The organism is Sideroxyarcus sp. TK5 (assembly GCF_054601595.1).
Map to the genome: position 1 here is coordinate 112,799 of NZ_BAAHSJ010000001.1, position 57,671 is coordinate 170,469.

Here is a 57,671-nt window from a genome sequence, read left to right on the forward strand (position 1 = left end):
TCGGCGAGTTCGAAGTCCTCGCGCCTCGCAGTGCCGAATTGGACCTGTGCAACTTCAATGAAGTGCAAGCCTATCTGCGCGCGCACCAGCCGGACATGGTCATCCACGCGGCAGGCAAGGTGGGCGGTATCCAGGCCAACATGCGCGAGCCGGTGGGCTTCCTGCTGGAGAACCTCGACATGGGGCGCAACATCGTTTGGGCCTCGCGCCAGGCGGGCGTCAAACAACTGCTCAATCTGGGCAGCTCCTGCATGTATCCGCGCAACCACAACGAGCCATTGAAGGAAGACCTGGTACTCAAGGGCGAGTTGGAGCCGACCAACGAAGGCTATGCACTGGCCAAAGTGGTTACGGCACGGCTGTGCGAATACATCATGCGCGAAGATGCCAGCTATCAGTACAAAACACTCATTCCCTGCAATCTCTACGGACGCTACGACAAATTCGATCCGGCGCATTCCCACCTGATTCCGGCAATCATCCATAAAGTCCATCAGGCCAAGCAAAACGGGCAGGAATCGGTGGAAATATGGGGCGACGGTACAGCCCGGCGCGAGTTCATGTACTCGGGTGATTTGGCGGATGCTCTGGTTCGAGCGATCAAAGAATTCGAAGTGCTGCCCGCCATGATGAACATCGGCCTGGGGCATGACTACACCATCAACGAGTATTACCAAGCGGCGGCAGACGTGATGGGATACACAGGCGTTTTCGCCCATGATCTGAGCAAACCCGTCGGCATGGCGCGCAAACTGGTCAGCGTAGAGCGCCAGTTGGCTTGGGGGTGGCGTGCACAGAATGAGTTACGCAGCGGTATCGAAAAAACATACGACTATTATCTAAGGGAGTTTTTGCAATGAGTTTCAAGTTTCCGTTAGCTACAGCCTCCTGGGGGCAAGAAGAACTCGATGCGATGCAGCGGGTTATCGCGTCCGGCATGTTCACCATGGGCGCGAACGTGCAGGCATTCGAGCGCGATTTCGCCAAATATGTCGACAGCAAATATTGCGTGATGGTGAACTCGGGTTCATCTTCGAACCTGCTGATGGTGGCGGCATTGTTCTACACGCAGAATGGAAAGTTGAAGTTGAAGCGCGGCGACGAGGTGATTGTGCCCGCCGTATCCTGGAGCACTACCTACTATCCGCTGTATCAGTACGGCCTGAAGATCAAGTTCGTCGACATCGATCTGAATACCCTGAACTACGATCTGGAGCAACTGGAACAGGCGGTCACCGACAAAACGCGCATGATCATGGCCGTGAACCTGCTGGGCAACCCCAACGACTTCGACCGCATCAACAAGATAATCGGCGGGCGCGACATCGTGCTGATGGAAGACAACTGCGAATCCATGGGGGCTCGATTCAACGGTAAGCATGCCGGCACCTTTGGTGTGATGGGCAGCTACAGCTCGTTCTTCAGTCACCACATCTCCACCATGGAAGGCGGCCTCATCGTCACCGACGATGAAGAGCTGTATCAGATTCTGCTGTCGTTGCGCGCGCACGGTTGGACCCGCAATCTACCCAAACATAATCTGGTCTGCAGTGAGAAGAGCGATGATCCATTCGAGGAATCGTTCCGTTTCGTGTTGCCCGGTTATAACGTTCGTCCGCTGGAAATGGAAGGTGCATTGGGCGTAGAACAGGTGAAACGGCTGCCACACATGGTTGAGGAGCGTCGAAAGAATGGCAAGCTGCTGCAAGCCGCCTTGGCCAATCACCCTGACATCATCATTCAGCAAGAGATCGGCGAGAGCAGTTGGTTCGGTTTCAGCCTGGTGATCCGTCCCGGCAGCAAACTTACGCGCAAGGAATTGGTGATGAAGCTGAATGATTTGGGGTTCGAATGTCGTCCAATCGTGGCGGGTAACTTCGCCAAGAATGAGGTAGTGAAATACTTCGACTCTGAAGTGCACGGCACATTGAAGAATGCCGATCACATCGATCAAAACGGCCTGTTCGTGGGCAATCATCACTACCCGATTCCGGAAGCATTCGAGTCGTTGGCCAAGCTATAAGGAGAAGTAAAGTGAAGGCTGTCATTCTTGCAGGCGGACTTGGTACGCGGATCAGTGAAGAAACGTCCGTTCGCCCTAAACCCATGGTCGAAATCGGCGGCAAGCCCGTGTTGTGGCACATCATGAAAACTTATTCTGCACACGGCATTCACGATTTCGTGATCTGCTGCGGCTACAAGGGATATGTGATCAAGGAATATTTCGCCAACTACTTCCTGCATATGTCGGATGTGACTTTCGACATGGAGCACAACAAGATGGAAGTACATCAGCGTTATGCCGAGCCATGGAAGGTGACGCTAGTGGATACCGGCGAAGAAACGATGACCGGCGGTCGATTGAAACGCGTGGCGGACTACGTCAAGGATGAAGAGGCATTCTGCTTTACCTATGGCGACGGTGTAAGCGATGTGAATATCACCGAGCTGATCGCCTTCCACAAGGCGCAAAAAGTCAAAGCCACGCTGACCGCCACCTTGCCGCCCGGGCGGTTTGGGGCGCTGGACATGGTGGGCAACAAGGTCAATAGCTTCCGCGAAAAGCCGCAGGGTGATGGCGCTATGATCAATGGCGGTTTTTTTGTGTTGTCGCCTGAAGTTATCGACTACATCGCGGACGACAAGACTACTTGGGAGCGCGGTCCGATGGAACGGCTCGCAGAAGAAGGCGATCTGGCCGCCTTTCATCATGAAGGGTTTTGGCAGCCGATGGACACGCTGCGCGACAAGCAGCATCTTGAAGAGTTATGGCAATCCGGTAAGGCTCCCTGGAAAGTTTGGAAATGAACGCAGCGTTCTGGCGCGGCAAGAAGGTGTTCTTGACCGGCCACACCGGCTTCAAAGGTAGTTGGCTCAGTTTGTGGTTGCAGCAGCTCGGCGCCGAAGTGACCGGCTATGCCTTGCAGGCGCCGACGAATCCCAGCCTGTTCGAGGTCGCGAATGTCGCTCAGGGAATGACTTCCATCATCGGCGATATCCGCGATGCGGAAGCGCTGATTAAAGCCATGCGCGATGCCGCGCCGGACATCGTCATCCACATGGCAGCCCAGCCTTTGGTGCGCTATTCCTACGTGAATCCGGTCGAGACCTATTCCACCAACGTGATGGGCACGGTGCATCTGCTGGAAGCCGTGCGCCAGACGCCTTCGGTACGTGCCGTGGTCAACGTCACCAGCGACAAGTGCTATGACAACAAAGAATGGGTATGGGGCTATCGCGAGAATGAAGCCATGGGCGGCTTCGACCCCTACAGCAACAGCAAGGGCTGCGCCGAACTGGTGACCTTTGCTTACCGCAATTCATTCTTCAATCCGGAGAAATACGCAGACCATCGCGTGGCGCTCGCGTCGGGCCGTGCCGGTAACGTCATCGGCGGCGGCGATTGGGCAGATGACCGTTTGATTCCGGATATCTTGCGCGCCATCAGCGATAACAAGCCGGTGGTGATCCGCAGTCCGCACGCGATCCGCCCCTGGCAGCATGTGCTGGAGCCGCTGTCCGGCTATCTGTTGTTGGCGGAGAAGCTATACACGCAGGGCATCACCTATGCAGAAGGCTGGAATTTCGGCCCGGCGGATGAAGATGCCAAGCCGGTGCAGTGGATCGTCGAGCAACTCACGCAACAGTGGGGCGAGGGCGCGAGTTGGCAACTGGACGGCGGCAAACATCCGCACGAAGCGCATTACCTCAAGCTGGATTGCTCCAAAGCCAAGATGCGCCTCGATTGGCAACCGCGCTGGCACTTGGGCCATACGCTGGAGATGATTGTGTCCTGGCAGCAGGCCTGGCTGGCAAAACAGGATATGCGCAGCTTCACCCTGAAACAGATCGAACAATACGTACAGTGAAAGAAACAACATGAGCACAAAAGAACAACTCCGCAGCCAGATCGCAGATCTCGTCAAACAATATGCCGACCTCGCTTATGCGCCCAGCGCATTTGAAGCGGGCAACAATGTGGTGCCGCCTTCGGGCAAGGTGATCGGCGCTGCCGAACTGCAGAACATGGTGGAAGCTTCGCTCGACGGCTGGCTGACGACCGGTCGTTTCAACGACGCTTTCGAGAAGCGCCTAACCGAATTTCTCGGCGTGAAGCATGCGCTCACCACCAACTCCGGCTCTTCCGCCAACCTGTTGGCCTTCAGCGCGCTCACCTCGCACAAGCTGGGCGAACGCGCCATCCAGCCGGGCGATGAAGTCATCTCGGTAGCGGCGGGTTTCCCCACTACGGTGAACCCCATCCTGCAATTCGGAGCTGTGCCGGTGTTCGTCGATGTGCAACTCGGTACCTACAACATCGACCCGGCCAAGATCGAAGCGGCGATCACACCCAAGACCAAAGCCATCATGCTGGCGCACACGCTGGGCAATCCCTACGATCTGGATACCATCACCGCGCTGGCGAAGAAGCACAAGCTCTGGCTGATAGAAGACTGCTGCGACGCGCTCGGCTCCACCTACAACGGCAAACTGTGCGGCACCTTCGGCGACATCGGCACGCTGAGCTTCTACCCCGCGCACCACATCACCATGGGCGAGGGCGGTGCAGTGTTCACCAACAACGACCAACTGCGCCAGATCGTCGAATCGATCCGTGACTGGGGCCGCGACTGCTACTGCCAGCCCGGCAAGGACAACACCTGTGGTAAGCGCTTTTGCCAGAAGCTGGGCGACCTGCCGCACGGCTACGATCACAAGTACACCTATTCTCATATCGGCTACAACCTGAAGATCTCCGACATGCAGGCTGCCTGCGCCCTGGCACAGATGGACCGCGTGGAAGAATTCATCGCAGCACGCAAGGCGAACTTCGCCTACCTGAAGAATGGCCTGAAGAACTGTGAAGAATTCCTGCTGCTGCCGGAAGCCACGCCGAACAGCGACCCGTCCTGGTTCGGTTTCCCCATCACCATCAAGGCGAGCGCAGGCATCAACCGCGTCGACCTGTTGCAATATCTTGACCAGAACAAGATCGGTACGCGCCTGCTGTTCGCCGGCAACCTGACGCGCCAGCCCTACATGAAAGGCCGCAACTTCCGCATCTCGGGCGAGCTGACCAACACCGACACCGTGATGAACGACACCTTTTGGATTGGCGTGTATCCGGGCTTGAGCAAGGAGATGCTGGATTTCGTCATCGCCAAGATGGAAGCGTTTTTTGGGGTGAATTTCTAATTCGAGGAAATCGACAAGCCGTGAATCAAGTAAACAAGAAACTTAAGATAGCCATAATCGGGAGCGGGAATATCGGCACTGATTTACTGATCAAAGTGCTGCGCTCTTCCCATCTTGAATGTGGAGCATTCATTGGCAGAAACTTGTCCTCATCCGGCATGCTGAAGGCGCTTTCATTGGGAGTGCCTGTTTCGGCAGAGGGGATTGATTACATCATCAACAATCCGGAATGCTGCGACCTGGTGTTTGATGCAACCTCAGCAAAGAGCCACTTCGAACATGCGCCAATCTTTGAAAAATTGGGCAAGCGTGTCATCGATATGACGCCGGCCAAAATTGGATTGATGAGCGTGCCGAGTGTCAATCTTGCGGATTGTTTGAATGAGTTCAATGTAAATATGGTGACTTGCGGTGGGCAAGCCTCCATTCCGGTGGCTTATGCAATCGGGCAAACGCAGTCAGAGGTGGATTACATCGAGGTGGTCTCAAGCATTGCATCAAGAAGCGCCGGCCCCGCAACAAGGCAGAATCTGGATGAATACATCAAAACGACCGAAGACGGTCTAATGGAGTTTTCTGGTGCGCGGCGTACCAAGGCTATATTGAACCTGAATCCTGCCGAACCCTGCGTAGACATGCAGACCACAATCTTTGCCAAGGTCGCCAATCCCGACATTCCGAAACTGGCTGCAGAATTATCGCGATTGGTAGACAAAGTTCAGAGCTATGTCCCCGGCTACGAAATTATTCTGGGGCCAATGGTCGAGAACGGGAGGATAGTGGTGATGGTAAGAGTACGTGGCCTAGGTGACTATTTGCCCGCTTACGCGGGCAATCTGGACATAATCAACTGTGCAGCCATTGCAATGGCGGAAGAATACGCAAGTGTCTCACCGCACAAGAGATCGAAGGGGCACTGATGGAGATTACCAGGAAGATCAGAATCAGCGACCCGACACTGCGTGATGGCAATCATGCTGTAGGGCATCAACTGAGCGCGGAGAATATCGCATCGTATTGCAAGGCGGCCGATGCGGCTGGCGTATCTATCGTTGAGGTCGGCCATGGAAATGGCCTTGGCGCGTCCTCGCTTCAACTTGGCGAAGCCAAAACGCCAGACCATGTTGCATTAACGACGGCACGTGAGAACCTGAGCACTTCCAAGCTGGGTATTCATGTCATACCGGGCTTTGCCACTATCGACCGGGATTTGAAACCCGCGCTAGAGATGGGTGTTGATGTGGTTCGTGTCGCTTCGCACTGTAGTGAGGCTGACATCTGCGAACGGCATATCAGTTTTGCGCGCAGCCAAGGCGTCGAAGTTTGGGGATGTCTGATGATGTCCCACATGATTTCACCGACGATGCTTCTGGAGCAGGCAAGAAAGATGGAATCATACGGTGCCGAAGGTGTGGTGTTCATGGATTCATCCGGCCATTTCACACCTGAAGATGTTCGAGTACGGGTATCAACACTATTGAACGGGCTCGGGATTGCTGTTGGTTTCCATGCCCACAACAATCTGGGAATGGCCATTGCGAATTCGATAACTGCGGCTGAGACGGGGGCTACTCTGCTAGACGGTTGCGCACGCGGCTTCGGAGCTGGAGCGGGCAATGCGCAACTGGAAGTTCTGATTGCTGTGCTGGAGCGCTTGAAGTACAGCACAGGAATCGACCTTTACAAAATATTGGATGCTGCCGATTTGGCCGAGCAGACCCTGATGAAGGAAATCCCCACCATCAAATCAGTCAGCGTGGTAAGTGGCATGGCGGGTGTGTTTTCAGGATTTATGAAGCCGGTTGCGCGTATCGCTAATGAATTCAATATCGATCCGCGCGATGTGTTTTTTGAACTGGGGCGGCGAAAGATCGTCGCGGGACAGGAAGACATAATTCTTGAGGTGGCGAAAGAACTAGCCCAACGAGCCAGAAAAGGACACGAATGAAACCGGAATGCATTGAAAGGACGCGCCACGATTGCCTGAGGATTCTGGACGGACGCGACAAGAATCTTGACCAGTTGCGCGACTCTGAATTGGTTGTCATAGGCGGCACTGGTTTTGTCGGAACGTGGATAGCTGAGATGGTCGCCGCGTTGAACGACGGATATCAATTCGGCATCAAGTTATCGTTGATTTCGCGCAGCACCGACCAGTTCGCGAATCGCTTGCCCCACTTGGCAATGCGCCCGGACATCAAGCTTATCAAATCTGATGTCCGGCAGCTCGGACAATTCCCCAGTGATGCGGACTGGGTGATTCACGCGGCAGCGAATCCGGATGTGAGAACTCATGCTTCCAACCCTTTGGACACAGCATCGGTCATTGTAGATGGAACGATGTCTGTCATGCGGACTGCGGAGCGAATGGGGCGACTCAAAAAGCTACTATATTTAAGTTCGGGTCTGGTTAGCGGGGCACAGCCGACGTCATCGACAGGTGTGTCGGAAAGTGCTGAGGGAGCGCCTGCGCCGGATGCGAGCTTTATCTACGCCAATGCGAAACGCTTCGCAGAAACATTATGTTCCGCAGCGCGTGCGCAATCGCGCATCCCCGTTCTTGTGGCACGCCCGTTCTCCTTTGTTGGCCCCTACCAGCCCCTAGATACGCCATGGGCGCAAACAACGTTCCTGTCTGACGCACTGCGCAATCATCACATCCGCGTTCTGGGCGATGGTCAAGTGGTTCGCAGCTACCTCTATGGCAGCGACGCGGCATATTGGTTTTTGAGAATCCTGACCGCCGGCCAGAGCGGCGACGTGGTTAATGTGGGCAGTCCAGTGGGCGTCACCCTGCAGGACTTGGCAACGGAAGTTGCGAAGAATTTCGAACCATCACTAGAGATCTTGTTTAATACTGCGCCAAGGAGCCTTGGACGGGCTTCACAGTTGTTGCCGGTTACGACGCATGCTCAAAACGAATTTGGCTTGTCAGTGTATACACCGCTGGATGAGGCAATCAAATTAACCGCGCAGTGGCATCGCATGATGCTGTCAGACAAGTGAGGAATTAACAGTGTCAGAAAAAAAGGCCAGCGATTACATCGCTAAGTTTCTCGCCGACCAAGGAATACGCCACGTATTCGGGATCGTGGGGGCGGGGAACGCTCAGATATTCGACGCAATCACCCGTCTAGGTTACACGGAAATAGTCTGTGTTCACCACGAACAGGCGGCTGTGATGGCGGCTACAACATACTATCGCATGACCGGAAAGGTCACCGTTGCATTGCTGACGACTGGTGCCGGGTCGACCAACGGCGTGACCGGCGTGGTCAGTGCCTGGATGGATTCGATGCCTGTGCTGGTGATCTCCGGCAACGAAAACTCGCGCTATACCACTGATGACAATCCGCTGCGGATCTGGGGTGTGCAAGGTTATGACAGCACCGAGATGGTGGAGAAGGTAACCAAGTGGTCGGCGCGCGTCATGCAGGCGGAGGAGGTGCTGGATGTCGTCTCTCGTGCATACTCGATAGCAGGTGTCTCCCGACAGGGGCCGGTCTGGATAGATGTACCCATGAATATCCAGGCGGCCATGGTCGAAGAAAGCAAAATGAATCCGGTTGCCAAAGTGGCAGCAGAGGCAAAGAAAGCGCCTGCCGGAGCAGAGCGCATCCTTCAGCTTAGCGAGGGCGTGGCTGCGGTTGGAAAGTTGCTTGCCGCTTCTACCAGGCCGGTTCTTTGGCTGGGGCATGGCATCAGGCTGGCCGGCGCGGAAGACAAGGTCAAGCTGCTTGTCGAAAAGCTGGGCGTCCCTGTGCTGGTGACATGGCAAGCTTGCGACATTCTGGATTCTGACCATCCGCTATGCTTCGGCAGGGCCGGAGTGTACGGACAGAGAGCAGCGAACTTTGTGCTGCAGAACTGCGATGCCCTGATCTGCATCGGCACGCGACTTGCCATCCCGCAGATCGGTTACGACCTGACGGAATTCGCTCGAGCCGCGCAGATTGCGACAGTCGATATCGACACCGACGAATTGCTCAAGCTGGGTGATCGGATCGCTGCGCCGATATTGAGCGATGCGGGGGCATTCATCGACCAGCTTTTGAGCAAAACAAACAATACCTACCACCGTGCTGACTGGGTCAGCCAGTGCGAGAGATATCGTGAGCGCTATCCGGTCGTTGGCCCGGAGCACGCTGACATGTCAAACGAGGCGGGTACTAAGTTCATTAATTCTTATCGGTTCATGCAAGTGCTGGAGAAGTACTTCCATGACGACCAGATTGTGGTCACGGATATGGGGACCGCGCTGCTGTCTGGGCACCAGGTGCTCAAATTCAAGGCAGGTCAGAGGATGATGACATCGACCGGTCTGGGCGAGATGGGGTTTGGTTTGCCGGGGGCGATCGGTGCGGCATTTGGGGCGGGCAGGGAGGTGATGTGCCTGAACTGTGACGGCGGCATGATGTTGAATCTGCAAGAACTGCAGACCATCGCTCACCACAATCTGCCGATCAAGATATTCATCTTCAACAATGACGGATATTTAATGATCAAGCACACCCAGAAGGCGCTGTTCTCCGGTCGCTATTCTTGTTCAGACAAGAAGTCTGGCGTGAGCTGCCCCGATTTTTCCAAACTCGCCTACGCATTTAACTTCCCCTCATTCCAGATCCGTACATGGGAAGATGCGGAAGAAGTGCTTCCCAAAGTGCAGGCAGCTAAAGGGCCCGTCATTTGCGAGGTGTTCACGCATCCAGAACAGCCGTTTGTGCCCAAGCTTTCGCTTGTGCAAAATAAAGACGGCTCGATCGTATCGCCTCCGCTGGAGGATCTGTCGCCGCTGTTGCCGAGAGCCGAGATAAAGAAGGACATGCTGATTGGCCTCCACAAGAAATCGGATAATCTGGAAATCGGCACACTGGACTAGCCTCGCATGACAAAAACCAGCAGGATCGCTGTCCTTGGGGCGACCAGCCAGATTGCCAGAGACTTGGTTGTCGCCTGCGCGATAGATGCGGATGTACATCTTCATTTGTTCGCGCGCCGCCCGGATGTGTTGGGAGAGTGGCTAACCTCGGCAGGCTTGCCCGGCCGCTATCCCGTAAGCGACTTTAGTGAATTGGCGCAGCACGAATTCGATGCTGTGATCAACTTTGTCGGGGTCGGCAATCCAGCGCAATTAATGGAGATGGGCAGCTCCGTCTTTGACACCACCGCGCATTTCGATGAAATGGTGCTGGAATATCTTGAAACACACCCTGCATGCCGCTATCTGTTCCTGAGTAGCGGCGCAGCCTACGGCTCCAACTTTGCCGAGCCTGCGCGTCGCGATACTCCGGCGGTCATTCGGATCAACGACCTTGCCGCCCATGAGTGGTATGGTGTGGCGAAGTTGCATGCCGAATGCAGGCACAGAGCCCGTCCCGAACTGCACATCATCGATATCCGGGTATTCAATTATTTCAGCCGTACTCAGGATATCAATGCGCGTTTCCTCGTCACTGACATGCTGCGCGCCATCCGCGACAAAACGGTGCTGAAAACATCCTCCGAGTACATTGTGCGCGACTATCTGCATCCTTCCGACTTTTACCGTCTGGTGATGGCCCTGCTGACCGCGCCAGCCGCCAATGCGGTTGTCGATTGCTACAGCAAAGCACCCATAGACAAGCCGGGCCTGCTGCAGGCCATGCAGAACGAATTCGGGCTGCGCTACGAAGTGACGGGATCGCATGCCAGCATCAATGCGACAGGCGGCAAGCCGCATTACTATTCCCTGAACAGGCGCGCGGCGGAGTTCGGTTATCAACCCCGGCTTACTTCGACAGAAGGCGTATTGAAGGAAGCCGCTGCGATGCTGCAAGCGCCACTAGCCGCGGCGGGCAAGCCTTGATAACGATCATCATCGGCCGGGCGGCGCAGTTCATTCTGGCGCTCGCCATGCTGCGGGTCGCCACCACGCTGCTGTCTCCGGAAGAGATGGGCAAAGTCTCATTGGTGCTGACGAGCATTGCATTCTTCGCGATGTTTCTGGTGAATCCTGTCGGCATGTTCATCAATCGTCGCCTGCATGCCTGGCAGGCAAGCGGTTCGGCCCGCGCGTATCTGGAACGATATGCGGGCTATCTGATCGGGGTGGCACTGCTCGCCGCAATCAGTTTGCCGCTGTTCAACCTGAGCGGGCTGGTGAACTTCGGTATGCCGATCGGCTGGATCGTCGCCCTGGTTTGCGCTTCACTGATCTTCAATACGATCAACCAGACATCCATCCCATCATTGAACATGCTGGGCGACACGCGCGGCTTTGTGGTGCTATCCGTGGCGACGCTGGCGGCCAGTTTTGTTTGCGCGGTCACGCTGGTGGGAACGATGCAGACATCCGCCCAGTACTGGGTATTGGGACTGTTGCTGGGGCAGATGCTGCTGGCTGTGGTCGGCACAAGGATGCTATTCACCCGGCTGGGCGTGCATGGCGCCCCGGCCACATCGCCAGGCATACGCGGGCGGCATCTGCAGGTATTGTTCGATTTCGCATGGCCGGTGGCGCTCGCAGCGGGCTTGGGCTGGATACAGTTGCAGGGATACCGCTACATCATGGAAAGCCATCTGGGCATGGCTCAGCTTGGCCTGTTCGTGGCGGGTTACAGCATCAGTGCGGGCATGATCGCGGGCTTCGAATCTATCCTGACGACCTATTTCCAGCCCCGTTTGTACCGGGATGCGAACAAGGATCATCCGGCAGAGCAAGCGCAAGCATGGCGACGATACGCAAGTGCGGTCATCCCGTCGCTGATATTGACGGTCACGTTGATCGTGCTGCTGGCACCGGAATTCACGCGATTATTTCTGGGCGAGCGATTCCAGGGGGCGGCAAGCTTTGTCGTCTGGGGGGCATTGGCCGAGGCAGCGCGTGTGTTGACCGGGGTCTATTCATTGATCGCGCATGTCTATATGCGTACGCGCTGGTTGATCGTGCCGACAGCGGTCGGTGCCGCACTTTCGATTGTGCTGTGTGTACTCCTGATCCCCCCGCTGGGTGCCCAAGGCGCGGGGATCGCGCTGGCTTCTGCCGGTTTTGTAGTGGTGGCGTTGTTGCACGTATTGCTGGCGTACCGCGCGGGCGGCAGCGTGCCGTTGCATACTCTCGGGCAGGCCACATTGGCAGCCTTTGCATTGTGCGTGGCGGCGCTGGGAATGCGGGCTCTCTTCAATACTTCTGATTGGGCCGTGGTCGTCAGTGTCATCGTGACAACGGGCCTGGTATATCTCGGTTTGCTGTACAGGCTGTTGCGGCAACATTTGGTGGAAATGAGGGAAGCATGAAGATATTGGTTGTTTGCATGTTGCATACCTATGGTGATCCGAAGCGCGAATATTCATTCGAATATTTCAACTTCTACCAGGTACTCAAGGCAATGGGGCATGAGGTCGAGCTTTTCGACTACATGGGTGAGATACAGGCGCACGGCAAGGCCGGGATGAACCGCAGATTGCTGGAGCGCGTGCGCGACTGGCAACCGGCGGCAGCGGTGTTTTCGCTCTATACCGACCAGTTTGAAGCGGAAACCATCAACGCCTTGCGCGCACATACCAAGACATTCTGCTTCTTTCATGACGATACCTGGCGCGTCGAGTACTCGCGCTATTGGGCAAGACAGTTCGACTACTTCTCAACCCCCGATCTGCACGGCGAAATGAAATACCGCGAGCTGGGCTTGGCGAACGCCATCTACTTCCCCTTCGGGTGCAACGAGCAAGTGTTCCGGAAGATGGAAACCGGCAAGAGATTCGACGTGTCTTTTGTCGGCGGCTGGCACCCCTACCGTGAATGGCTGATCAACCGCATCAGGAAAGCAGGCATAGCCGTTGAGGTGATGGGATACCGCTGGCCGAAAGGCGAAGTCGACCAGGAAGGGATGGTCAGAATATTCAACGAAAGCAAGATCAATCTGAATCTGACCAATTCCGCATCGTGGGACATCCGCTATCTGGCCGCATCTCCGCGCGCGTTGATCAACCGCGTGCGCAGCAAAAAGAACATTGAGCAGATGAAGGCGCGCATCTTCGAGGTGAACGGCTGCGGTGCATTTCAGCTCTCATATTTCGTCGAGGGCCTGGCCAATTGCTACGACATAGACCGTGAGATCGCGGTCTATGCCGATGCCGACGATCTGATCGAGAAGATCAGGTTTTACCTTGAACACGAGGTGCTGCGCGAATCGATGGCCGCAGCGGCATACACGCGCACGCAGCGCGACCACACCTACGCGCAGCGATTCCAAACCGTGCTCAGACGAATGGGGTTGGCGAATGACTGAGCAACCTTTGGTGTGCATTTGCATCCCCACCTATAACGCTGCCTGCTCAGTTCGCGAGACGCTGCTTTCGATCCTGTCGCAAACCTATCGCAATCTGGTCGTGCATATCTCGGACAACGCATCGACCGACGATACTTTGGAAATCATTGAAGGGCTAGGCGATAGTCGTGTGCATATTCATCGTAATCAGATAAATATCGGCGGGGAGGAGAATTTCAATCGCTGTATAAAACTTGCCGAGGGCAAATACACGGCGATATTCCATGCCGACGACCTGTATGAGCCGCAGATGGTGGAAAGACAAGTGGCCTTTCTGGAAAGCCATGCGGAGGCGGGGGCGGTTTTCACCGCCGCGAGCATGATCGACGAAACGGGAAAAAAATTTGGCGAGATCAGCTTCCCCGCCGGCTTGGGATCTTTCGACCGACTGTATGGTTTCGAGACGGTCTTCAAAGCGGTGCTGCGCCATTCGAATTTCTTTATCTGCCCCAGCGTGATGGCGAGGACACAGGTGTACCAACAGGACATCCAATCCTGGCGCGGCGGTCTGTTCAAATCCTCGGCTGATCTGGACGTCTGGTTGAGGATCGCGCGCAAACACCCGATAGGGCTGCTGCCCGCGCCTCTGATGCGATACCGGGTCAGCCCCAACCAATTCTCTGCCAAAGTGCGATTGCAGACCGAGCGCCCGGACTTCTTCCTCGTCACCGAGCACTATCTTGCGCAAGAGGATGTGCGCGGCATGCTGGACCGCACCGATCTGGAGAATTACGCGCGGCTGGACAGGCGCGACAGGGTGATGCGGGCAGTGAACTGTTTCCTGAGCGAGAGATCGGGCGAAGCCAAAAGCCTGCTGCATGACATCTATTCGTGGGATGCCTGGAAGGCCGCCATGCAAACAAAGAGAGGCTTCGGCGTATTGGTCGCCGGCATCTATTTGCGCGGCTTGTTGTTGTTCAGGTTGGAAAAGATCGGACGTCTCACGCTGGGATATTTGAAACGCGTCATGCGCAAATGAAGGAATCAAAAGTGCGGACTATCTACGTTGATCCGGCCTACAAGGCCTACTATCAAGATCGCCTGTATGACGAGAGCGACCCCGTGCTCAACCGGGACGACACACTGGCGCCGAATATTCGGATGCGCGCAGCACTCGAACAGGAAGGGGCCTCGGTTCACACCGCCGATTTCCTGCTGGCGCAGAAAGAGGGCGAACAGGAAGCCGATTACTATTCTTTCGGCGTGCTGGAGAATTATCGTTCGCTCGCCGCGCGGCCGAACATCAGGATGCGCGCCTTTGTCATCTTCGAGCCGCCAGTCGTTGCCCCCCATCTGTATCGTGAATTGCCGGAACTGACCAAAGTCTTTGAACGTGTCTACATTCACAACATCGAGGGCGATGGCTATTCACTCGAAGGGGTGGATGCTTCCAAGCTGCATAAGCTCTACTGGCCGCAACCCAGAGCGGAAGTGATCGAGGCTTGCTGGAACATGCCGAACCGTCAACGCCGCATCGTCGTGATCAATGGCAACCACAAGCCGGTCTCGGCCCGCAAGGAGTTGTATAGCAAGCGAATCGAAGCGATGGCTTCGCTGGCCAGATCGGGGGCGGTCGATCTCTATGGGCGGGGATGGGAGCGCTGGTGGTCGCGGAACTCACTGTGGCTGCCCTATTGGCGCCATCGCAGGACGCTGATGTCGATCTACAAAGGTTCATGCGCATCCAAATACGAGGTGATGGGGCATTACGCGTTCGCGCTGTGCTTCGAGAACATGGCGATGAAGGGCTACATCACGGAAAAGATATTCGATTGTTTCTATGCCGGAACCATCCCACTGTATTGGGGCGCAACCGATATCGCCGATCTGATCCCCAAGGAAGCCTATATCGATGTTCGGCAGTTCGCCACATGGGAGCAGATGCACACGGCAGTGATGCGCATGTCCGATCAGGAGATCGAGTCGATGCGCGAAGCGGGGCGAACGTTTCTGCGCAGCGAGCAAGGATTGAAGTTCTATGATGGATTACTTCCGATCTTTCAGGCGTGAGTAGCAAGGGTGTTAGGATGCGAATAATAAATTGCGCTGAAAGGGAAGCCTGTATCTTCTGCGTATTACTAGCAGTTCTCCTTCGGCAGGAGATTTATAACTGGGCAATGTGAAACAATTTTCAGTATACATATCCAAGAAAGTAAAGTACTAAGTGCGTAATAGTTCCATTGCCAATTCGTGGCCTGCCCAAGCAGCAATCGCGATGATGAAGCATGAATCCCGCATCAAGAATGCCGTTCTTGTGCTGGGCGCGTGTTTGTATTGTCTGGCTGTTGCTGCGGTGGCATCAGCATACGAGGGTTCCGTTATACGATATGTGTTCTTTTCCGGGGCGGCGGCATTGATGTTGTGGTTGGGATTGGGCCGTCGATTAGGTTATGGCGCAACCATGCTGTCGATCTTCCTTTGGCTGGGATTGTGGCTAAAACTGTCCGTGAATCTATTTCTTTCAAGGCCGTACACCGAAGCGACGGGGGGATTTGAATTCCTGCCCCATCAGTACGATGAATTGATGAGCGTTGCCACGCTAGTGTGCCTAGGCGTGAGTGGTGCCTGGATGATCTCAATACGTTGGCTTAGAGAGAAGCAGAGCGTCGGAGGGGGTTCAGACTCGCCAAGTCCCGCAATGGATCATGTGCCACCGATCCCGCAAAAATACTTATGGGGCCTGTTGATATTGGCAATTGCCTTGCTGAACATTGCAAATATCCAATTTGGCTTTGTGCAGTCGGGGCTGGTTGCACGCAGGATATTCCCGTGGCCGACCAATGCTATAGCAGGGTGGTTCTTGTATAGTGGATTGTCGTTTCTGGTGGCTGCGCTTATATATTGGGATTTTCTGAGAAGAAGGAATCTATCAACGGGGGTATTGGTGGCGCTATTTGAGGCGGCACTCGGCGGAATGACAACCATCAGTCGGGGACTATATCTCTGGCATGTGCTCCCGGTATTTTTGGCGGCATGGGTCAATGTGCGCAAATTCAGGGATTTCATGTCAACCCGCGCTCTAGTGCTTTATTCAGTTCTGGCAATGGTTGGCTTCCTGGTCATTGGCACAGCAGTCAATGTATTCAGAAATTCGCTGTACGACGTTACAGTCAACAGCCTTGATGCGCAAAGGATCTACAACACGCAGTTTGACACGGTCGTGGCCAGCGGTGGCCGCCTGATGAATCTTGCAGTGGATCGCTGGGTCGGGGCGGAAGGGATCATGGTCGCTGTAGGCTATCCAGATAAAAGCGTGGCACTCTTTGAAGAGTTGCTGGTAGAAAAGCCTTCCATAGGCCATGTGACAAAATATCAATACATTGCGAAATCACATTACAGCCAAATGGATGCGAATAAATATCAATTCAATACGCTTCCTGGAGTGGCTGGCTTCCTGTACTTGAGTGGGTCGTTCTGGCTGGTTTTTGCGGGTACTTTGTTGTTGGCCTTGAGCGTATCCGCCAGTGAGCGACTGATCCAGATTGTTTCCGAGAATCCATTTTTCTGTGCAATGTCCGGGATATGGATGGCGAATATGGTTGCCCAGATCGGTGTGACACCCAGGCAATTGTTGCCTCAGATTGCAATGAATCTTGCCGTGATCGGTATCATCTCCCTTGCCCAAGCCTACTGGTTCCGTCGAGGCTGGGTCGCCCATAAACTATTCTCCCGCAATAAGGTGCAGCATGTTAAGTAAGGTTAATAATTTATTCATTCTCATAGCGGGTCTTGCCGGCGCCGGGCTGATACTCGCGGGCATGGACAGCTATCCCGGCGCTAAGCTGACGTATTTTCTGTTCTGCGTATCGTTTTGGCTGATGCTGTTAACGGCATTCGATAAGCGCACGCACTATGGCTATCTGTTTTTGGTGGTTACCTTATGGCTCGGTTTCTGGGGCAAGCTCACCGCCCATTTGATCCTCGACTATCCCTATGTGGAACCGGTCGGACAATTCGATGGCTCAGCAGCGGCATGGGATGAGGTGCTGTGGGTGGCAATTGTGGCCAGCCTCGGTGTGATGCTGGGAAGGCTGGTCTTTCGCATATTTTCGAATACCTATTCCAGAGAGATGCGTTGTGATCAATCCATGGCTCCGGCGTGGTACCCGGCTGCAAGGAAGTGGATATGGCTGTTCGCTGCAACCGGGATGGTCGGCGTGGCGATTGCGAATATGCTATTGGGTATTCAGCAAATCGGATTGACACCCCGCACGATATTGCCCTGGCCTATGAATGCACTGATTGCCTGGCAAGTGAGTATAGGCAGCGCGCTGCTAGTGACGGTATTGCTATGGTGGGAAGTGGCGCTACGAAAGAATATCGCCGTTTCGATCTATGCGCCGCTGGTTGAGGCAGGTCTGTCTGCCTCAAGCCTATTGAGTCGAGGCATATATGTCTTTCACACGCTTCCGCAGCTATTCGCGTTATTCGAGAACAGAAAATCCTTGATTGGTCTGACAAGAACGAAGGTCGCGATTCTGATTTTTTCCCTAGGTTGTTTGATGCTACTTGTAATAGCTGGCGTGACGACTTTTCGCGGGTATTTGTACCCGCACGTTGGCGGATTTACAACTGAGGAGCAGAAACGACTAACCCGGCTGGAAGTGCTTGAAGGGGGTATTGCAAATGTAAAAAAATTAATCGCCAATGGTGAGCCGCAGGAAGGGCATCTTCGCGAGTTGCTTATTGAAAAAGCGCAATTGGAAGTGCAAAAACAGGAGGCCCGTTTGGAGGTTCTTGCAGGCGGGATCGCGCACGTAAAGGAACTGATCCTGAAGGGTGAGCCGCAAGAAGGGCATCTGCAAGAGTTGCTTGCCGAGAAAGCGCGCATAGAGAAAAGCCTGGCGATAAAGGGTTCCGGAGAGGCGGAGTTCGCAGATGTGCTTGAGGAGCTGAAAAGACAAAAGATGCAGTCGCGCCTTGAGGTTCTTGCAGGCGGGATTGCGCATGTTAAGGAACTGATCCTGAAGGGTGAGCCGCAAGAGGGGCATCTGCAAGAGTTGCTTGCCGAAAAGGCGCGCATAGAGAAAAGCCTGGCGATAAAGGGTTCCGGGGAGACGGAATTCGCCGATGTGCTCAATGAGCTGAATAGACAAAAGATGCAGTCACGCCTTGAGGTTCTTGCAGGCGGGATCGCGCACGTAAAGGAGCTGATTCTGAAAGGTGAACCGCAAGAGGGGCATCTGAAGGAATTGCTTGCCGAGAAGGTCAAGCTTGAGAAGGCGCTACGGAATCAATCGGTAGTCAGCAAGGAGAAAGAGCCGCCGACGAAAGAGAAGTTGGTGCAACTTGCATCGCAGGCAGTTCAGCCGCCGACAAAGTCAAAATTTGAAGGTATTAGAGAAGGCGAAAAAGAATCTGAAATCAGTGTGCATGAGATTTCGAAATCTCATGCAGCTGGGCAAGAGCCTCCCGTGATGATGTTTGAGGTGTCGAAGCAACAAGCGTCATCCGCAGTCCAACAAACCCTTGGGGCGAATGTTCCGACTCTCGGCGCTGAAGAAAAAAATACCAGTGAGATTCCGGATGCTGTTGTTAAAGTCACAGATACGGATCAGTTGATAAAAGAGTTCATGTACCAAGCAAGTTCGGGCGCTCTGTATAGGGTTTTGTCCTTAGCGGTAGATCGTTGGCTTGGCTTGGAGGGTGTGATGGCAGTGGTCGCCTATCCAAACAAGAGTGCAGAATTGTTGAAGGACGCAGCGTTAGAAAAAAGCGAGAGTGGCAAGGTTACAAAATTCCAAACCATAGCCAATTCTCATTATCGATGGACTGACTCCAGCCAATGGCAGTTTGCCAGCCTGCCGGGTGCAGCGGCATTCCTCTTCTTCAGTGGATCAATGTGGGTGGTTCTGCTGGGCATGGCCCTGTTCGTGATCATGCTGCAATTGGGAGAACAGCTAGTATTCAAGCTGACAGCCAATCCTCTGCTGTGTTCGTTACTCGGCTTTACCTTGGCAAATACTATTGCGCAGTTCGGCGTTGCACCGCGCCAAGTTATTCCGTTCTACGCGATGATCGCGTGCTTCATATTGTTTGTATATGTCGTGCAGTCGGATAAGATTTACCAAATGATCCGAAAGCATATGAGCGCCCGCAATGCACGGAGTGCTGCTTGATCGGTGAGAAAGCCTCCAAGTTTTTTTTGCATGCCACCAATGTGCATCAGGGTGGCGGCAAGGCTTTGTTGACGGCAATTTTATTGGCCGTTCCAAAATCAACCCAAACGATTGCGCAGTTGGATCGGCGCATGACGGTTTCGCCCCCTCTTTCTGAGAACCTGACAGTCGAATTTGTGAAGCCGTCTGTCTTGCAGCGGTTGCGGGCAGAGTGGAGGCTTGCGCGGAATTCTCTGCCGCACGACGTCATTTTGTGTTTCGGCAACCTGCCGCCTTTATTCAAGCTGGCCGGGCGTGTGCAGGTATTCCTTCAGAACCGCTATTTGATCGATGATGTCCCGCTGTGCGATTTTCCGCTGAAGACACGGATCAGGCTGTGGATGGAGCGTCTCTGGCTGTCTGGTCGGATGGCGAATGTCGATGCGTTTATTGTGCAAACACCTTCGATGAAAAGGCTGCTGTTGGCGCGGACGAAAGGGAAGGTGCCGGTGCATGTGCTGCCGTTCATGGCAGACCCGGCGAACTATGTGCGCAGTATCGGGAAGCATGAGGCCGATGGGAGCAGCCAGATCGAGTTCGCTTATGTGGCATCCGGCGAGCCGCACAAGAACCATCGCATGCTGGTGTCGGCGTGGTGTTTGCTTGCCGAAGAGCAGTTGTATCCCTCGTTGAAGTTGACCTTGGACAGGCAGACTTTCCCTGATCTGTGCGCATGGATCGAGCAGCAGATAGCGCAGCATCAGCTTAAAATTTCCAACGAGGGCAGTCTGCCCCGCGAGGCGGTCACGCAGCTTTATGGCCGCGTAGATGCGATGATCTATCCTTCCACCTTTGAGTCATTTGGCTTGCCGCTGATCGAGGCCCGGCAGGCAGGGCTGCCGATCCTGGCTTCGGAGCTGGATTATGTGCGCGATGTGATCGATCCTGAAGAATCGTTCGATCCCGAGTCGCCGGTATCCATCGCGCGGGCGGTGAAGAGGTTCATGCTGAAGGCAGAGCCGCCACTGCCTTTGCAAGACGCAGAAGATTTTCTTGGGCATATTTTAGAGAGAGCGATATAACGTGCGTGTCCTTGTTGTGAGCCAATATTTCTGGCCGGAGGGATTTCGTATCAACGAAGTCAGCAAATCTTTGGTCGAGAAGGGCATTCATGTGGATGTCCTGACGGGCAAGCCAAATTATCCGGAAGGGAAGATATTTGCGGGTTACCGGATGGGCGGTTGCCAGCGCGAGCAGTATTGCGGCGCGAATATCAGCCGGGTACCGTTGTTTCCGCGAGGCAAGAACAGCAGCATTCGATTGGCGCTGAATTACCTGTCCTTCATTGTGTCCGGTTTGATCTTCGGGCCATGGCTGAAGCGCGGCAAGCAATATGATGTGATATTCGTCTATGGATTGTCCCCGTTGATGCTGGCGTTGCCGGCCCTGTTCCTCGGCTGGCTGAAGAGGGTGCCGGTCGTGATCTGGGTGCAGGATCTGTGGCCGCAGAGTTTGTCGGCGACGGGCTATGTGCGCAATCGTCTCATCCTGTGGGCCGTGGAGCAGGTCGTTCGTTTTATCTATCGCCATGCTGATCTGCTACTGGTCCAGTCCAGGGCTTTTGTCGAGCCGGTCCGCGCTCTGGCATCCGGCACGCCGATAAAGTATTACCCTAATTCGGTTGATGGCAGCTTCGCCGTGCCCGCGACGGGCAAGTCGCCGGAGGTGCCGGGGCTTGAGGGGGGATTTTCCGTGATGTTCGCGGGCAACATCGGCGCGGCGCAGGGTGTCGAGGTGATCGTCGAAGCGGCCACTTTGCTCAAGGAGCACAAGGACATTCAATTCGTGGTGCTGGGGGATGGCAGTTGCAGGCAGTGGATGCTGCAGCAGGTGGCGGATCGCAAACTGACGAATCTGCATTTGCCCGGCAGGTTCCCCGTGGAGACGATGCCGGGATTCATGCAGAAGGCGTCGGCTTTGCTGGTGACGCTGGCGGATCGCGAGATCTTTGCGGCGACCGTGCCGAACAAGGTGCAGGCATACCTTGCTGCAGGAAGACCAATCATCGCCTGTTTGCCGGGCGAGGGGGCCAGGCTGGTGGTGGAAGCCTGGGCGGGTGTGGGCGTCAAGGCGGAAGACGGCCAGGCATTGGCGGAAGCGGTCTTGGGACTCTATAAGATGTCCGAGTCGGAGCGGGATGAGATGGGGCGCAACGGGCGGGCTTATTTTTACGAGCATTATGATCATGAGCGTCTTGTCGATCAGTTGATCGACGAGTTGCGCGGGGTTGTACAGAAGAAAGAGAGTATGCAATGAAGGTTCTGGTGATCGGGGCAAGCGGCATGATAGGCAGCACGGTGTTGCGCGTGTTGAGCGAAAAAAAGGAATGGCAGGTCAGCGGCACAGTTCGCAATGGCGATGCGAAAAGATTCTTTCCGTCCCATATCGCGGAACGTATCGTGGAAGGCGTGGATGTCGAGCATCCTGATGCGCTGGCCAAGGTGCTGGATGCGATACGGCCCGACGCGGTGATCAATTGTGCCGGATTGACCAAGCACAAGCCGGAAGCCGAAGACCCGCTGGTCTCTATCCCGATCAATACGCTGATGCCGCACCGGCTGGCCGGGCTGTGCAAGCTTGCAGGCGCGCGTTTGATCCATGTCAGCACGGATTGCGTGTTTTCGGGTGGAAAGGGCAATTACACCGAGGAGGATTTTGCCGATGCCCGCGATGTATATGGCAAATCCAAGGCGCTGGGGGAGGTGACTTACCCGCATACGGTGACTTTGCGCACCTCGACGATAGGCCATGAATTTGAAACAAAATATGGCTTGCTGGAGTGGTTCCTGTCGCAGGAAGGGCGTTGCAAAGGCTATAATCGCGCCGTTTTTTCCGGTTTGCCGACAGTGGTCTTTGCCGAGGTGATGCGCGATGTGGTGATCCCGAACCCGGAACTTTCAGGTTTGTATCACGTGGCCGCGCAGGCGATCAATAAGTTCGATCTGCTCAAGTTGATCGCCGATGTCTATGGCAAGCAGATCGAGATCGAGTCGGATGACAGGCTGGTGATCGACCGTTCGCTGGATGCGACGCGCTTCCGCGAGGCGACCGGGTATGTCGCTCCGGGTTGGCCGGAATTGATCGAGAGGATGCATGCATATAATTAGGAAAACGTTGAGCAAGTATGGTTTTGTCGTTCCCGCGCAGGCGGGAACCCAATCAAATAAACTATTTAATGCGCAGCAAAGACAATCCTTAAAGGCATGTTGAATAAAATCGCTGGATTCCCGCCTGCGCGGGAATGACGGATTAGCAAAGGCCCCTTATGTTCAAAGACAAAGTATTGATGATTACCGGCGGCACGGGTTCTTTTGGTAACACCGTGCTTAAGCGCTTCCTTTCGACCGATGTGCGCGAGATCCGTATCTTTAGCCGCGATGAGAAAAAGCAGGAAGACATGCGCATCGCGCTCAACAATAGCAAGTTGAAATTCTATATCGGCGATGTGCGCGACTATGACAGCGTGCATCAGGCGATGCGGGGTGTGGACTATGTGTTCCACGCGGCGGCTCTGAAGCAGGTTCCTTCGTGTGAGTTCTACCCGATGGAGGCGGTGCGCACCAACGTCATCGGCACCGAGCACGTGCTGAACGCGGCCACCGCCTGCGGCGTCAAGCGCGTGGTGGTGCTGAGCACCGACAAGGCGGTTTACCCGATCAACGCGATGGGCATCTCCAAGGCGATGGCTGAGAAGCTGGTGGTCGCCAAATCGCGCATGCAGCGCGAGACCGAGACGGTGTTCTGCTCCACGCGCTACGGCAACGTGATGGCATCGCGTGGTTCGGTCATTCCTTTGTTCGTTTCCCAGCTTAAGGAAGGCAAGCCGCTGACAGTGACTGATCCGAACATGACGCGTTTTTTGATGTCGCTGGAAGATTCCGTCGATCTGGTTTTGTACGCCTACGAGCACGGCAAGCAGGGCGACATCTTCGTGCAGAAAGCGCCTGCATCGACTGTGGCCGATCTGGCGCAGGCGTTGAAGGAGCTTTTCAACAGCGACAGCGCGGTTCGCATCATCGGCACCCGCCACGGCGAGAAACTGTATGAATCCCTGATCTCGCGCGAAGAGATGGCGCATGCGCAGGACATGGGTGGCTACTACCGCATCCCCGCCGACAATCGCGACCTGAATTACGCGAAGTACTTCAGCGAGGGCGAGGAGAAGATATCCCATCTGGATGATTACACGTCGCACAACACCCATAGGCTGACTGTTGAACAAGTGAAGCAGTTGCTATTGAAACTGGATTACATCAAGGAAGAACTCAATGCTTAAAGTCATGACCATTGTTGGAACGCGTCCCGAGCTGATCAAGATGAGCCGGGCGATCGCGGAATTCGACCAGCACACCAACCATATCCTGGTCCACACCGGGCAGAACTACGATTACGAACTGAACCAGTTGTTCTTTGAAGACTTGGGCATCCGCAAACCGGATCACTTCCTTGAAGCCGTGGGTGATAACGCCGCGCAGACTATCGCGCGCGTGATCGAGAAATCCGATGCGGTGATGGAAAAGGAAAAGCCCGATGCGGTGATGCTGTATGGTGACACCAACTCGTGCCTCGCGGTCATTTCCGCCAAGCGACGCAAGATTCCTGTGTTCCACATGGAGGCGGGTAACCGCTGCTTCGACCAGCGCGTGCCGGAAGAATTGAACCGTAAGGTGCTCGATCATTTGAGCGACATCAATCTGGTTCTGACCGAGCATGCGCGTCGCTACCTGATCGCAGAAGGCATCCGTCCCGAGACGATCATCAAGACCGGCTCGCATATGCGCGAGGTGCTGGACTACTACATGCCGAAGATCGAGCGATCGGACGTCCTGGAACGCATGGGGCTGACGGCGAACAAGTTCTTCATCGTCAGTGCGCACCGTGAAGAGAACATCGACAGTCCCGAGAACATGGCGAACATGGTGGATACGCTCAATGCGCTGGCAGAGGCCTATGATTGCCCAGTGATCGTCTCCACTCACCCGCGCACCAAGAAGCGCCTGGATTCGATGGAATTGGGAGCGCTCAATCCGCATATCCAGTTCCTCAAGCCGTTCGGTTTCTGCGATTACATCAAGTTGCAGATGGAGGCGCTGTGCGTGGTGTCGGACAGCGGCACGATCACGGAAGAAGGTTCTTTGCTCAACCTGCCCGCCATCACCATCCGTAACGCGCACGAGCGCCCGGAGGGCATGGATGTCGGTACGCTGATCATGAGCGGCTTGAAGAAAGACCGCGTACTGGATGCGGTGCGCGTCATCGTCTCACAGCACGACAAGTCGAAGCGCGTGATGCGACGGGTGGAGGACTATGAAGGCGGTCCGGTATCCAAGCAATTGCTGCGTATCGTGATGAGCTACGTCGATTATGTGAACCGTACTGTTTGGTCGAAGCCCAATTGAGCGATCCGGCTGTACTAAAGCAAAGACTTTCATGCTGGAAAGAGGTTTCAACGGCTTTTTCGGCGGTGCGGTGCGCGCCGCTCTGAACAACTCCGTAAAATTTGTGATCGCTGTCTGTGCCTGTGCGCCGCATGCTGTTGCGACTAGGTATGTGGAACGTGAAGGCGCGGATATCTCTTCTCCCGGGTTGTTGCGCCGGCTTGGGGGGGGGGGGGATTGGGGATTCGGCGCGTATTTTTCCCAGTCCTTCCACATTGTTGGAATGGGCTGGGGCACTGACTGGAATACATGCGCAAGCCGAGCGGATGATGAGGTCGTTACAGGTTGATAGTGCTAAAATCCGCCGCGAACTGAACTGGACACCGCCCTATACCTTGCAGCAGGGGTTGCAAGCGACGGCGGAGTGGTATCGAAATACCGATCTATGATTCATTACTCTCCTCTTGCCGCCTTTCTGCTGACCTTCGTATCAATCGCAGCGATCCTCTCCAGCAGCTTTGGCAAGAAATTTCAGGACATCCCTAACCAACGGTCTTTGCATACGGCGCCTACCCCGCGCATCGGGGGGGTGGGATTGATGGCCGGCGTGCTCGGCAGTTGGATGATGTTGAACTCGCTGTTGTTCTGGTGGTTGCTGTTGCCGCTGCTGGGTTTGATCGCAGTCTCATTGCTCGACGACATCCGCAATTTGCCGGTGCGATGGCGTTTGCTGGTGCAACTCGTTGCGTCGGCTGTTCTGATCGCGGGACTCGGCCTGTTTGAACGGGAAAGTGCATTGTTGGCATTGGCGGTGCTATTGTTCACTGCATGGCTGACCAATCTCTACAATTTCATGGATGGCTCGAACGGTCTGGCGGGCGGCATGGCGCTGTTTGGATTCTCCAGCTACGGTATCGCAGCGCTGCTGGCGAATAACGAACCCTTTGCAATGATGAACTTCGCGATCAGTGCTGCAGCGCTGGCGTTCCTTTACTTCAATTTTCCTTCGGCCAAAATCTTCATGGGAGATGCCGGCTCTATCCCGCTGGGTTTCTTGGTTGCCGCTATGGGTTTGTGGGGCTGGCAGCAGGGATGCTGGCCTGTGTGGTTCCCGTTGCTGGTGTTTTCACCGTTTATCGTTGATGCGAGTGTGACCCTGCTCAAGCGCGCACTGCGCGGTGCGAAAGTAACCGAGGCTCATCGTGAGCACTATTATCAGCGCGCTATCCAGATGGGGTGGGGACACCGCAAACTTGCATTGGTCGAATACGCCTTGATGGCTTCGGTGGGTGCGTCGGCGTTGCTGTTTAAGGAGCAGGCCCTGCCCTGGGGGCTACTACTGATTTGGGCGGGAGTATATGGCGGTGTTATGGCGGTTCTGGACCGCAACTGGAGACGCTTCAATATGCGGGAGCAAAAATGATCAGGTCGCGCATCAACACAGGCATTGCAGTTTTCCATGATGTGACCGCGGCAGCATTTGCCTGGTGGTTTGCATATCTGCTGCGATTCAACTTCGAGATGCCGCAGTCGTTCAGCGAGGAAATGTGGCGCACTCTGATCTGGGTCATCCCATTGCAGGCGGCTGTCTTCGGGAGTTTTGGTCTGTACCGCGGCATCTGGCGTTATGCCAGCATCGCCGATCTTCGCCGCATCCTGCTGGCGATCCTTGTTGCTTCGGCATTGATCCCGCTGGCGCATAGTCTTTTCCGTATCGATGTAGTGATCCCGCGCTCGATCTTGATCATCTATCCGCTCTTGTTGCTGGTGATCATGGGTGGAGACCGTTTGTTATACCGCTTGTGGAAAGAGAATCTGCTTTACGGGAATTTCCATCTGCGCGGTGAGCCGGTGTTGATCATGGGTGCCGGCAGGGCGGGCGTGGGCTTGGTCAGAGAATTGGAGAGCAGTCGGGACTGGCATCCGGTGGGCTTTCTGGATGACGATAAATCCAAGCATGGCAAGTCTTTAAACGGAATCAAGGTTTTGGGCGGTGTGGATGATCTTGCACGCTGGGCGAAGAAGTTGCAGGTTTGCCAGATCATCGTAGCGATGCCGTCCGCTTCGCATCAGCAGCGCAAACATGTGATTGATCTGGCCAACCAAATTGGCGTCAAGGCGCTGACTGTGCCGGCCTTCGATGATCTGCTCAGCGGCCGCGTCTCTGTCTCCCAGTTGCGCGAGATAGAGCTGGATGACTTGCTGGGGCGCGATCCGGTGCAATTGGACGATGCCGGCTTGCATCAACAGCTCACGGGTAAAGTGGTGTTGATCACGGGCGCGGGCGGTTCTATCGGTTCCGAGTTGTGCCGTCAGGTCGCGCGTTTTGCGCCCGGCAAGTTGGTGCTGTTTGAGTCTAGCGAATTCGCGCTGTACAACATCGAACAGGAGCTGCAATGCAAATTCCCGTATTTGGATATCGAGTATCTTGCCGGTGATGTCCGCGATGCGTTGAGGGTCGATCAGGTATTTGCCCAATGCAAGCCGAGTGTGGTGTTCCATGCTGCGGCCTATAAGCATGTGCCGCTGATGGAGAAGCATAATGCATGGCAGGCCGTGCGTAATAACGTGCTGGGAACATGGCAGGTGGCGACTTGTGCACAAAAGCATGGCGCGGACAAGTTTGTGCTGATCTCGACCGACAAGGCAGTCAACCCGACGAACGTGATGGGCGCGACCAAACGCATGGCCGAGATCGTGTGTCAGGGATTGGCCAGACAAGAAGGCATGCGCTTTGTCATCGTGCGTTTCGGCAATGTGCTGGGCAGTAACGGCAGCGTAATCCCTAAATTCCGCGAGCAGATCGCCAAAGGTGGCCCGATCACGGTCACGCATCCCGAGATCAATCGTTTCTTCATGTCTATCCCCGAAGCGGCACAGTTGGTAATGCAGGCGGGTTACATGGGGCAGGGCGGTGAGATATTCGTGCTGGATATGGGCGAGCCGGTCAAGATCGTCGATCTGGCCAAGGAATTGATTCGGCTATCGGGTTTGAACGAGGACGATATCCGTATTGAATTCACCGGCTTGCGACCGGGTGAGAAACTCTACGAAGAAGTTTTGGCCGACAATGAGCAGACCTTGCCGACACCTCATCCGAAGTTGCGTATCGCAAGGGTACGTTCGGCTGACGAGGCGGCCTTGGCGCAACTGAAAGCCTGGATATTCTCCGATGTGCAGTCCTCCGATGAAGAGGTGCGCCAGAAAATGCGGCAATGGGTGCCGGAATATGCGCCCACAGGCAACGGACATTGAGTGGCTACACTCTCCGTCATCCTCATCACCAAGAACGAAGCTGCCAACATCCGCGCCTGCCTGGAATCCGTGGACTGGGCGGACGAGCGCATCGTGGTCGATTCCGGTAGTAGCGACGACACGGTCGCCATCGCGCGCAGCATGGGTGCGCAGGTGTATGAACACAACTGGCCCGGCTTCGGCCCGCAGAAGAACCGCGCGCTCGATTATGCCAGCGGCGACTGGGTGTTCTCCATCGATGCCGACGAACGCGTCACGCCGGAACTGCGCGCGGAACTCGAACAAGCCATGCGCGAGGGCGCGGCGGAGGGGTACTACTGCCCGCGCCTGTCGCAATTCTGCGGCAGCTTCATCCATCACAGCGGCTGGTATCCGGACTATGTGCTGCGCCTGTTCAAGCGCGGCAAGGGCAGGTTCTCCGACAGTCTGGTACACGAGAGTGTGCAACTGGAGGGGCGCAGCGCTAAGCTGAAATCACCGTTGTTGCACTACAGTTATCTGGATCGTGCGGATGTGGAACGCAAAGTGGCGCATTACTCGGATGCCGCCGCGCAGCAGATGCATGCCGCTGGCAAGCGCACCGGCTTGCTGCGTGCCGCGCTCAGTGCCGGCTGGGCGTTCGTGCGCACCTGGATGATTCGAATGGGGATGCTGGATGGGCGCGCAGGCTGGGGCATCGCCATGATGAACGCGCGTACCACCTGGCTCAAATACCGCAAGCTGGCTGCGCTGAATTCGCAACGATAAACCCGGTTGTTCTGTCATTCCCGCCTGCGCGGGAATGACAGAGCTAACCCAACACCCGTTTCAACCTGCTGCGCAGCAACTGCCAGCGCAACTCGCGCGTATCCTCCGGCTCATCCAACTTCAATCCCTTAGCCACCTGGCCACGCCGCAGGTAATAACGGTCGAACACCGACTGGCGCATGCCCCACTTCATCAGGAACTGTCGTCCGCCGTCGTTCTTCTTCACCTTGCCGGTGGATTTGCACTGGAAGTGATACACGAAGGAATCGCCCACGCCGAAAAACACGCGGCAGCCTGCATGCCACAGTTTCATGGAGAAGTCGTTGTCGCTGCTCATGCCGGGCGAGAACTCGCTGCTGTAACCACCCACCTTGAACCACCAGCGTTTGCTCACCAGCGTGGGCGGCCAGGTCGCGCCCAGCCAGTCCGCCTTGTGCAGGTTCGGCAGGTCGGCCAGCAGGCGCGCCTCGTCGAACATGTGCGCCTCGGTGCCGTAGTCGCCCACCACCACGCAGGGGTTGTTCGTCTCGCGCGGCTCGATCATGGTGCCGGACAGCATGAACAGGTCGGTATCCAGTTGCTTGAGCTTGTCCACCAGCGCCGTATCCCAGCCGGGGCAGCAATACATGTCGTCGTTCAGATACAGGATGTAGTCCTGTGTGGCATGCATCGCTGCTTCGTTCACCGCCAGGCAGATGCCGATGTTGTCCGGCGACGCGGTATGCGTCAGTCCCTGTTCGCGCACCCAGTCCAGCGTACCGTCGCTGCCGTCGTTCACATGCACGATGATCTGGTGCGGGAAGGCGGAATTGTCGCGGATGCTGCGCACGCATAGTTGCAACAGCGCGAGATTGTTCCAGGTGGGGATGAGGATGGAGAACATGTTCGGTCCTGTCAGTGGGTCGGTTTGCGGGCGCGGATCAGCACGTTCTGTCCGGTCAGCGGCTCGTGTCGTTGCACGCGGAACTCATGCAGCTCCTTGCGATAGCTCCAGACCAGCGCGGCAAGCTGATCCAACCATGATGCGACGCGGCCCAGTTGTATCTCGCGGCTGACGCGATACACCACAGCGGAGCCTGCAGAGTAAGTGGTGGCTTCGGCAATCTCGAAGCCGGCTTGTTGCGTCAGGTTGCGCAAAGCATCGACCGTGAACAGATGCAAATGCCGTGGTGCTTCCCAGCCGCGCCAACTGGCGCCGAACTCGGCGGCACCGATGCTGTGTGCATTGGGGGTGGTCATCACCAGCAGGCCGCCCGGCTTGAGGATGCGCAGGCATTCGCGCAAGGTAGCCTTGGGGTCATACAGATGCTCGATGGCCTGACTCATGACGATCGCATCAAAACTGTCATCGGGCAGCGCGCATTGGGGCAGGTCGCCGACATGTGTCTTGATGCCGTAGCGGGAAGCGACGCGTTGCGCGGCCTGCGCGTCGAAATCCGTGCCTTCCACTTGCCAGCCGCGTTTCTTCATGCGGTTGAGCAAGCGTCCGCCGCCGCAACCGACATCCAGCAGCTTGCCGTCCGGCTCATCGCGCAGCGTCATGAAGCGCAGATAGTCGGCCTCGCGCTTCATGCCATTAACGATCCAAAGCGGAAGCAGCCCCAGCTTGATGAAACGGTGGGCGAGGCTGAGCATCGTCTTGCCGAAACGGCCGGCGCTATTGCGGGTGTGCGTGTGATAAGTCGCATAGGCCTTCCACAACTCGTACGGCGGCGGGGCGGGGTCAAGCCAATAGGTGCCGCACGCCGCATCGGCACAGCGCCGGAAGCTCCATCTGCCATCGAGATTGCCATCCGGATCGCGGATGCCGGATTGCACCACATCCCCTGCGGAGCCGCACAGGTCGCATGTAAGGCGGGGTTCGCTTGCTATACTGTTCACATTGAGTCGGTTGGATGGGTCACGTGCGCATTCTATAACGACCCCCCATCATTTCAGAGACAGCATGAAAATTATCCAAATCGTCAGACGTTACGGTCCCGTGGGCGGCATGGAGCGATATGTCTGGGAAACCACGAAAGAACTGGTCAAGCTGGGCCATGAGGTGCAGGTGATCTGCGAACAATGCATGGCCGAAAAGCCGCAAGGTATCGCGGTACATGAGTTGGGCAGGATGCGTTACCGCCCGCGCTGGATCTATTACATGCGCTTCAGCCACCGCGTCCATGCATGGTTGCGCGCCCACCCGCAACCCGGCTGGCTCATCCACAGCAACGAACGCATCGGCGTGCACGACGTCACCACCATCCACGGCCCGCCTTTCGCATCGGTGCGCGACAAACCCTGGTGGAAGAAAGTCTCCATACGCGTGGCGGCACAGCTCTGGCTAGAGCGGCGCGAACTGCGCGTGGCCAAGGCCATCATGCCGAACTCGGAGATCATCGCCAAGCAACTGGCGCACTACTACCCCGAATACGCGCACAAACTCACGACACCTATCGTGCCGGGAGTGTTGCCCGGCGTCATGCGCACCCCGCATGAAGTACCGGCTGACGGCGGCATCATCGGCTTCGTCGGCCGGGAGTGGCAGCGCAAAGGCCTGCCGCTGGCGGTGGAGATCGTCGCTCAGTTGCGCAAGGTGCGGCCGAGAATCGAACTATGGGTGATCGGACCGGAAGAGCAAGAGATCGCCTATTTGTTCAAGGGCTGGCAAGGTGGCTACCGCCTGTTCGGCTGGCGCACGGATAATGCGCATTTCGAAAAGATCGACGTGCTGCTTCATGCCGCCAAAGCTGAACCCTATGGCATGGTGATCTCCGAAGCCATGGCGGCGCGGGTGCCGGTGGTGGTGTCCGATCTGTGCGGCGCGGCTGCACAGGTGACGGCCGATCATGGGGCGGTCGTGCGGCTGGAGGCGCCCGTGCGGGAATGGGTTGCAACGGTCGAGGGGCAACTTGCGCGAGTAAAGCCGGTGCCGGGATTTACTCGGGGGTGGAATATTGTTGCGATGGAGTTCATTGCAGTCTATGAGTGTCTCTCTCATGATTAAAAAGCCGAAGTACTCGCCTTGGATGACGAACCTTGCAGAACTGCTGATCGTGTTCTATCCCTCGCTTATGCTGACGGTTCGCGGCGGGATGAACGGCGTGTTCATCATTGCGCTGCTCGCGGCTTTGCTGGCTTGGCCGTTCGGAAAGAGCGAGGCGGGGCTTTATTCAACGAATGATATTCGCCGCTATGCATGGGCCATGTTTGGACTGACGATCGCGATATTCATCAGCGAGAGCTATTGGCAGCATTATTCCGGACAATCATATGATGCTGCCGCGCGGTATTGGCTGGCCATTCCAATATTCCTCTGGTTGTCACGTATGGAGCCGGGAGTGTTTCATGCGCTGCAGCTTGCTTTCCCCGTTGCGGCCATTGCGGGTTTCTTACTGACTGGCGAGATGTGGGGAAGGGCAGGTATCGGCACGCTGGATCTGATCCATTTCGGAGATATGGCTTTGATCCTGGGAGTCATGTCGCTATTCAGTGTTGACTGGTTCGGGAGGGACAATGCGGTGCTACGGACGTTTAAGTTCGTGGGCTTTATCGCGGGAGTGGCTGCATCTTTTGGCTCTGGTTCGCGCGGGGGCTGGCTGGCTATACCTGCATTCGTCATTATCATTCTTTATTTCCACCGGCAGAGAATACATATTAAGACGATGGCAGCCATCGTTGCGCTGACCTTGGCCAGCATGACAGTGCTGTATGCGTTCAACGGCACTATCAATCACCGCGTGAATGCGCTGGTGAACGATATTCAGAATTACCAGACTGGTAACCGAGATACGTCGATTGGCATCCGCTGGCAATTGTATACGGCGGCCATCGACATCATCAGTCGGCATCCGGTGGTCGGGGTGGGGCCATCCGGATTCGCCCGTGAGATGCAGCCGATGAGTGAAGCGGGGAAGCTGACGCCGGAGGCTGCGAATCTCGGACGCGGAGAGGTTCATAACGATGTGCTGTCCAAGACAGCGGCGATGGGGATATTCGGCTTGGTAGCGATCCTGTTGATCTACATAGTGCCGTTCAGAATGTTCTGGATAGCCGCGAAATCGAATGTAAGGGAGGTCAGAAGAACTGGCATATTGGGCATCACGTTTGTAAGCGGTATAGTTATCTTCGGGCTGACTGTGGAATTCTTGAACTTGACGATGGCAACCGCTTTTTATGCATTCACCGTTGCTGTACTGCTGGCAGCTTGCCACAGTACCCATCATGGTGCGGCGAACAGTAATATCTATGGTAAAACAAGATATGACTAGACATCTGGATCTGGGGTGCGGCACGAACCCGCAAAACCCCTATAACAAAGATTCTCTGTACGGCATCGATATACGGGATGATGCGCAGGAGATCCTTGCAAGCAAGGGTGTCGTCATGCGCAAGGCCAACCTGATATTTGAGCCGATACCATTCGAGGACAATTATTTTTCCAGTGTGTCTGCCATTGATTTTCTTGAGCATGTTCCCCGACAGATTTGTCTTGGCAACACGAACGAGGCGATCTATCCCTTCATCAAGCTGATGAACGAGATTTGGCGCGTACTTGAACCGGGCGGCCGACTGCTGGCGGTGACGCCGGCATATCCATCTCCTTTAACTTTTGCCGACCCTACCCATGTGAACTACATTTCGGTCGGAACGCATGAATATTTTTGCGGCGATAGCCCGGTGGGGAGCATCTATGGCTTTCACGGCAAGTTCAAAGTGCTGATCGCCAAGCGTTCTGTGCCCACCAATTTCCGCAAGATGCCGCCCAATCCTTGGGAGACTTTTGTGCGCGATATGGGACGGCGCATTTCCGGGAAAGGGATCCATCACATGATCTGGGAGCTGGAGGCGGTTAAGTGATCAGCATCGTAATTCCGAGCTGGAACAATCTGCCGCATCTGAAGCTGTGCGTGGAGAGCCTGGAAAAACATTCGGCCCACGCGCACGAGATCATCGTGCATCTGAACGACGGTAACGATGGTTCGCTGGAATGGGTACAGGCGCACGGCATCAAGTACACACAGAGCGGCAAGAACATCGGCGTCTGTCTGGCGGTGAATCATGCGGTGTCGCAGGCGAAGCACGATTGGGTGCTGTTCATGAACGACGATATGGTCGCTGCGCCGGGCTGGGATAAGGCATTCATGGAAGCGATCGCGTCTGTGGATACCGACCTGGCATTGTTCTTCGGCACGCTGGTCCAGCCGGAAGACGGCGGAAATGACATCATCATCAAGCGTGATTTCGGTCGCACGCCTGAGACTTTTGATGAAGCAGCGTTCCTGCAGGGCTGTTTCGATGATCCGCGCGGGGACCGGGAAGGTGCGGCCTCACAGCCAACGCTGTTCCACAAGAAGTGGTGGACCATGGTCGGCGGCTATAGTCTGGAGTTCTCACCCGGCATGAGCAGCGACGATGACTTGCTGATGAAGTTCTGGGTGGCCGGTTGCCGTAATTTCCGCATGGTCGGCGCAAGCCGCTTTTACCACTTCGGCATGGCCAGTACCGGGCGCATCACCCACAACCAAGGCGGTCGTATGTTCGTGATGAAATGGGGTATCACCCAACTGGAGTTCTATCGCTACTACCTGCCGTCGTTGCGCAGGCCGGATGGCGGCAATACCCCCGACAATCCGCATAATTTCGTGCGACCGACCTGGCTGGGGAAATTGCGCCGAGTGCGTTATGCCCTGCGCTACAACTATCCGCTGGGCGGGATCGAGACATGGGACCCGGTAGCGGGAAGCACCACCTTTTCAGAGGGGGGCTAACGGGGCTTTTGTGAAGACTCTGCCTTACGCAGCGCTTGGAGCATCTCGTCGCCCATTAGCAGATAACCTGTCGTTGATACGTGCGTGCCATTGGCGGGGAATAGGTCGACAGTATTGTCATCCAGCGCGCGTTGCATCATGCGCATCAGGTTCGGCGCGCCGTAACGTCGTTCTGCTTCATTCCAGAATTGCTTGTCTGAGTATCTGTACACAGTGCTTTTGTTCGGTACGAACATCCATATCGGCGTGACGCCTTCCATCCTGGCATTGAGCAGCGCGATGTTATCCAGCGCGCTACGTTCGATCTCACCCGGCAAGTCATAAGACAAAAACAGGGCATCGTTGCAACTAGCATGGCTGAACAGATCGCAGCCGTTCTTTATTCGGGCCATGGTCACGTCATTGGGCAATGTCCATGTGCTGAAATCTTCCGACCTGCTACGGCGTTCGTAATCGACTGAGTGCAACAGGGTGCGGAAGCCGGTGGACAACTTTCCGGCATAGTTGCCGCCATGCACATCGAAGGATGTTGCCGGCGGATGGCGTGGCGCATCGGTGCGGGCATTAGGGTGATACTGCATCTTGTCGCAAGCCACTGACTTGCCCAAGTCATTCACCAGATTGCGTTCGATGGATTCGAGCACGATGAAGCGTCCGTGAAACCCCTGGCTGCGCAGCCAGGGCATGAAGTCCGCACATATCCCGCGCATGCTGTCCCAGGTCTCGGTTCTGACCTTGTAGCCTTGTTGCGTGAGTCTGGTTTGCCAAATGCGGCCATCTGAGAAGCTGTCACCGATGACCAGTACGTCCGCCTCCCGCATGGTGGCCTGTGCCATCCATTGCATATCGACCGTGGGTTGCGCTTTGGTCCAGCCGAACAGGGTCTCGGGCAGCAGCGCCATGCGTGTCAGCTCGCCTTCAAAAGTCGCTCTGGGCAGGAAATAGAAACCGACCGCGCCGTAGCAGAGCACTGCCAGCATCACTACAACAGAGAATATCTTGGCCTGTTTCATGTCAGAACTGGAAGTAGAGGAAGGGGCTGTAACTGCCGAATTGGTCGATCGCCACATACAACATGTACAGCACGATGGCGGCTTGTACCAGCATCAGGATGTTGCTGTCCTTGATGAAGCGCAGGTGTGTCGAGTTCGGCAGCAGCCAGACCCAGAGCAGGCCGGGGATTAGCAAGCGCAATAGATCTCTCCCCGACATGTCGGTGAGCAACAGCAGGTTGCCATGCAACACGGCATCGAACGAGATCGGTCGCGCGGCGATGCCGAACATCGCGTTCAGCATGGTCATCGCCTGCGGCATGTTGTCGGCGCGGAACACCACCCATGCCGCGACCACGGCGACGAATGTCAGCGTGCCCCCGGCGATGGTGCCCAGCCAGCCGGGCACCCAACGCAGGTATCTCTCCACGATCAGCTCGCGCCACAGATGGTTGATGGTGAGGTAGATGCCATGCAAGGCACCCCAGACCACGAACGTCCAGCCCGCGCCATGCCATAAGCCGCCCAGCAGCATGGTGGCCAGCAGGTTGCCGTAACGGCGGAGTTTGCCTTTGCGATTGCCGCCCAGCGGGATGTAGAGATAGTCGCGCAGGAAGGCGGACAGCGTCATGTGCCAACGCCGCCAGAAGTCGATGATGCTGGTGGCCTTGTAAGGCGAGTTGAAGTTGATTGGCAGGCGGATGTTGAACATCAGCGCGATGCCGAGTGCCATGTCGGTATAGCCGGAGAAATCGAAATAGATCTGCAGCGTGTAAGCCAGCGCACCGCACCATGCCTCGTAGATGGTCGGCAATATGCCGCTGGCCAAACCGTGCTGGGCGCCGTCGAAGATGGCGGTGGCGTAGGGGGCCAGCGAATCGGCAAGCAATACTTTCTTGCACAGACCCAGCGTGAACAGCAGCAAACCCGTTGCGACGTTGTCCCAATCGATGCGGTAGGTGGAGGCACGAGCGAACTGCGGCATCATGTCTTTGTGATGCAGCACTGGGCCCGCGATCAGATGCGGGAAATAGGTGACGAACAGCACGTAATGGATGAAGTTGTATTCCTTCACCTTGCCTTGCCAGGTGTCAACGAGAAAGGCGATCTGCGTGAAGGTGAAGAATGAGATGCCGAGCGGCAGGATGATCTCGCCAAGTGAAAGGCCGGATCCCGCGAGGTCGTTCAGACTGGACAGGAAGAAGTTGGCGTATTTGTAGTAGGCCAGCAGCAGGAGGTTGGCGGTGATGGCGAACGCCAGAAGCCGGGTCTTGCGCCGTGCTTCCTGCTTTAAGCCTGCCTTAGCGATCCACATGCCTAGCGCATAGTTAAAAACGATGGAGCCGAGCAGCAGGCCGACATAAGCCGGGTTCCAATAACTGTAGAAGACGAGCGAAGCCAGTGCCAGCCATGCTGCCGCATAGGTGTGGTGGATGCGCCCGAGCTGGAAGAAGCCTAGGAAAACGACCGGCAGATACAGGAAGATGAAGCTATAGGAATTGAAGAGCATCGATCAGGCGGCGGTGAGCCGGGGCGCGTGCATAGAGTAGCCGTTATTTTCTGTTACCCTATTTTACAGAGATTAGAGGGAAACACAGATGTCCATCTACGCCATAGGCGACATACAAGGCTGTTACAACGAGCTGCAGCGACTGCTGGAGCAGATCGACTTCGACCCCGCGCATGACCGGCTCTGGTTCGTCGGCGACCTGGTCAATCGCGGTCCCGGTTCGCTGGAGGTGTTGCGTCTGGTGAAGTCGCTGGGCGACCGTGCGATCACGGTGCTAGGCAATCACGACCTGCACCTGCTGGCTGTCGCTGAAGGGATAGGCAAGCTGCATAGCAGCGATACGCTGGACGGGATATTGCATGCGCCGGATCGCGACGAGCTTTTGCACTGGCTGCGCCATCAGCGACTGATGTATGCGGAAGGCGGACATGCGCTGGTGCACGCGGGCCTGTTGCCGCAATGGTCGGTGAAGCAGGCGCTGGCATTGGCGCACGAGGTCGAAGGTGCCTTGCGCAGCGACGACTATGCGGTGTTCCTGGAGAGGATGTACGGCAATGCACCGCACGGCTGGGAAGACGATCTGCAGGGCTACAAGCGTCTGCGCGTCATCGTCAATGCGTTCACCAGGCTGCGCATCTGCACCCCGCAGGGCGAGATGGAATTCAAGTTCAAGGGTGAGGTGGAGAATATCCCGGAGGGCTATCTGCCGTGGTTCGAGGTGGAGAAGCGCCGCAATGCGGACGCCACGGTCATCTTCGGTCACTGGTCAGCGCTGGGGTTGAAAGTCGAGCCCAACCTCATCGCGCTGGATACCGGCTGCCTGTGGGGCGGGCCGATGACGGCCATCCGGCTGGAGGATAGGCGTCTATACCAGGTGGGTTGCAACAGCCCGGTGGCGAAACACTGGTGAAAAAAATGCCGGTGGTGCGCAAGGCACCACCGGCATCTTCAAAAAGCACTGATCAGAACCTGCGCTTTTGCTGCGGCACGAAAGCGCTGCGTCCTTCGATATGGCGGAACGTGATGCGTCCCTTGGTCAGATCGTAGGGCGACATTTCCAGCGACACCTTGTCACCGGCGATGATGCGGATGTGATTCTTCTTCATCTTGCCGGCGCTGTAAGCGATGAGCTGGTGACCGTTCTCCAGTGTGACGCGGTAACGGGAGTCCGGCAGGACCTCGTCCACCACGCCATTCATTTCGAGCAGTTCTTCCTTTGCCATGGATTTAAGCAGCGCGGATGTTGGATGCCTGCTGACCCTTGGGGCCGGCGACGATGTCGAATTCAACAGCCTGACCTTCGGCCAGTGTCTTGAAACCCGAGCTTTGGATTGCGGAAAAGTGTGCGAACAGATCATCGCCACCGTTGGACGGGGTGATGAAGCCGAAGCCTTTGGAATCGTTGAACCACTTAACTGTACCTGTTGCCATGATGAATCTCCTGATAATGAATAAATGGCATTGCCCCGAGGGAGCGAATTTCAAGACGGCACACAGATGAAGGGGAATACCGCAGGGAAGCGGATCACAGAACCAAACAACAACGACAGACTTGAATCGCGGGGCGCACTATGTACTGTCTTGCCGAGAAAAGCAATACAAATCATCACACGGGCGTGGGCTGCTGGAGTCCGGACTCGAACTCCGCGATGGGGACCGGCTTGCCGAACAGGTAGCCCTGATAGTGGACGCAGCCGTGTTTCAGCAGGAATTGGGATTGTTCCAGGGTCTCGACACCCTCGGCGATCACGTCCAGCCCGAGGCTGAAGGCCATGGCGATGATACTTTGGACGATCGCGCGGTCACTGCTGCTTATGGCCAGGTCGCGCAGGAAAGACTTGTCGATCTTGAACTGGTCGAGCGGCAACCGTTTGAGGTATTGCAGGGAAGAATAGCCGGTGCCGAAATCGTCCAGCGATATCTTCACCCCGAGCTGCTTCAGCGCGGCCATCGTCGAGATCGTCTCGTTGACATTGTCCAGCAGCATGCTTTCGGTCAGTTCGAGTTTCAGCTTTGACGGGTCGATGGCATGGTGGCTTATCGCGGCCTGCACCTGCTGGACGAAATCGGGTTGGTGGAACTGCTTGGCGCTGACATTGATCGCGAGTTGAAGGTCGCGGGTGAGCGGCCTGTGCTCCCAGGCTTTGAGTTGCGCGCAGGCATTCTCCAGCACCCACTCGCCGATGGGCAGGATCAGGCCGGTCTCTTCCGCCAGCGGGATGAAGCGGTCGGGCGCGACGAGGCCGCGAGTCGGATGTATCCAGCGGATGAGTGCCTCGGCACCGAGGGGGCGATGGTTCTCGTCCACCTGCACCTGGTAATACAGGCTGAACTGCGCCCGCGTCAGGGACTTGCGCAGGTCGTTCTCCATGGATGCCTTGCTGTTCAGGGTCTCCTGCATCTCGGGATCGAAGAACTGCAAACGGTTGCGGCCGCCTTTCTTAGCCTGGTACATGGCGATATCCGCCTGCTTCAGCAGTTCATCCAGCTCGCCATGCACGTGGCTGAACAGGGTCGCGCCGATGCTGGGTGTGTTGTGGAACTCGTGGAAACTGAGCTGGTAAGGCTTGTTCAGCATCTCCAGGATCTTCTCGCCCACGGTTTCGGCTTGCGATGCCGCTTCCAGGGGCAGCTTGCTCAGGTCTTCCAGCATCACCACGAATTCGTCGCCTCCCAGCCGGGCGACGGTGTCGCCCTTGCGCACGCAGAGTTCGAGCCGCTGCGCGACTTGCTGCAGCAGCAGGTCGCCCTTGTCGTGGCCCAAGGTATCGTTCAGCGCCTTGAAGTTATCCAGATCGATGAAGAGGATCGCGCCGTATTTCTCGCTGCGTTTGCATGCGGCCAATGCCTGCTGCAGGCGGTCGAGCATCAGCCGCCGGTTCGGCAGTCCGGTCAGCGGGTCGTAGAAGGCCAGACTGCGGATCTCCTCTTCGGCCGCCTTGTGCAGGGTGATATCGGCGATGGACGCGACGAAATTGACGATCTTGCCGCCGGGGTCACGCAAGGCGCTGATGGTGAGACGCTCCGGATAGATGTCGCCCTGCTTGCGCCGGTTCCATATCTCGCCGGACCAGCTGCCGGAAGAATTGATGGCGTGCCACATCGCGGCATAGAACACCGCATCATGCCGCCCCGATTTCAGGATGCGCGGATTCTTGCCGATCACCTCGTGCGGCTCGAAGCCCGTGATCTCGGTGAATGCCCGGTTCACGCGCAGGATGTCACCGTCCGCATCGGTCACGATGATGCCATCCTGGGTCTCGAAGGCGGTCGCCGCGATGCGCAGCTCGGCCTCGGCCAGCTTGCGAGCGGTGATGTCGCGCGAGGAATTGAACAGCGCTCGTTGCCCGTCCAGCACCAGCGGGTAACCGCTGACCTCGACATCGAACACCCCGCCGTCCTTGCGGCGGTGGCGGGTCTCGAACTCGGAGCGGCCTTGCTGGTTGAACTGGCGCTGTAGCGCCCGATGCAGGCTGGAGCTGTCCATGCTGGCATCCCACTGCGAGACATGCATGCCTATCACCTCTTCGCGGGTGTAGCCCAGCATGCTGCAGAACGAGTCGCTGGCCTCGATGACTCGGCCGTCCGCATCGAGGATATGTATGCCGTCGCTGGCATTGCGCAGCAGGGCGCGGATCTTTTCGTCTTCGCGTCTGAGCGCCAGTTCGGCCTGTTTGCGCTTGGTGATGTCATTGCCGGTGCCGATGAAATGCTGGATCTCACCGTTTGCATCGCGCGACACGGACAAAGACAGTTCGATGGTGTAGGTGCTGCCATCCTTATGCCGATTGACGATCTCGCCGTGCCATGCACCGAGCGTCCGGATCTGATGCGAGAGGTCCTGAGGCTGCGAGTCGGGCGAGCGGTCTGCGGACAGCAGCAGGATCGGGTCCTTGCCTGCGGCCTCCTCTGCGGTGTAGCCGGAGATCCTGGTGAAGGCGGGGTTCACCGTCAGGATGCGTGCCGCCGCATCGGTGATGACGATGGCATCGGTGCTGGACTCGAACACCTTGGCATGGATCCGCTGCTGGTCCTCGATCTCGCTGCGCTGCGCGGCGATCTGCATCTGGCGGCGGTAGTAGGCGATGGAGATCAGCGCGAGCAAAGTGAGCACCAGTCCGACCACGGAGAGCAGGGTCCTGGCGCTGGTGCGCCACTGGGCCAGTGCGACATCGCGATCCAGATGCGTGACGACGACCAGCGGATACAGGCTGGAGGCGCGGAAGGATGTCAGCGTGGCGTCGCCGTCCGGGGTCGCGGACACGAATTCACCGCTCTCCTTTCCGGGCAGTTGCAGCCTTTCCAGCAGCGGACCGAGCAGTTCCCCGGCGGCTTTCGACTGGTCGGTATCCAGCAACAGCGTGCCGTCATACAGCAGCACTTGCACGCTGCCCTGGTCCGCATCCAGTTTATGCAGGGCGTGATTGATGAAATAGTCGGGATTGATCGCGAACAGCAGCGTGAGTCTTTGCTTGCCCAACACCATGGTGCGCGAGGCGGGGATGAAGCTGTGGCTATCCCGGCCGGCCGGGCTGAGGCGTGTGGTCTCGCGCCCGTCGGAAAAGTCGTGCCCCTCCCACGGATGCCCGATGCGCAGGATCCCGGAAGGTTCGGAAACCGGTGGCAGGTATTCGGACGTGCCGATGCGGAGGCCGACGTTGGCCGGATTGGAACTGGCATAGATGCGCCCCTCTGCATCGAGCAGCGACATCGAGCGCAGGAACGGCGCACGCCGCAGGAACTCCACGAAATGCCGGTCTATAGGCTTTGTCCGCACGCCGGGCGTGTCATGCACATTGACGTTGGCCGCGACCAGCTCGGTGACATGCAGGTTCTGGGTCAGGAAATCCTCGAAGCCGCGGGAATGCATTGCGGAGAAGCGCAGACCGCTGTCCGTGGCTTCGGATCTGAGCTGCCACAGGGTGAATGCGGTGAGCGCACCGAGGCTGATGGCGAACAGCAGCAGGGCCGTGAAGAAGCCCTGCCGGAACTGTTGTTCACGCGAGGTCATGGAGAGACGATGGACTCGAGCCCGTGGGATTTGGCGGCGGCCATCAGCCTGCCATCCTGTTTGATGTCATGCACGAAACGATCGAGTCTGGCCTGCCAGGCCGCATCGCCCGGCTGCATGGCATACGCATAGGGGGTGATGTGATAGACCTGCGGGGGGGATATGAGCTTCGCCCAGTCGTTGTTCGAGAGGAAGCGCTGGCTATACGGGAAATCGGTCATGAACACATCCGCCCTGCCCGACGCCACCTCCTGCTCGCGCGCAAAGGGCGTGTCCAGGATCATCAGGCTGGCCGCCTTGAGTTTCTCTTTCATCACCGGTTCATGCAGCGTGCCTTTCGCCACCGCCACCACCGTTCCCGCGCGGTCTACATCGCCCCAGTGCTTGATGCGCCGGTTGGCTTTGCTGGTGATGGCATAGATGTCGCTGGCAAGGTGCGGCTGGGTGAAGGTCAGGCTCTTGGCGCGGAGGGGGGTGATGCCGATGGCGAACATGGCGACATCGCAGCGATCCTGACTGACATCGTCGATCAGTTTGGCGAAGGAGCTGTCGACGAAGCGGACGGAGACCCCCAGATCCTTGCCCAGTTCGCGGGCCAGATCGATATCGATGCCGGAGAGCTGCTGCGTCTTCGGGTTGCGGTAGGTGATGCTGTAGTAGTCGGGCCAGATGCAGACGCGCACTTCCTTGCTGGCGAGCACACGGTCGAGGCGGCCGGATGAGACCGGCGCGGCAAGCGACGAAACGGAAAGGACGCCCGACAGGGCACAAAGAACCCACAGCGCTGCGATACGCATGACCATCCTCCTGGTGTTACGAGGCAATCGATTGCCTTCTCTGGATCAAGGCCGCGCACAGTACGTCGGCCGAACGCGGCGATTCTAGCACTGCCCGTCGCGGGGAGGCCGGGCAGGAATGGCCCGGCAGGCCCAGTAGTCGAGCGGTGCGCTATGTTATGCGGCGGCCAGGCGCTGGCAGCATTGCGTTGCTTGCTGGATATAGCGGCCGCCGAACAGGTTGGCATGGTTCAGCAGGTGATACAGGTTATACACATCGCGTCGCCGGGCATATCCCGCATCGAGCGGCCATGCGGCTCGATAGGCGGCAAGGAATTCCGGCGGGAAGCCGCCGAACAGTTCCGTCATGGCCACATCGCATTCGCGGTCGCCGTAATAGACGGCCGGGTCGAAGATCACCGGCGCGCCGTCGGCAAGATAACCATAGTTGCCACCCCATAGGTCGCCGTGCAGCAGGGAAGGGACGGGGGCATATCCGTCGAAGAAGCGGGGCAGGTCGGCCAGCAAGGCACGGCCTGCCGCCTGCAGTTCGCCGCCGTATCCATTCTCCTGCGCGAGCCGCAACTGGAACCCCAGACGCTGCTCGCGCCAGAAGGTGAGCCAGTCCTCCGTCCACGGATTCGGCTGGGGGGTGGTGCCAATGAAATCGTCATGGGAGAAACCGAATCGCGGAGCGGTGTGGCGGTGCATCGCCGCCAGCGCCTCCCCCAGACGGCGTGCATCACCGTGCGTGGCGAGATCCAGATATTCCAGCACCAGGAAACTCTGGTCACCGTCACACCCTTGCGCCACCGGGCGCGGGACGCGCAGCGCGCCTGCGGCCGCCAGCTCGGCCAAACCGGCAGCTTCGGCCTCGAACATCGCGTGATGCCGGGCTGCGTTCAACTTGATGAAATAGCGGCTGCCGTCCTTGCCTTGCAGGCGATAGGTCTGGCTGATGTCCCCGCCCGAGAACGGGGTGACGGTATGCAGCTCGAACGGCCGGCCGGTCGCCGCACTGATGGCCGGGGCGACCGTTCCCGGGATGAACATGGTCTACAGCTTGATGGCGTAGCCGAAATGCTTCTGGAACAGTTCCATGATCTCGGCGCGCGAATGCTTGTGGTTCTGCCCGCCGCGGCTGGAGATCTTGAGCGAGCCCATCAGCGAGGCCAGACGGCCCGTGGTCTCCCAATCCCAACCGGACTGGATACCGTACAGCAGGCCGGCGCGATAGGCATCGCCGCAACCGGTCGGGTCGACGATGGCTTTCGGTTTCGGGGTGGGGATGGCGATGTGTTTGCCGTCCGCATGGATGATGGAGCCGTCGCCGCCCAGGGTGACGATGAGTGCCGAGACGCGCTGTGCGATGTCGGCCAGCGTCTTGCCGGTCTTGTCCTGCAGCATCTTCGCCTCGTAGTCGTTCAGCGTGACATAGTTGGAGAGTTCCACCATCTCCAGCAATTCCTCGCCGGAGAACATCGGCATGCCCTGGCCCGGATCGAACACGAAGGGGATGCCCGCCTCGTTCAGTTCGCGCGAATGCTTGAGCATGCCGTCGCGGCCGTCAGGCGACACGATGGCCAGCGTGGCTTCCTTCGCGTCTCGGATGTGGTTCAGGTGCGACATGCTCATCGCGCCCGGGTGGAAGGCAGTGATCTGGTTGTCGTCCAGGTCGGTGGTGATGAAGGCCTGTCCGGTGAAATTTCCTTCGACGTGCTTGATATGCGTCTGCGGCAGACCAAGGTTGGTCAGGCGGGTCGCATAGGGGCCGAAGTCGTCGCCCACGGTGGCCATGATCAGCGGATTGCCGCCCAGCATCTGCAGGTTGTAGGCGATGTTGCCAGCGCAGCCGCCGTATTCGCGGCGCATCTCGGGCACCAGGAAGGCGACGTTCAGGATGTGGATCTGTTCGGGCAGGATGTGTTTCTTGAAGTGGTCCTTGAACACCATGATGGTGTCGAAAGCCATGGAACCGCAGATCAGAGTCTTCATATCGTGGAGGTGGGTGGTTGAACGATGGGCGGATTATAGCAGCGCGGCACGCCGCATTCGCGCTACGGAGGAAGGCGTTACAATCGAAGCCTGATCCCGTACAGGAGAACGTCATGACCGCACCGCGCACGATCGTCGCCGCCACCGATTTTTCCGCCAGTGCCACCCGCGCGGTGCGCCAGGCGGCGCATCTGGCGCGCGCATGGGACGCGCGACTCATCCTGGTCCATGTGTTCAACGACAGCGTCTGGGCCAGTCTCAGGGCGGTGTACGACCTGCCCGGCTGGAACGACGTGAAGCCGCTGGCCGGCCAGCGCGCGCGCCTGACCGCGCTGGCGACAGAGATCGCGCAGGAATTCGCGTTGCCGGTCGATACCGAGGTCCTCACCGGACGCGCCTCGCAGCAGATCGGCGAGATCGTCGCGGCGCGGCGCGCCGACCTGCTGGTGGTGGGTGAACATGGCGAGAACTGGGTGAATGACATCGTGCTGGGCGGTACCGCGCTCAAAGTGATCGAAGCCGCCCGCGTCCCGGTACTGCTGGTGCGCGGCGAGCGCCCCGCGCTGTACCGTGACATCCTCGTCGCGGCAGATTTCTCCGAGCACTCGGAACGGGCCGCACGTCTTGCGCTGGATGCCTTCCCGGACGCGCAGCTGGTGCTGATCCATGCCTGGCTGGTGCCGCTGGAGGCCAGTATGCGTCTTGGGGGCGCGCGCGAAGAGGACATCGAACATTACCGCAGCAGGGAGTTCGCGCAGGCAGAAGCGGGACTGGCTTCGCTCGTGCGCCGTCTCGGTGCCGCTGAAGGCCGGCTGCAGCCGCTCGCCTTGCATGGTTCTCCGGCCAGCGTGATCTTCGACCAGGCCGAGGCGCGCGGCAGCGACCTCATCGTCATCGGCAAGCGTGGCGGCAGCCCGCTCGACGAGCGCCTGCTGGGCAGTGTCACGCAGAACATCCTGTACCACGCGTCCTGTGACGTGTTGCTGAGCGCCTGAGACAGCCATGGGCAACCTCGCGCAGATCATCCTGCTGCTGGCTGTCACCGTCGCCGTCATCGTCATCTTCCAGCGCCTGAGGTTCCCCACTGCGCTGGGCTATCTGCTGGTCGGCGTCATCCTCGGGCCATATACCGCGGGGCCGACCGTCTATGTGCCGGAGTTCAAGGCGCTCGCCGAGTTCGGTGTGGTGTTCCTGCTGTTCACCATCGGTCTCAGTTTCTCGCTGCCGCAGATGCATGCCTTGCGCCACCAGGTGTTCGGGCTGGGCACCGGCCAGGTGCTGCTCACCACGCTGCTGGTCGGCGTCATCGTCTGGCTGGCGGGATTGCCGGCCGAGGTGGCGTTCGTGGTCGGTGCGGTGTTCGCGCAGTCTTCCACCACCATCATCGGCAGCCTGCTCACCGAACAGGGCGAAGAGAACAGCCAGCACGGCCGGCTGGGTCTGGCCATGTCGGTGTTCCAGGATGTCACCGCCGTGCCTTTCCTGGTCATCATCCCGGTGCTGGGCACGGCGGTCGGCGCGGCGGCGCTGACCGGGGCGCTGGGTTGGGCGCTGGTCAAGGCGCTGATCGCATTCGCGCTGGTGTTCTTCGTCGGCCGCTGGCTGCTGCGCCCGCTGTTCCACATGGTCTCTGAACGGCGCTCGCTCGAGGTGTTCACGCTGGCGGTGCTGCTGGTCGCGCTGCTGGCGGCCTGGGGCACCAACCTGTTCGGCCTGTCGCTGGCGTTCGGTGCCTTCCTTGCCGGCATGATGCTGGGCGAGACGGAGTTCCGCCACCAGGTGGAGTCCAGCATCCGGCCGTTCCGCGATGTGCTGCTCGGCCTGTTCTTCATCGGTATCGGCATGCGCTTCGATCCGGCCTCCATTCCGCCGATCTGGCACTGGGCGCTGCTCGGCGCGCTACTCATCGTGCTCAGCAAGACGTTGATCGTCGCGGTCATGATGCGCCGCAACGGGATCGATGCAGCGGTGGCCTGGCGCACCGGTCTGCTGCTGGCGGTCGGCGGCGAGTTCGGCCTGGCGTTGATCGCCATTGCGCTCGATTCCGGCGTGCTCGATGAGCAGCTGGGGCAGATCGTCATCACCTCGGTGCTGCTGTCGCTGGTCATCGGCGCGGTGCTGATCCGCTTCAATGGTGCGATCGCCGCCCGTCTGACAGCAGATGATCGCCCGCAGGCCGCCGCTGAGGAACTGCTCGGCAGCGCGGAACAGCAGGTGGTGATCGGCGGTTATGGCCGCGTGGGGCACACCGTTGCGGTGTTGTTGCAGTCCAGCGGCATCCAGTTCGTGGTGTTCGACAGCGACGCGCGCCGGGTGGCGCAGGGCCGGGCGGACGGGCATCCGGTGCTATACGGCGACATCTCCGACCCGGAGCTGCTGTCCGCCATCCGTGTGGAGCGTGCGGCGCTGGTGGTGATCACCATCGATCATGCGGCGATGGCGTTGCGCACCGTGAAATACCTGCGCAAGCATAGTCCGCAGGTGCCGGTCATCGCCCGGGCGCGCGACCTGCAGGCCAGTTCGCAGCTGATGGAGGCGGGGGCCACGCATGCCTATCCGGAAGCCATCGAGGCCAGCCTGCGCCTCGGCGCCACCGCCCTGCAGATACTGCAAGTGCCGGCCGCCGATATCGACCTGGTGATGCAGGGCGTGCGTGACCTCGATTACAAACCGGTGCTGGAAGAGAAAACGCAGGGATGACGGGGCGCTACTTTCCCCGTCGTCGGTGTCGCCAGGCGAGCGCTATCTTCAGCCGCCACAATCCGCTGACCAGCAGGTAGGCCAGCGCACCCATCGAGCAGGCCAGGATCAGCAATCCCAGCAGCAGCGGTTTACCCAGCGCAGCGATACGCGCCATCCAGCCCGTCTCCGCAGGTGCGGTCTGCACGTTCCCGAAATCGCGCTGGCTGCCGTCATCGCCGATCAGCATCGCGCCGAGGTGATAGGCGGCGTAATAGATCGGCGCGAAGGTGACGGGATTGGTGACCAGCGTGCTGGCGACCGCCGTGGGGATGTTGGCGCGCAGTGCCACCGCCGCAGCGGCCGACAACGGGATCTGCGCGATCGGCACCAGCAGCCCGAAGAACACGCCCAGCGCCACGCCGAGGGCGACGCCGCGCCGGGTGATGCGCCACAACTGTGGCCGGTGCAGGGCCGGCCCGATCCAGCGCAGCCAGCGGTTTTGGCGGATGCGCTCGGCGTCCGGCAACAGGCGGGCCAGACGCTGTTTCACTGCGCTGTTCCCTGCGCGCCATGCGGCGCGGGCGGTGGCGGCGCATCACCCAGCATGACCGCAGCCTTCACCGCCTGTTCCACTGCGCGCCGCGTCATGCTGGCCGCGCGCAGTCTGGTCTCCATCTCGGGCACCGGCAGTTCGCCGTGTGCGCCCGCCTCCAGAAGGTGGGACTTCAGCGACTGGTAGTGGGCCTCCAGCGTGACGAGGGTTGCTTCGACGGTCGCTCTGTCGCGAATGCCGTTCGCCGGATCGACTTCCTCCAGCATGGCCTCCGCCTGGGCGGTGAACTTGCCCGCCTCGACCGGAACCGGGTTCGCGTTCTCGTGCATGACCGCTGCCAGTTCCACGGCCAGTTCGGCCAGCGTCTCGTAATAGCGCGCGATGCGCAGGATCTGCGGCAGACGCTGTGCGCTCTCGATCGACATCTCGGTGCGGCTCAGACGCATGATGAAATCGGCGATGGCGTGGTTGAGTGCGAGCACGGCCTGGCGCTCGCGTTCCAGACGGTCCTGCGCCTGCCCATCGTTCGCGTCACGCAACATGCGGATCGCCAGTACGCCCATGCGCCGTACCTCCTGATGCAGCGCATCCAGTGCCAGGGTGGGCACGCCGAGCACGTTGGCATCCAGATGCTGCGGCCGTGCCTCATCCTCTTCCGCCGTGCGGAAGCGGCGTTCCAGGAAATACGTCAGGCTGTCTACCAGCGGCCACATCAGCGCCACGCCCAGCAGGTTGAACACGGTATGGAACAGCGCCAGGAAGGCGGCCGGTGCGCTGTCCAGCTGCAACAGGTCGCGCAGTTCGGCGATCAGCGCGACCAGCAGCGGCAACATGAGCAGGGCGACGATGCCGGTCAGCACGTTGAACAGCACATGCGCACTGGCCGCGCGTTTGGCGTTCGGCGTGGCACCGATGGCGGCGATCAGCGCGGTGACGGTGGTGCCGATGTTGGCGCCGATCACCGCCGCCGCCGCGCTCTCGATGCTGATCAGGCCGCCCTGCGCGGCGGTCAGCACGATGGTCAGCGACGCACTGGAAGACTGCATCAGCACGGTCATCAGCAGGCCGGACAGCACCATCAGCAACAGGCCGGTCACGCCGTCGAATTCGTTCAGGGAGAAATCCGAGGTGAATCCCGAGAATCCGACCTGCAGCATATCGATGCCGAGGAACAGCACGCCGAAGCCGGCCAGCGCCAGACCCGCCGCGCCGCGTCGACTGTGTTCGCCGGACAGGCGCAGCGCCATGCCGATGCCGATCAGCGGCAGCGCGAGCAGATCGATCTTGAACTTGAGCCCGACCAGCGCCACCAGCCAGCCGGTCATGGTGGTGCCGACGTTGGCACCGAACAGTACCCACAGCGATTGCCCCAGCGTCAGCAGGACGGCATTGACGAAGCCGATGGCAGCCACGGTGACCGCACTGGAGGATTGCACCAGCGCGGTCAGTAGCGCGCCCGACGCCAGGCCGCGCATCCGCGTCCGGGTGGAATAGGTGAGGATGCGCCCGAGTGCAGGCCCTGCCGCGAGTTTGAGCCCGTCCGTCATCAGGCCCATACCCAGCAGGAACAGGCCGATGCCGCCGAGCAGACCGCCGATCGCCGTCCAGTCGTTCATCGCTGCCCCGGTCCGTCACGGAACATGCTGCGGATCGCCAGCTTCTCGATCTCGATCGCGACGAACAGCGCTGCACCGAAACCCGCGATCAGTGCCCACGCTGCGGTGTCCAGCGCGACCACGCCGAACATCCCCTGCATGAATGGCACATAGGTGAAGGCGAGCTGGATGGCGACCAGCACGGCGATGCTGAGCAGCACATAGGGGTTGCCGGTGAAATCCTGCCAGCTGCGAACCGGCGCGAGCAGGAAGCGGCAATTGAACAGGTAGACGATCTCGCCCATCACCAGCGCGTTGACCGCCACGGTGCGCGCGGTCTCCAGGCTGTCGCCGCGCGCCAGTTCCCACAGGAACAGTGCCACCACACCGAGTGCGAGCAGGATCGAGACGAAGCTGATGCGCCACACCATGAAGCCGGACAGGATGGGCGCGTCCGCCGCGCGCGGTGTGCGCCGCATCACGTCCGGTTCCGCCTTCTCGAACGACAGCGCGAGCGCCAGCGTGACGGCGGTCACCATGTTCACCCACAGGATCTGCACCGGCGTCAGCGGCAGTGCCATGCCGAACAGGATGGCGATCAGCACGATGCCAGCCTCGCCGCCGTTGGTCGGCATGATGAATACGATGGCCTTCTTGATGTTGTCGTACACGGTGCGGCCCTCGCGCACCGCATGCGCGATGGTGGCGAAATTGTCGTCGGCCAGCACCATCTCGGCCGCCTCCTTGGCTACCTCGGTGCCCTTCATGCCCATCGCCACGCCGATGTCGGCGCGTTTGAGCGCGGGCGCATCGTTCACGCCGTCGCCGGTCATGGCGACGATCTCGCCGTTGGCCTGCAGCGCCTGTACCAGCCTGAGCTTGTGTTCCGGGCTGGCGCGCGCGTACACGTCCACGTCGCGCACCGTGCGGCGCAGCGCCGCATCGTCCAGCGCATCCAGCTCGCTGCCGGTCAACACATGGCCGTTGCCGATGCCGATCTGCGCCGCGATGGCGCGCGCGGTGTCGGCGTGGTCGCCGGTGATCATCTTCACGCGTATGCCTGCAGACTTGCAGTCGCGCACGGCGGCGATGGCTTCCTCGCGCGGCGGGTCGCTGATGCCGACCATGCCGAGCAGGGTGTAACCGCCCTCCATGTCGGTGAAGTCCAGTGTGCGCTGTGCGCGTTCCGCCGTCTTCATCGCCAGTGCCAGCACGCGCTGGCCGCGTGCGCCGGTGGCGGCCATCTGCGCATGCCAGTAGGGCAGGTCCAGCGCGACATCCTCGCCGATGCCGCGCTGCAGATGGCACATGGCCAGTACCTGTTCCACCGCGCCCTTGGCGAAGATGAAGGCATGGCCCGCATGGTCGTGGTGCAGGGTGGCCATGAAGCGGTGTTCGGACTCGAACGGGATGTGGTCGGTGCGCGGCAGTTGGCCGTGTTCGAGTGCCGGGTCCATGCCGGCCTTGCGCGCCAGCGGGATCAGCGCGCCTTCGGTGGGGTCGCCCGAGATGCGCCACAGGCCGTCCTCTTCCAGCAGTTCGGCATCGTTGCACAGCAGCCCGGCGCGCAGCAGGTCCTGCACATGCGGGTAGACGGCCATGTCCACTTCGCGGCCGTCGCGCGCGAAACCGCCGTGCGGCGCATAGCCGCTGCCGCTCACCTCGAAGGTGTCGGTGGCGGAGATCACGCGCTGCACCGTCATCTCGTTCTTGGTCAACGTGCCGGTCTTGTCGCTGCAGATGGTGGTCACCGCCCCCAGCGATTCCACCGCCGGCAGACGGCGCACGATGGCATTGCGTCCGGCCATGCGCTGCACGCCCAGCGCCAGCGTGATGGTGAGTACCGCGGGCAGCCCCTCCGGGATCGCTGCCACCGCCATGCTCACCGCGGCGAGGAACATGTCGCCGAGGCCGTAGTGATGCACCAGCCAGCCGAACAGGAAGGTCAGCGCGGCCAGCGCCATGATGGCGACGGTCAGCCAGCGGCCGAAGGTCTCCATCTGCCGCAGCAGCGGCGTGGTCAGACTCTTCACCTCCTGCAGCATCGCGCTGATGCGGCCGATCTCGGTGGTGTCGGCGGTGGCCACCACCACGCCCGTGCCCTGGCCGTACACCACCAGCGTGCTGGAATAGGCCATGCAGAAGCGGTCACCGAGTGCGGCACGGGCGTCCACCGCGCTGCTGTCCTTCTCGACGGCGGTCGATTCACCGGTCAGTGCCGCTTCCTCGATGCGCAGGTTCTTCACGCTCAGCAGGCGCAGGTCGGCGGGCACCTTGTCGCCGGACTGCAGCAGCACGATGTCGCCCGGCACCAGTGTCTCGGCCGGCACCACGAAGCGCTTGCCGCCGCGCAGCACGGTGGCCTCGGGCGACAGCATGCGGCGGATCGCGTCCATCGCCTGCTCCGCCTTGCCTTCCTGGATGAAACCGATGATGGCGTTGATCACCACCACGCCGACGATGACCGCAGTGTCCACCCAGTGCGCGAGCAGCGCGGTGACGGCGGCGGCGGCCAGCAGCACGTAGATCAGCACGTTGTGGAATTGCAGCAGGAAACGCATCAGCGGCCCGCGCTTCGAAGGCGGGGTCAGGCGGTTGGGGCCGTGCGCGGCCAGACGGCGCGCGGCCTCGTCGGCGGACAGACCGCCGCGGGTGGCGTGTTGCCCGTCGAGTGCCTCATCGGCGGATAGTTGATGCCAGGGTTGCTGGGTCATGCGTACCTCCGGTCTATTGGTCTGCATCTTCCTTGCCGCGATGCAGTGCCGCCTTGGCCAGCAGATGTGCCGACACCGGGGCGGTGATGAACAGGAACACCATCACCGCGATCTCGTGCAGGCTGATGCCGTCGCGCGTGGCGGTGAAATACACGGCCGAGGCCAGCACCATCGCACCCACGCCCAGCGTGGTGGCCTTGGTCGGGCCGTGCAGGCGGGTGAAGAAGTCGGGCAGGCGTGCCAGGCCTATCGAACCCAGCAGGGCGAACAGCGCGCCCAGCAGGATCATGCATGCGACAAGGAATTCGAGGGTCGGGTTCATTCGATGATGTCTCCGCGCAATAGATACTTGCACAAGGCGACGGTGGCGACGAAGCCCATCGCCGCGATCAGCAACGCGGCTTCGAAGTAGGCGCTGCTGTCCTCGCGGATACCGTACAGCACCAGCAAGGCGATAGCGTTGATGTTCAGCGTGTCGAGCGCGAGGATGCGGTCGGTGATGTCGGGGCCTTTCAGCAGCCGCCACAGGTTGAGCAGCATCGCGAGGCCGATCAGGATGAAACCTGTCTCGATGGCGAAGTTCAGCATGCGAAGATCTCCCTGATCGGTTGTTCGTAGTGCTGCTTGATCTGTCTCACCAGCGCTTCCGGATCGGGCGCATCCAGCGCGTGCACCTGCAGCACCCAGCGTTCGCGGTCCACGTCGATGGAGACTGTGCCCGGCGTCAGTGACACGATGCTGCCCAGCACCGTGGCGGCGAACGGGTCGCGCAGGTCCAGCGGCACTTCGGCGAAGGCGGGATGCAATGCCTTTACCGGTCCGACCACACGCCGCGCCACGGCCCAGTTGGCGAGCAGCATGTCCCAGGCGATGCGCGCGGCGAACCGCAGCACCAGGCCGGGATGCCGGATGCGCAAGGCATCCGGCCAGAACGGCGACACGACATGCGGCAGCAGCAGAGCCAGCAGCAGCCCCAGCAGCAGCGTGCCTGCCGAGGCGGCATTGCCCAGCACCGCCCATAGCAGGAACAGGGTGAGCGACAGGGCGGGGCGCGGCAACAGGCGGCGCATCATGGGCGGGTCTCCCGTGCGATGGCTTGTGTGCCCAACACCGCCGCGACATAGCCCTGCGGCGCATGCAGCTGCGCGGCGGCGCGCGTCGCGTAGTCCGCGACCGGCTGGGCGAACAAGGCGAGCAGCAGGGCGGGCGATACCAGCAAGGCGACCGCCAGATTGCGACGCCAGCCGAAGGGCTGGCTGCTGCCGTGCGGATGGTTCGGGCTGCGTTCCCAGAACAAGCGTCCGCCGCCCTTGGCCAGCGCCAGCATCAGTAGCAGTCCGGCCAGCAATAGCGCCGACCAGATCGCCAGCGCGTCGCCGCTGTCGCGCAGGGCGCTCAGCAGCATCAGCTTGCCGAGGAAACCCGCGAACGGTGGCAGGCCGACCGCCGAGGCAGCAGCCAGCAGGAAGGCCGATCCCAGCCATGGGGTGTGCAGGCGCGGGCCGGGCTGGAAGGCATCGGCGACCTCTCCGCGCCGCACGGCGACCAACTCCGCGATGAGGAACAGCGCGGCCGCGACGAAGGTGGATTGCACCAGGTAATACAGTGCGGCGGCGCTGACATCCGCCTGCGGGAAGACGGGTACGACCAGCAGCGTGCCGGCAGAGGCCAGCACCAGCCAGGCGGCGAGGTCGCGCAGGCGCAGCGCGGCCAGTGCGCCGATGGCTGCGAACAGCACCGTCGCCAGCGCCAGCGGCAACAGCCAGCCGTCCAGCAGGTCGGTCGTGGCGGCGGCAGGCGCGAAGGCGATGGCTTGCACGCGCAGGATGCTCACGATGCCGACCTTGGTCATGATGACGAACAGCGCGGCGACCGGCGCGCCGGCGGCGGCATAGGCATGCGGCAGCCAGAACGACAGCGGCAAAAGTGCGGCCTTCAGTGCGAACACCGCGATCAGCAGCATGCAGGCGAGCCGGGCCGGTGCGCTGTCTATCCCCGGTGCTTGCAGGCGCTGTGCCACATCGGCCAGGTTGAGCGTGCCCAGCGTGCCATACAGCATGCCCAGCGCGATCAGGAACAGCGCCGACCCGGCCAGATTCAGCGCCACGTAAGCGAGTCCGGCACGCGTGCGCGCGATGCCGCCGCCGTGTGCCAGCAACACGTAGGATGCGAGCAGCATCACCTCGAAGAACACGAACAGGTTGAACAGATCGCCGGTCAGGAAAGCACCCTGCAGACCGAACACCTGCAACTGGAACAGCGGATGGAAATGCCGCCCGCGTTCGTCGAACCCCGCGCTGGCATACAGCAACGCGACGGCGGCCAGCGCGGCGGTGAGCAGCACCATGATGGCGGCCAGCCGATCCACCGCCAGCACGATGCCGAACGGCGCGACCCAGTCGCCCAGCGCATACACCCGCACCATGCCGTCATCGGCCAGCAATACCAGCCAGAGTGTGGCGGCCACAGCTAGCGCTGCGGCGACAAGGCCGATGGCGCGCTGCACGCCGATGCCATACCCCTTCGCCGCCAGTTGCAAGAGAGCAGCGGCGAACGGGATCAGGAGGGGCAGGATGGCGGCGTGCTGGGTCATTGCTTTTCCTTCGCATCCACATGATCGTCGCCCGATTCACTCAAGGCGCGCAGCGCCAGCATCACCAGATAGGCGGTCATGCCGAAGCCGATGACGATGGCGGTGAGCACCAGCGCCTGCGGCAGCGGGTCGGTGTAGCTCGCACCGGCGCGGATCAGCGGCGGCGCGTCCATGCGCAGCCGGCCGCTGGCGAACAGGAACAGGTTCACCGCGTAGGACAGCAGTGTCAGTCCGAGGATCAGCGGGAAGGTGCGCGCGCGCAGCATCAGGAACACGCCGCAGGCGGTGAGCAGGCCGATCGCGATGGCGATGAGCGCTTCCATCAGCGTGCCTCCGCCTGGTTCACAGACAACTTGCCCAGTTCCGCCAGCACCATCAGCACCACGCTGACCACCACCAGATACACGCCGAGGTCGAACACCATGGCCGAGGCCAGCTCGATGTCGCCGATCAGCGGCAGGGCGATGTGGCCGTGCGTGGTGGTGAGGAAGGGGAAGCCGAAAGCCCACGCTGCCGCACCGATGCCGCTTGCACATGCGAGGCCGGCCGCGAGGAACAAGGGCAGCCGCTGCGGCAGGCGCGCGCTGGCGAAACCGATGCCGCTGGCGAGATATTGCAGGATCAACGCGACACCGGTCACCAGTCCCGCGACGAAGCCGCCGCCCGGCAGGTTGTGGCCGCGCAGGAAGATGTACACCGACACCATCAGCGCCAGCGGCAGCAGCGGACGCATCAGCATCTGCAGGAACAGCGGGTGGCGCTCGCTCGCCCAGGCGCGGCCTTCGCCGTCGTGCGCCGGTGTCTTGAGCAGCAGCCGGTCGAGCAGGGCATGCGCGGCCAGACCCACCATCGCCAGCACGGTGATCTCGCCCAGCGTGTCGAAGCCGCGGAAGTCCACCAGGATCACGTTCACCACATTGCTACCGCCGCCGCCCGGCACCGACTGCGCGAGGTAATAACCCGAGATCGTCTCGAACGGGGAAGTCAGCATGGCATAGCTCGCCGCGCCCAGACCGACGCCGGCAGCGACAGCCAGCAGCGCATCGCGAAGCAGGCGCGGCATGTCGTCCTCGGCGGGCGTGCTCGGCGGCAGGTAATACAGCGCCAGCAGCAACAGCACGATGGTGACCACCTCCACCGCGAGCTGGGTGAGCGCGAGGTCGGGTGCGGAGAAGCGCACGAAGGTCAGTGCCACGATCAGGCCGATCACGCTGGTCAGTACCACGGCGGTGAGGCGTTGATGGTGCAGGCGCACCACGCCCGTCGCGGCCACCGCCAGCATGCCCAGCGCGACCAGGCTGGCGGCATCGGCGGCCTGCGTGACGACAGGCAGCGCGGCGGCAGGCGCAGACCACCAGGCCCAGCCGCCCAGCGCCAGCACGAAGGCGAAGAACAGCGCAAGGTAACGCTGCAGCGATCCGCTATCCGCCCATGCCAGCAGGGAACGCGCAGCCGCCACCAAGCGCTCGTGGGCGCGCTCGAACACGATGCTGGCGTGGACGGTGGGCAGCCGGTCGTAAAGCGCATACAGCGGACGAAGCATGGCATACAGGGCGATGCCGCCTGCCAGCGCGACCAGACTCATCACGAACGGCGCGTTGAAACCATGCCACACCGCCAGATGGAATGCCGGCAGCGGTTGTTGTAGCACCGCACCGGCGGCGGCGTGCAGGATGGGGGCGATGCTCCACTGCGGGAAGATGCCGACCAGCAGGCACAGAGTCACCAGCACCTCCACCGGCGCGCGCATCCAGCGCGGCGGCTCATGCGGTTTGCGCGGCAGGTTGACCGGGTCGCCGTTGAAGAACACGTCATGGATGAAGCGCGACGAATAGGCCACGGCGAGGATGCCGGCCAGCGTGGCGAAGGCCGGCAGCAGCCAGCTCATTTCGTCGAACACTGGATGGCCGACGGTCTCGGCGAAGAACATCTCCTTGCTGAGGAAGCCGTTGAGCAACGGCACGCCCGCCATCGAACCGGCGGCGACGATGGCCAGCGTGGCGGTGATGGGCATGAACTTGAACAGGCCGTTGACGCGGCGCATGTCGCGCGTGCCGCATTCGTGATCGACGATGCCCGCCGCCATGAACAGCGAGGCCTTGAAGATGGCGTGGTTGATGATGTGGAACACGCCAGCCACCACCGATAGCGGCGTATCCAGACCGAACAGCAGCGTGATCAGGCCGAGATGGCTGACGGTGGAATAGGCCAGCAGGCCCTTGAAATCGTAACGGTAGAAAGCGAGGTAGGCGGCATACACGAGCGTGATCGCGCCGGTGCCACTGACCAGCCAGAACCACAGATCGCTACCGGCCAGTGCCGGATAAAGACGCGCCAGCAGGAACACCCCCGCCTTCACCATGGTCGCTGAATGCAGATAGGCGGACACCGGCGTGGGCGCTGCCATCGCCTGCGGCAGCCAAGAATGGAAGGGGAATTGCGCCGACTTGGTGA

The 57,671-nt window shown here is 59.1% G+C and carries 50 protein-coding genes (2 of these 50 running past the window's edge); 31 read left to right on the forward strand and 19 right to left on the reverse strand.

The annotated features are described in order from the left end of the window. The 24 genes from ACYPYQ_RS00540 to ACYPYQ_RS00655 all read left to right on the forward strand — a co-directional run. Positions 1 to 860, forward strand: partial view of a GDP-L-fucose synthase family protein gene (locus tag ACYPYQ_RS00540; RefSeq protein ID WP_459717762.1) — the 3' portion only. The gene continues 73 nt to the left of window position 1, outside the view; the window shows 860 of its 933 coding nt (coding positions 74-933); the start codon falls outside the window, past its left edge; the stop codon is at positions 858 to 860. Continuing rightward, positions 857 to 2,023, forward strand: a complete 1,167-nt coding sequence (locus tag ACYPYQ_RS00545) for a DegT/DnrJ/EryC1/StrS family aminotransferase (RefSeq protein ID WP_459717765.1) — start codon at positions 857 to 859, stop codon at positions 2,021 to 2,023. Before ACYPYQ_RS00540 ends, ACYPYQ_RS00545 begins: the two co-directional genes overlap by 4 nt. Positions 2,024 to 2,034: 11 nt before the next feature. After that, positions 2,035 to 2,808, forward strand: coding sequence for a glucose-1-phosphate cytidylyltransferase (rfbF, locus tag ACYPYQ_RS00550; protein WP_459717768.1), 774 nt, complete (start codon positions 2,035 to 2,037; stop codon positions 2,806 to 2,808). Continuing rightward, positions 2,805 to 3,869: a CDP-glucose 4,6-dehydratase gene (gene rfbG, locus ACYPYQ_RS00555; RefSeq protein ID WP_459717771.1), complete on the forward strand. Its 1,065-nt coding sequence runs from the start codon at positions 2,805 to 2,807 to the stop codon at positions 3,867 to 3,869. Before rfbF ends, rfbG begins: the two co-directional genes overlap by 4 nt. Positions 3,870 to 3,879: 10 nt before the next feature. Continuing rightward, the gene (rfbH, locus tag ACYPYQ_RS00560) at positions 3,880 to 5,196 is read left to right on the forward strand and encodes a lipopolysaccharide biosynthesis protein RfbH (RefSeq protein ID WP_459717774.1); all 1,317 of its coding nucleotides are present in this window, start codon (positions 3,880 to 3,882) and stop codon (positions 5,194 to 5,196) included. Positions 5,197 to 5,216: 20 nt separating this feature from the next. Further along, positions 5,217 to 6,116: an acetaldehyde dehydrogenase (acetylating) gene (locus tag ACYPYQ_RS00565; RefSeq protein WP_459717777.1), complete on the forward strand. Its 900-nt coding sequence runs from the start codon at positions 5,217 to 5,219 to the stop codon at positions 6,114 to 6,116. Beyond that, positions 6,116 to 7,144 (forward strand): 4-hydroxy-2-oxovalerate aldolase, encoded by a 1,029-nt coding sequence (gene dmpG, locus ACYPYQ_RS00570; RefSeq protein ID WP_459717780.1) that lies wholly within the window; start codon positions 6,116 to 6,118, stop codon positions 7,142 to 7,144. Before ACYPYQ_RS00565 ends, dmpG begins: the two co-directional genes overlap by 1 nt. After that, positions 7,141 to 8,202 carry an NAD-dependent epimerase/dehydratase family protein gene (locus ACYPYQ_RS00575; protein ID WP_459717783.1) on the forward strand — a complete coding sequence of 354 codons (1,062 nt, stop codon included), beginning with the start codon at positions 7,141 to 7,143 and terminating at the stop codon, positions 8,200 to 8,202. The genes dmpG and ACYPYQ_RS00575 overlap by 4 nt, the downstream gene beginning before the upstream one ends. A gap of 10 nt (positions 8,203 to 8,212) precedes the next feature. Then, positions 8,213 to 10,075, forward strand: a complete 1,863-nt coding sequence (locus ACYPYQ_RS00580; protein ID WP_459717786.1) for a thiamine pyrophosphate-binding protein — start codon at positions 8,213 to 8,215, stop codon at positions 10,073 to 10,075. A gap of 6 nt (positions 10,076 to 10,081) precedes the next feature. Next, entirely contained in the window at positions 10,082 to 11,041 is a 960-nt protein-coding gene (locus ACYPYQ_RS00585) for an NAD-dependent epimerase/dehydratase family protein (protein ID WP_459717789.1), read from the forward strand. Next, positions 11,038 to 12,471, forward strand: a complete 1,434-nt coding sequence (locus ACYPYQ_RS00590; protein WP_459717793.1) for a lipopolysaccharide biosynthesis protein — start codon at positions 11,038 to 11,040, stop codon at positions 12,469 to 12,471. The genes ACYPYQ_RS00585 and ACYPYQ_RS00590 overlap by 4 nt, the downstream gene beginning before the upstream one ends. After that, complete coding sequence (locus tag ACYPYQ_RS00595) at positions 12,468 to 13,466, forward strand: CgeB family protein (protein ID WP_459717797.1); 999 nt, start codon at positions 12,468 to 12,470, stop codon at positions 13,464 to 13,466. Before ACYPYQ_RS00590 ends, ACYPYQ_RS00595 begins: the two co-directional genes overlap by 4 nt. Continuing rightward, positions 13,459 to 14,484 carry a glycosyltransferase family 2 protein gene (locus ACYPYQ_RS00600; RefSeq protein ID WP_459717800.1) on the forward strand — a complete coding sequence of 342 codons (1,026 nt, stop codon included), beginning with the start codon at positions 13,459 to 13,461 and terminating at the stop codon, positions 14,482 to 14,484. The genes ACYPYQ_RS00595 and ACYPYQ_RS00600 overlap by 8 nt, the downstream gene beginning before the upstream one ends. Before the next feature lie 11 nt (positions 14,485 to 14,495). After that, complete coding sequence (locus ACYPYQ_RS00605) at positions 14,496 to 15,515, forward strand: glycosyltransferase family 10 domain-containing protein (protein ID WP_459717803.1); 1,020 nt, start codon at positions 14,496 to 14,498, stop codon at positions 15,513 to 15,515. A gap of 205 nt (positions 15,516 to 15,720) precedes the next feature. Beyond that, on the forward strand, positions 15,721 to 17,202 hold the full coding sequence (locus ACYPYQ_RS00610; protein ID WP_459717806.1) for a hypothetical protein: 1,482 nt from the start codon (positions 15,721 to 15,723) through the stop codon (positions 17,200 to 17,202). Beyond that, positions 17,192 to 19,624, forward strand: coding sequence for a hypothetical protein (locus ACYPYQ_RS00615; protein WP_459717810.1), 2,433 nt, complete (start codon positions 17,192 to 17,194; stop codon positions 19,622 to 19,624). Before ACYPYQ_RS00610 ends, ACYPYQ_RS00615 begins: the two co-directional genes overlap by 11 nt. Then, positions 19,621 to 20,685 (forward strand): glycosyltransferase family 4 protein, encoded by a 1,065-nt coding sequence (locus ACYPYQ_RS00620; protein WP_459717816.1) that lies wholly within the window; start codon positions 19,621 to 19,623, stop codon positions 20,683 to 20,685. The genes ACYPYQ_RS00615 and ACYPYQ_RS00620 overlap by 4 nt, the downstream gene beginning before the upstream one ends. 1 nt (position 20,686) lies before the next feature. Further along, the gene (locus ACYPYQ_RS00625; protein ID WP_459717820.1) at positions 20,687 to 21,919 is read left to right on the forward strand and encodes a glycosyltransferase family 4 protein; all 1,233 of its coding nucleotides are present in this window, start codon (positions 20,687 to 20,689) and stop codon (positions 21,917 to 21,919) included. Continuing rightward, positions 21,916 to 22,770, forward strand: a complete 855-nt coding sequence (locus tag ACYPYQ_RS00630; RefSeq protein ID WP_459717823.1) for a dTDP-4-dehydrorhamnose reductase family protein — start codon at positions 21,916 to 21,918, stop codon at positions 22,768 to 22,770. Before ACYPYQ_RS00625 ends, ACYPYQ_RS00630 begins: the two co-directional genes overlap by 4 nt. A gap of 158 nt (positions 22,771 to 22,928) precedes the next feature. Continuing rightward, positions 22,929 to 23,939: a polysaccharide biosynthesis protein gene (locus ACYPYQ_RS00635; RefSeq protein ID WP_459717826.1), complete on the forward strand. Its 1,011-nt coding sequence runs from the start codon at positions 22,929 to 22,931 to the stop codon at positions 23,937 to 23,939. Next, a complete protein-coding gene (wecB, locus tag ACYPYQ_RS00640; protein ID WP_459717829.1) occupies positions 23,932 to 25,062 on the forward strand; it encodes a non-hydrolyzing UDP-N-acetylglucosamine 2-epimerase in 1,131 nt (376 codons plus the stop codon). Before ACYPYQ_RS00635 ends, wecB begins: the two co-directional genes overlap by 8 nt. A gap of 424 nt (positions 25,063 to 25,486) precedes the next feature. After that, the gene (locus tag ACYPYQ_RS00645; RefSeq protein ID WP_459717832.1) at positions 25,487 to 26,464 is read left to right on the forward strand and encodes an MraY family glycosyltransferase; all 978 of its coding nucleotides are present in this window, start codon (positions 25,487 to 25,489) and stop codon (positions 26,462 to 26,464) included. Then, on the forward strand, positions 26,461 to 28,296 hold the full coding sequence (locus ACYPYQ_RS00650; RefSeq protein WP_459717835.1) for a polysaccharide biosynthesis protein: 1,836 nt from the start codon (positions 26,461 to 26,463) through the stop codon (positions 28,294 to 28,296). The genes ACYPYQ_RS00645 and ACYPYQ_RS00650 overlap by 4 nt, the downstream gene beginning before the upstream one ends. Further along, positions 28,297 to 29,043, forward strand: coding sequence for a glycosyltransferase family 2 protein (locus ACYPYQ_RS00655; RefSeq protein ID WP_459717837.1), 747 nt, complete (start codon positions 28,297 to 28,299; stop codon positions 29,041 to 29,043). 43 nt (positions 29,044 to 29,086) lie between these two features. Here ACYPYQ_RS00655 and ACYPYQ_RS00660 read toward each other — a convergent pair whose 3' ends face one another. Together ACYPYQ_RS00660 and ACYPYQ_RS00665 are read right to left on the reverse strand one after the other, a co-directional pair. Continuing rightward, positions 29,087 to 29,926 (reverse strand): glycosyltransferase family 2 protein, encoded by an 840-nt coding sequence (locus tag ACYPYQ_RS00660; protein WP_459717840.1) that lies wholly within the window; start codon positions 29,924 to 29,926, stop codon positions 29,087 to 29,089. 11 nt (positions 29,927 to 29,937) lie between these two features. Next, the gene (locus ACYPYQ_RS00665) at positions 29,938 to 30,861 is read right to left on the reverse strand and encodes a class I SAM-dependent methyltransferase (RefSeq protein WP_459717843.1); all 924 of its coding nucleotides are present in this window, start codon (positions 30,859 to 30,861) and stop codon (positions 29,938 to 29,940) included. 127 nt (positions 30,862 to 30,988) lie between these two features. Here ACYPYQ_RS00665 and ACYPYQ_RS00670 point away from each other — a divergent pair, with 127 nt between their 5' ends. From ACYPYQ_RS00670 to ACYPYQ_RS00685, 4 genes are read left to right on the forward strand one after another with little or no spacing between them, the layout of a single operon-like run. Continuing rightward, a complete protein-coding gene (locus ACYPYQ_RS00670; RefSeq protein ID WP_459717846.1) occupies positions 30,989 to 32,032 on the forward strand; it encodes a glycosyltransferase family 4 protein in 1,044 nt (347 codons plus the stop codon). Continuing rightward, the gene (locus ACYPYQ_RS00675; protein ID WP_459717849.1) at positions 32,010 to 33,296 is read left to right on the forward strand and encodes an O-antigen ligase family protein; all 1,287 of its coding nucleotides are present in this window, start codon (positions 32,010 to 32,012) and stop codon (positions 33,294 to 33,296) included. The genes ACYPYQ_RS00670 and ACYPYQ_RS00675 overlap by 23 nt, the downstream gene beginning before the upstream one ends. Then, positions 33,289 to 33,885, forward strand: coding sequence for a class I SAM-dependent methyltransferase (locus tag ACYPYQ_RS00680; RefSeq protein ID WP_459717852.1), 597 nt, complete (start codon positions 33,289 to 33,291; stop codon positions 33,883 to 33,885). Before ACYPYQ_RS00675 ends, ACYPYQ_RS00680 begins: the two co-directional genes overlap by 8 nt. Beyond that, the gene (locus tag ACYPYQ_RS00685; protein ID WP_459717855.1) at positions 33,882 to 34,796 is read left to right on the forward strand and encodes a glycosyltransferase family 2 protein; all 915 of its coding nucleotides are present in this window, start codon (positions 33,882 to 33,884) and stop codon (positions 34,794 to 34,796) included. The genes ACYPYQ_RS00680 and ACYPYQ_RS00685 overlap by 4 nt, the downstream gene beginning before the upstream one ends. Here ACYPYQ_RS00685 and ACYPYQ_RS00690 read toward each other — a convergent pair. Together ACYPYQ_RS00690 and ACYPYQ_RS00695 are read right to left on the reverse strand one after the other, a co-directional pair. Beyond that, entirely contained in the window at positions 34,793 to 35,809 is a 1,017-nt protein-coding gene (locus ACYPYQ_RS00690; RefSeq protein ID WP_459717858.1) for a hypothetical protein, read from the reverse strand. The two genes, ACYPYQ_RS00685 and ACYPYQ_RS00690, sit on opposite strands and share 4 nt — an antisense overlap. Position 35,810: 1 nt before the next feature. Beyond that, positions 35,811 to 37,298 (reverse strand): MBOAT family O-acyltransferase, encoded by a 1,488-nt coding sequence (locus ACYPYQ_RS00695; RefSeq protein ID WP_459717860.1) that lies wholly within the window; start codon positions 37,296 to 37,298, stop codon positions 35,811 to 35,813. Positions 37,299 to 37,386: 88 nt separating this feature from the next. On the opposite strand from ACYPYQ_RS00695, the gene ACYPYQ_RS00700 reads away from it, so the two are divergent. Beyond that, entirely contained in the window at positions 37,387 to 38,208 is an 822-nt protein-coding gene (locus tag ACYPYQ_RS00700; RefSeq protein ID WP_459717863.1) for a symmetrical bis(5'-nucleosyl)-tetraphosphatase, read from the forward strand. Positions 38,209 to 38,260: 52 nt separating this feature from the next. Here the strand turns inward: ACYPYQ_RS00700 and infA are convergent, their stop codons facing one another. The 6 genes from infA to ACYPYQ_RS00730 form a co-directional block, all read right to left on the reverse strand. Further along, a complete protein-coding gene (gene infA / locus ACYPYQ_RS00705; protein ID WP_459717866.1) occupies positions 38,261 to 38,521 on the reverse strand; it encodes a translation initiation factor IF-1 in 261 nt (86 codons plus the stop codon). Between the two features lie 4 nt (positions 38,522 to 38,525). Then, positions 38,526 to 38,729 (reverse strand): cold-shock protein, encoded by a 204-nt coding sequence (locus tag ACYPYQ_RS00710; RefSeq protein WP_459717869.1) that lies wholly within the window; start codon positions 38,727 to 38,729, stop codon positions 38,526 to 38,528. 175 nt (positions 38,730 to 38,904) lie between these two features. Continuing rightward, entirely contained in the window at positions 38,905 to 42,309 is a 3,405-nt protein-coding gene (locus ACYPYQ_RS00715; protein WP_459717873.1) for a bifunctional diguanylate cyclase/phosphodiesterase, read from the reverse strand. Further along, positions 42,306 to 43,106, reverse strand: coding sequence for an ABC transporter substrate-binding protein (locus ACYPYQ_RS00720; protein ID WP_459717876.1), 801 nt, complete (start codon positions 43,104 to 43,106; stop codon positions 42,306 to 42,308). The genes ACYPYQ_RS00715 and ACYPYQ_RS00720 overlap by 4 nt, the downstream gene beginning before the upstream one ends. Before the next feature lie 156 nt (positions 43,107 to 43,262). Further along, positions 43,263 to 44,138 (reverse strand): fructosamine kinase family protein, encoded by an 876-nt coding sequence (locus tag ACYPYQ_RS00725; RefSeq protein WP_459717879.1) that lies wholly within the window; start codon positions 44,136 to 44,138, stop codon positions 43,263 to 43,265. Positions 44,139 to 44,141: 3 nt separating this feature from the next. Beyond that, positions 44,142 to 45,080: a carbohydrate kinase family protein gene (locus ACYPYQ_RS00730; RefSeq protein WP_459717882.1), complete on the reverse strand. Its 939-nt coding sequence runs from the start codon at positions 45,078 to 45,080 to the stop codon at positions 44,142 to 44,144. Positions 45,081 to 45,193: 113 nt separating this feature from the next. On the opposite strand from ACYPYQ_RS00730, the gene ACYPYQ_RS00735 reads away from it, so the two are divergent. Beyond that, on the forward strand, positions 45,194 to 46,075 hold the full coding sequence (locus ACYPYQ_RS00735) for a universal stress protein (protein ID WP_459717885.1): 882 nt from the start codon (positions 45,194 to 45,196) through the stop codon (positions 46,073 to 46,075). Positions 46,076 to 46,082: 7 nt separating this feature from the next. Continuing rightward, complete coding sequence (locus tag ACYPYQ_RS00740) at positions 46,083 to 47,780, forward strand: cation:proton antiporter (protein ID WP_459717888.1); 1,698 nt, start codon at positions 46,083 to 46,085, stop codon at positions 47,778 to 47,780. A gap of 7 nt (positions 47,781 to 47,787) precedes the next feature. Here the strand turns inward: ACYPYQ_RS00740 and ACYPYQ_RS00745 are convergent, their stop codons facing one another. The 9 genes in view from ACYPYQ_RS00745 to ACYPYQ_RS00785 are tightly spaced (at most 13 nt apart) and all read right to left on the reverse strand, a layout consistent with a single transcriptional unit that may run on beyond the window. Continuing rightward, positions 47,788 to 48,312 carry a DUF2062 domain-containing protein gene (locus ACYPYQ_RS00745; protein WP_459717892.1) on the reverse strand — a complete coding sequence of 175 codons (525 nt, stop codon included), beginning with the start codon at positions 48,310 to 48,312 and terminating at the stop codon, positions 47,788 to 47,790. Continuing rightward, positions 48,309 to 49,931 (reverse strand): Na/Pi cotransporter family protein, encoded by a 1,623-nt coding sequence (locus tag ACYPYQ_RS00750; RefSeq protein WP_459717895.1) that lies wholly within the window; start codon positions 49,929 to 49,931, stop codon positions 48,309 to 48,311. Before ACYPYQ_RS00750 ends, ACYPYQ_RS00745 begins: the two co-directional genes overlap by 4 nt. Continuing rightward, positions 49,928 to 52,624 (reverse strand): cation-transporting P-type ATPase, encoded by a 2,697-nt coding sequence (locus ACYPYQ_RS00755; RefSeq protein ID WP_459717902.1) that lies wholly within the window; start codon positions 52,622 to 52,624, stop codon positions 49,928 to 49,930. Before ACYPYQ_RS00755 ends, ACYPYQ_RS00750 begins: the two co-directional genes overlap by 4 nt. A 13-nt stretch (positions 52,625 to 52,637) precedes the next feature. Beyond that, positions 52,638 to 52,946, reverse strand: a complete 309-nt coding sequence (locus ACYPYQ_RS00760; protein WP_459717906.1) for a Na+/H+ antiporter subunit G — start codon at positions 52,944 to 52,946, stop codon at positions 52,638 to 52,640. Continuing rightward, the gene (locus tag ACYPYQ_RS00765) at positions 52,943 to 53,212 is read right to left on the reverse strand and encodes a K+/H+ antiporter subunit F (RefSeq protein WP_459717910.1); all 270 of its coding nucleotides are present in this window, start codon (positions 53,210 to 53,212) and stop codon (positions 52,943 to 52,945) included. Before ACYPYQ_RS00765 ends, ACYPYQ_RS00760 begins: the two co-directional genes overlap by 4 nt. After that, positions 53,206 to 53,697 (reverse strand): Na+/H+ antiporter subunit E, encoded by a 492-nt coding sequence (locus ACYPYQ_RS00770; RefSeq protein WP_459717915.1) that lies wholly within the window; start codon positions 53,695 to 53,697, stop codon positions 53,206 to 53,208. Before ACYPYQ_RS00770 ends, ACYPYQ_RS00765 begins: the two co-directional genes overlap by 7 nt. Next, positions 53,694 to 55,217, reverse strand: coding sequence for a monovalent cation/H+ antiporter subunit D (locus tag ACYPYQ_RS00775; RefSeq protein WP_459717918.1), 1,524 nt, complete (start codon positions 55,215 to 55,217; stop codon positions 53,694 to 53,696). Before ACYPYQ_RS00775 ends, ACYPYQ_RS00770 begins: the two co-directional genes overlap by 4 nt. Continuing rightward, positions 55,214 to 55,540: a Na+/H+ antiporter subunit C gene (locus tag ACYPYQ_RS00780; protein ID WP_459717923.1), complete on the reverse strand. Its 327-nt coding sequence runs from the start codon at positions 55,538 to 55,540 to the stop codon at positions 55,214 to 55,216. Before ACYPYQ_RS00780 ends, ACYPYQ_RS00775 begins: the two co-directional genes overlap by 4 nt. Then, positions 55,540 to 57,671: the 3' portion of a monovalent cation/H+ antiporter subunit A gene (locus ACYPYQ_RS00785; RefSeq protein WP_459717927.1), read on the reverse strand. Its footprint extends 664 nt past the window's final position; the window shows 2,132 of its 2,796 coding nt (coding positions 665-2,796); its start codon lies beyond the right edge, outside the window; its stop codon occupies positions 55,540 to 55,542. The genes ACYPYQ_RS00780 and ACYPYQ_RS00785 overlap by 1 nt, the downstream gene beginning before the upstream one ends.

Excerpts from the sequence above, each read along its gene's own strand:
- ACYPYQ_RS00545 (WP_459717765.1), top strand. The coding sequence starts at position 857 with ATGAGTTTCAAGTTTCCGTTAGCTACAGCCTCCTGGGGGCAAGAAGAA.
- rfbG (WP_459717771.1), top strand. The coding sequence starts at position 2,805 with ATGAACGCAGCGTTCTGGCGCGGCAAGAAGGTGTTCTTGACCGGCCAC.
- rfbH (WP_459717774.1), top strand. The coding sequence starts at position 3,880 with ATGAGCACAAAAGAACAACTCCGCAGCCAGATCGCAGATCTCGTCAAA.
- dmpG (WP_459717780.1), top strand. The coding sequence starts at position 6,116 with ATGGAGATTACCAGGAAGATCAGAATCAGCGACCCGACACTGCGTGAT.
- ACYPYQ_RS00575 (WP_459717783.1), top strand. The coding sequence starts at position 7,141 with ATGAAACCGGAATGCATTGAAAGGACGCGCCACGATTGCCTGAGGATT.
- ACYPYQ_RS00585 (WP_459717789.1), top strand. The coding sequence starts at position 10,082 with ATGACAAAAACCAGCAGGATCGCTGTCCTTGGGGCGACCAGCCAGATT.
- ACYPYQ_RS00595 (WP_459717797.1), top strand. The coding sequence starts at position 12,468 with ATGAAGATATTGGTTGTTTGCATGTTGCATACCTATGGTGATCCGAAG.
- ACYPYQ_RS00600 (WP_459717800.1), top strand. The coding sequence starts at position 13,459 with ATGACTGAGCAACCTTTGGTGTGCATTTGCATCCCCACCTATAACGCT.
- ACYPYQ_RS00610 (WP_459717806.1), top strand. The coding sequence starts at position 15,721 with ATGATGAAGCATGAATCCCGCATCAAGAATGCCGTTCTTGTGCTGGGC.
- ACYPYQ_RS00615 (WP_459717810.1), top strand. The coding sequence starts at position 17,192 with ATGTTAAGTAAGGTTAATAATTTATTCATTCTCATAGCGGGTCTTGCC.
- ACYPYQ_RS00630 (WP_459717823.1), top strand. The coding sequence starts at position 21,916 with ATGAAGGTTCTGGTGATCGGGGCAAGCGGCATGATAGGCAGCACGGTG.
- ACYPYQ_RS00635 (WP_459717826.1), top strand. The coding sequence starts at position 22,929 with ATGTTCAAAGACAAAGTATTGATGATTACCGGCGGCACGGGTTCTTTT.
- wecB (WP_459717829.1), top strand. The coding sequence starts at position 23,932 with ATGCTTAAAGTCATGACCATTGTTGGAACGCGTCCCGAGCTGATCAAG.
- ACYPYQ_RS00645 (WP_459717832.1), top strand. The coding sequence starts at position 25,487 with ATGATTCATTACTCTCCTCTTGCCGCCTTTCTGCTGACCTTCGTATCA.
- ACYPYQ_RS00650 (WP_459717835.1), top strand. The coding sequence starts at position 26,461 with ATGATCAGGTCGCGCATCAACACAGGCATTGCAGTTTTCCATGATGTG.
- ACYPYQ_RS00660 (WP_459717840.1), bottom strand. The coding sequence starts at position 29,926 with ATGTTCTCCATCCTCATCCCCACCTGGAACAATCTCGCGCTGTTGCAA.
- ACYPYQ_RS00670 (WP_459717846.1), top strand. The coding sequence starts at position 30,989 with ATGAAAATTATCCAAATCGTCAGACGTTACGGTCCCGTGGGCGGCATG.
- ACYPYQ_RS00675 (WP_459717849.1), top strand. The coding sequence starts at position 32,010 with ATGAGTGTCTCTCTCATGATTAAAAAGCCGAAGTACTCGCCTTGGATG.
- ACYPYQ_RS00680 (WP_459717852.1), top strand. The coding sequence starts at position 33,289 with ATGACTAGACATCTGGATCTGGGGTGCGGCACGAACCCGCAAAACCCC.
- ACYPYQ_RS00690 (WP_459717858.1), bottom strand. The coding sequence starts at position 35,809 with ATGAAACAGGCCAAGATATTCTCTGTTGTAGTGATGCTGGCAGTGCTC.
- ACYPYQ_RS00695 (WP_459717860.1), bottom strand. The coding sequence starts at position 37,298 with ATGCTCTTCAATTCCTATAGCTTCATCTTCCTGTATCTGCCGGTCGTT.
- ACYPYQ_RS00700 (WP_459717863.1), top strand. The coding sequence starts at position 37,387 with ATGTCCATCTACGCCATAGGCGACATACAAGGCTGTTACAACGAGCTG.
- infA (WP_459717866.1), bottom strand. The coding sequence starts at position 38,521 with ATGGCAAAGGAAGAACTGCTCGAAATGAATGGCGTGGTGGACGAGGTC.
- ACYPYQ_RS00710 (WP_459717869.1), bottom strand. The coding sequence starts at position 38,729 with ATGGCAACAGGTACAGTTAAGTGGTTCAACGATTCCAAAGGCTTCGGC.
- ACYPYQ_RS00715 (WP_459717873.1), bottom strand. The coding sequence starts at position 42,309 with ATGACCTCGCGTGAACAACAGTTCCGGCAGGGCTTCTTCACGGCCCTG.
- ACYPYQ_RS00720 (WP_459717876.1), bottom strand. The coding sequence starts at position 43,106 with ATGCGTATCGCAGCGCTGTGGGTTCTTTGTGCCCTGTCGGGCGTCCTT.
- ACYPYQ_RS00725 (WP_459717879.1), bottom strand. The coding sequence starts at position 44,138 with ATGTTCATCCCGGGAACGGTCGCCCCGGCCATCAGTGCGGCGACCGGC.
- ACYPYQ_RS00730 (WP_459717882.1), bottom strand. The coding sequence starts at position 45,080 with ATGAAGACTCTGATCTGCGGTTCCATGGCTTTCGACACCATCATGGTG.
- ACYPYQ_RS00735 (WP_459717885.1), top strand. The coding sequence starts at position 45,194 with ATGACCGCACCGCGCACGATCGTCGCCGCCACCGATTTTTCCGCCAGT.
- ACYPYQ_RS00740 (WP_459717888.1), top strand. The coding sequence starts at position 46,083 with ATGGGCAACCTCGCGCAGATCATCCTGCTGCTGGCTGTCACCGTCGCC.
- ACYPYQ_RS00750 (WP_459717895.1), bottom strand. The coding sequence starts at position 49,931 with ATGAACGACTGGACGGCGATCGGCGGTCTGCTCGGCGGCATCGGCCTG.
- ACYPYQ_RS00755 (WP_459717902.1), bottom strand. The coding sequence starts at position 52,624 with ATGACCCAGCAACCCTGGCATCAACTATCCGCCGATGAGGCACTCGAC.
- ACYPYQ_RS00760 (WP_459717906.1), bottom strand. The coding sequence starts at position 52,946 with ATGAACCCGACCCTCGAATTCCTTGTCGCATGCATGATCCTGCTGGGC.
- ACYPYQ_RS00765 (WP_459717910.1), bottom strand. The coding sequence starts at position 53,212 with ATGCTGAACTTCGCCATCGAGACAGGTTTCATCCTGATCGGCCTCGCG.
- ACYPYQ_RS00770 (WP_459717915.1), bottom strand. The coding sequence starts at position 53,697 with ATGATGCGCCGCCTGTTGCCGCGCCCCGCCCTGTCGCTCACCCTGTTC.
- ACYPYQ_RS00775 (WP_459717918.1), bottom strand. The coding sequence starts at position 55,217 with ATGACCCAGCACGCCGCCATCCTGCCCCTCCTGATCCCGTTCGCCGCT.
- ACYPYQ_RS00780 (WP_459717923.1), bottom strand. The coding sequence starts at position 55,540 with ATGGAAGCGCTCATCGCCATCGCGATCGGCCTGCTCACCGCCTGCGGC.